Raw genomic sequence first — 57671 nt, 5'->3', positions numbered from 1 at the left:
AATTCATCTGTAACAATTAATATATATGGCAGCTTCACCTTCTATCATAACACGCGACTCCGATAAACTTGCCGCCAAAACTGGCAACTTGTACGAGTCGGTATCAATTATTTCTCGTCGTGCGCGTCAGATTGCTTCTAAAACAAAAGAAGAACTCAACAACAAATTGGCTGAGTTTGCATCTGGCATCGACAACCTTGAAGAAGTGTTTGAAAACCGTGAGCAAATCGAAATCTCTAAGTTTTATGAGCGTCAGCCAAAACCTACGAGCATCGCCATCGAAGAGTTCATGGAAGATAAGTTGTACTGGCGTGCAAACGACGAAGACGACGCTAAATAACAAACATCTGAAAAATACGTAGTAAAAAGCCGCACCAATCCTTAGATTTGTGCGGCTTTCTTTGTTTTTCTCAACAGCCTCTATGTCTATCTTACAAAACAAAAAAATTATCGTTGGGGTTACGGGCAGCATCGCTGCTTACAAAAGTGCCCTGCTTGTTCGGTTACTGATTAAAGCAGGCGCTGAAGTCCAAGTAATCATGACCAAAGCCGCCCAATCATTCATCACGCCCCTTACTTTGGCCACGTTATCCAAACGGCCTGCGCTGAGTGAGTTTGTACAAAATGAAGCAGGCGAATGGAATAACCACGTCGATTTAGGACTTTGGGCCGACGCCGTAGTTGTTGCCCCCGCTACGGCACACACCCTTTCAAAATGCGCCACTGGGCTGTGCGACGACCTGCTAACAGCCGTTTATTTATCGGCACGTTGTCCCGTTTTTTTCGCCCCAGCCATGGATTTAGATATGTATCAGCATGGTTCTACTCAAAAGAACCTAGAAACCCTGCAAGCGTTTGGCAACCATCTTATCCAAGCCGAACATGGTGAGTTGGCCAGTGGGCTTGTTGGTACTGGCAGAATGGCCGAGCCAGAACATATCATCACTGCTCTTGAAAAGCATTTTTCGGTACAGCCCGTTTTAAAGGCAAAAAAAGTACTTATTACTGCAGGCCCTACCCAAGAACCCATTGATCCCGTACGCTACATTAGCAACCATTCAACGGGAAAAATGGGGTATTCGATTGCTCAAGCGTTTGCATTTGCGGGAGCTGATGTCACTTTGGTGAGTGGCCCCACCAATCAAACCTTAGACGATTCATCTATCAATGTCATTAAGGTGAAATCGGCACAAGAAATGTACGAAGCAACGGCTGGTCAGTTTCCCGCTGCCGATATTATCATTTTGTCTGCTGCGGTTGCAGATTACACACCTGCCCAGCCTGCGGACAGGAAAATCAAGAAAAAGGAAACTCATTTTTCGATTGAACTAACCAAAACCGTTGACATTGCGGCTACGCTTGGTCGTCAAAAAAAGTCTCATCAACTTATGGTTGGTTTTGCCTTAGAAACCGACAACGAATTTGAAAATGCACTTGGCAAATTAGCCTCCAAAAACCTTGACCTGATTGTACTCAACTCCCTCAACGACAAAGGAGCGGGCTTTGCATACGATACCAATAAAATAACCGTTATTGAATCAGACGCCACCGTGCATCAATTTGAGCTAAAGTCTAAAAATGAAGTAGCCCAGGATATTTTAGCACTTGTGGTATCAAAATTGTTGTCCTAATTTAGTACTCGAAATTTCAGTGATTCAACTATTGATGATAGCCTTTATGAATATGATTAAGAAATATAGCTGGTTGTTTTTGGTTGCTTTATGCGCCTTTATACCTCCCCAATCAGCAGAAGCGCAAGAACTTAACTGCACTGTAACGCTTAATTTCAATCAACTTGTTTCTCAGCAAAACACCGACAACAGCAACCTCAATCAGCTTCGTTCGGTGATTGCGGATTTTATCAATGCCCGCCGCTGGACCAACGACAACTACAACCCAGAGGAACGCATTAACTGTAAAATCAACATCAACCTTGTTCGCTCACCCGCCCAAGGGATTTATGAAGGCACCGCCCAAGTGGTAGCAACCCGCCCCGTGTATGGCACTAATTACGAAAGTGTTATTTTAAATTTCATTGATCGTAATTTTAATTTTAGCTACCTACCAAGCAACCCAATGTACTATAATGAAAACACCTACAGTGATGAATTAACCCAGACATTGGCATTTTATGCGTACCTAATTTTAGCCGTTGACTATGATTCTTTTAGTAAACTTGGCGGGAATCCTTACCTACAAAAAGCCCTACAAACGGCAAACCTAGCGGCGGGAGTTAGCCCCGCAGGCGCACCCGCAGGCTGGAACTCTACAGGAGGTGACCGACGAAATCGGTATTGGTTAATCGATAATTTTAATAATCAAATCATGCTTCCTGTTCGTGAATCTATGTACGCTTATCATCGAACAGGGTTGGATAAATTTACCGAAAACCCCATTGCCGCTCGTCAACAAGTGATGAACCTGTTGAATGCCGTCCAACAAGCAAGCAAAGGAATGCCAGGCGCAGTGTATATCAACACGCTCTTCGATGCCAAAGGTGAAGAAATTTACAAAATCATGGCAGAAGCTAGTAAAGAAGACCGACAGAAAGCATTTGCAATTCTTTCACAACTCGACCCTGCCAAAACCGAAATGTACCGTAAATTGATGCGCTAATGAGCAAACGATTGGTTAAAATTTCGCTGAATGATCTGCCCGCTCACGCCAATGAGCTTATCGGGAAAACGGTCAATGTTGTTTTAAAAAGCAATCAAACATTTTATGGGCAATGTGAACGCATCGAAAACGCCTTCTTTGTTTTACGGGATTTCCGAAAACATGCTCATCAACTGGCTTTTACGCAAATCGAATCGGTAATTTATGACAAATCAGCTACTTTTTGAGTAGTTCCAAACCCAAAGGCATTCCTTTTTGTTGAATAGTTGACTAACTTCGCGGCGGTTCAACCGAGATATGCTGTATGCTTGCTCATTTGCTGATTAAAAATTACGCCTTAATTGAACATCTGGAACTGACTCCTGATTCTCAACTCAATATTATTACGGGGGAAACAGGAGCAGGAAAATCAATCATGTTGGGTGCCATTGGTTTATTGCTCGGTAGCCGTGCTGATACCAAAGTGCTGTACAACCCTTCCTTAAAATGTGTCATTGAAGGTACTTTCGACTTAAATGGGTACTTTATTGAGCATCTGTTTGAAGAAGAAGAGCTTGATTTTTCGACCACTTGCCTCGTTCGACGGGAAATAAGCCCGTCGGGAAAGTCGCGGGCATTTATCAACGATACCCCTGTCAACCTAGAAACGCTCCGCCGAATTACGGGGCAATTGATGGACATTCATTCGCAACATGATACTTTACTGTTGGGCTCGAATGAGTTTCAGTTGCAAATCGTTGACACCTACGCCCAAAACGAATCCATCCTTCGTCAGTACCACACGGATTATCAGGCGTACCGTAAAGCAACGCAAGTCCTCGAACGGCTCAAATCGGAAGCAGCACAGCTTCGTAAAGAGTCTGATTACAATCAATTTTTGTTTGATGAGTTGGACAAAGCCCAGCTTCAAGCCGAAGAACAAGAGCAATTGGAGCAAGAATTAACCATTCTTGAAAATGCAGCCGACGTAAAAGAGCGCCTTCAATTGGCCAACGATTACCTCGATAATCCCGAACAATCGGCCCTTTCTCTGCTCAAAAACGCCGTTAGTAGCCTCAATTCCATCAGTAAGTTTGCGCCTCAATACGAACAACTTCGCGAACGGACGCAAAGTGCGTACATTGAGCTAAAAGACTTGGCTTCTGAAATTAGTGACGAACAAGATAACGTTGAAATTGACGATGCGCGCGCCGAAGATGTACGTGAACGCCTGAATCTGTTTTATCATCTTCAGCAAAAACACCAAGTAAAAACCTTGGCGGAACTCATCGCGATTCGGGACGAATTGGAGGTAAAAGTAAGCCGCGTTCTCAACCTTGACGAAGACATTGCAAAAGCCCATACGGCTGTGGAGAAGACCAAGGCAAAGCTCCAAAAAAGTGCCGATAAACTTTCTAATTCGCGTAAAGTGGCCATTGCACCCGTTGAAAAAGAAGTAAAAAAATACTTGCTTGATCTCGGTATGCCGAATGCCACGTTGCACATCCAACAGACTCTCATCGAGCCGACTGAAGATGGCATCGACGATGTTGACTTCTTGTTCAGTGCCAACAAAGGTATTAAACCACAACAACTCAAGAACGTGGCATCGGGAGGGGAATTTTCACGTTTGATGATGGTTATCAAGTATATTTTAGCCACCAAACGCAAACTCCCTACCATTATTTTTGACGAAATTGACACGGGTGTTTCGGGCGAAATTGCCATTAAAATGGGTCAAATGATGAATGATATTGCCCAAAATCACCAAGTGATTGCTATTTCACATTTGCACCAAATCGCGACTTACGGCCATGCCCATTATTTTGTCTATAAAGATAATTCTGCCGAAAAAACCGTCAGCCGAATCAAAAAATTAACCTTTGAGGAACGCGTACAAGAAATTGCTCAGATGATTGGGGGACTAAAACCAAGCGAAGCCATCGTTCAAAATGCGCGCGAAATGCTCCAAACGCAAGTAACTCAACGCCAAAAAGGCTAGATTGATTTTATTCTAACCGACTTTGAGATTCATACAATTTTATTCATTAAACCAACTGAAAAATGAAAATAAAACTTATTGCAGTGTGTTGCGTAGCTCTTATGACTTCTTGTGGGCAAGATAAGGCCGCCGTTGAAAACGCTGAAAAAGAAGTATTTGCGGTTCATGACGAAATCATGCCCCAAATGTCGCAACTGATGGAATACAAAAATGGCCTGTCAATCGAAATCACCAAATTGGATAGCCTCCTGAAAATCAAGTCAAACGATAGCCTTCAAAAACGTAAAGACGAAGCCTTGGCCATCAGCACTACGCTCCAAGAAGCCGATAAAGGGATGATGGATTGGATGCACGATTACCGTGGCGATTCGCTCAAAGCCTTAGGCAGCGAAGAAGCCATCAAAGCCATGAGTGCCGAAAAAACAAAAATCAACACTGTCCGCGACAAAATGCGCGAAGGAATGGACAAAGCCAAGACCTTCTTAGGAAAATGAACAAATTAATCATAGTACTAGCCTTGTTCTCGCTTTGGAGTTGTGGGGGGTCGTCCGAACGTTTACCAATTTTGGGGGAACGCGACACAGTGAAAAAAATGGTGGATGGGAAAGAAGTCGTTGATACGGTTTACCATACCATCCCCGATTTTAAATTTGTCAACCAAGAAGGCGATACCGTTAGCGCTCAAAATTTCAACGACAAAATTTACGTAGCAGATTTCTTTTTTACCACCTGCCCCACCATTTGCCCCGTCATGAAAAAGCAAATGAAGAAGGTGTATGAAAAATTTAAAGGAGAAAATGAAGTAGCCATTTTGTCGCACACCATTGACCCTGACCACGATACACCCGCAGTTTTGAAAGAATATGCCAAGGATTTGGGCGTATCTGGCACCCAATGGATGTTTGTGACGGGGCCACGGGAAAAAATTTACGAAATCGGGGAAAAACAGTACTTGGTCGTGGCAGGCGCCGATTCGACTGCGCCAGGTGGGTATATTCACAGTGGCGCGTTTGTGTTGGTTGACAAACAAAAACGCGTGAGAGGCATGTACAACGGTACCGACGAAGCGGGCACGCAACGCTTAATTGCTGACATTGAGCGCCTTCGTAAAGAGTACAAAGATGAAAAACAATAGCATTGATATGAAATTGAGTCTTCTATTGGCTAGTTTTCTTGTGGTTTTGATACTCGCGTGCCAAGGCGGAAGCGCCATAAAGCACGAGCAATACGTAGCCGAAGGATTTACGTTGTTTCAAACGCATTGTGCCAATTGCCACCAACGCGACGGGAAAGGATTGGAAAACCTCTACCCCGCCCTCGCTACCAACTACCTCAAAGACAAGAATCAGGTAATTTGCTGGATTAAAAATGGGGTTCATCAACCCATGACCGTCAACGGTAAAAGCTATAATCGAGCTATGCCTGCAAACCCTGATTTAAAAGAGTTAGAAATTGCCGAAATTATGACCTATGTCTATGCTACTTGGGGAAAAGAAACGGAAATTACGACCGTAGAAACCGTCCAAGCGGCTTTAGAAAAATGTCCTCCAAAATAAGAAAAACGGCGGGGTTCCCGCCGTTTTTTGTTTTATACCAGTTTCGTTTCTGCAAAATAGGCCATCGCTTTTTGCATGAATAGCGCAAAAATAGGATTGGGTTGACCATCTATTTGAGTGAAACGCTCATCGTTGACGTACAAATCTCCTAATCCTTTATACGCCTCTGCTTGTGGGTCAGTCGAACCTGATGTTCCCCAGAACTTACGAATTACTTCATAGTGTCGGGCAATTTGACGCTGAACGACTTCACTCGTCGGGTCGTTGCCCGTCATGGAAGCCAGTCCACTGCTAATTTCTAAACTTTCCCTTTTTAGCGCCTCAAAATCCGTTTTGGTCAACGACCGCAACGATTTTTCGGCTATTTCTACGGCTTCAGTGCCATACGCACCGATGGCTTCCTTTCGATAGGCGTCGGCAGTTTCTTGCGACAATCCTTCGTACAATTCTTCGTGCTTCAACATAATACCTTCTTTTAGATTAAACATTGTTTTGTCAATCGTCAAAAGCAATGTCTCAATTCGGCTTTGTTTGGCTTCAAGGGCTTTTTTGTGGTTTCCCAACGCAGTAAGTAAATCGAAACCAGGTGCATCAAGAATCTGCCCAATTTCTTGCAATGGGAAATCCAGTTCTTTGTAAAAAAGAATTTGCTGCAAGCGCAACAGCTCATTTTCGCCATACATCCGATACTTGGCCTCCGTACGGATGGCTGGTTTTAAAAGCCCAATTTCATCGTACAGGTGGAGCGTGCGCACGCTCACACCTGCCAATTTTGCCAATTTTTTAACCGAATAACGTATCATACTGCCTTCATTTTGACTGACTGTACAAATGTAGGCTATCACGTAAGGTAAGAGTCAAGTAAAATTTTCTATATTTTTATTCCCCACTCAGCTCGCATCGAACGCCCCAAAAGTTCGTTGGCTTCTTTGTCGTTTTTAAACTGCTCTTTTTTAGGATTCCATTGCAAAGGGCGCTTCAATTCGTAAGCGATGTTACCCAAGTTACAAACCGAAGAAGTGCGATGACCAATTTCAACGTCACATATCGGCTTGCTACGTTTGCGCATGGCATCCAAGAAATCTTTGTAGTGGTTTTCGCTCTTGTAAACGTGTTTTTCGGTGTCGCCAATCACTTTGTCTTTGAGCGATGCAGGGGTTGTTTCTAGTTTTTTACGCTGAACTTTTATTTCGCCTTCCGTTCCCACAAAATGAATCGCATTGCTCCAATCCCATTTTTCGTGGGTCATCGTAATTCCATTTGCGTAGCGGTAGGTTAAAAACGGGTGATCTTTTCCATCGGGAGCAATTATTTCTACGGGGCCGCTGTTGTCCATGTCCAACGCCCACTGCACAATATCAAACATGTGAGCACCCCAGTCGGTCACCATGCCTCCGCCAAACTCCTTGTAGTTTCTCCAGTTGGGGAAAACATCCTTAGAAATGGGAGGGGCCAATTCTGAATTAAACGCCACGGGGCTGTTTGGCCCTAGCCACTTGTCCCAATCCAAGCCTTCAGGAATGGTTTCAGCCGACAAATCATACGATTTCGGTGGTGGCCCTACGTTTACTTTGATACTTTTAATTTCACCAATGTACCCATTACGCACCAATTCGGCGGTTTGACGAAACTCTGGCCATGAGCGTTGCATGCTTCCCGTCTGGAACACTCGGTTGTATTTGCGGGCGGCATTCACCATCGCACGTCCTTCCCGTATGGTCAAGGCGAGGGGTTTTTCACAATAAATATCTTTTCCTGCTTCCGCCGCTTTCACCGACATGGCTGCGTGCCAGTGGTCGGGCGTCGCAATCACCACGGCGTCGATGTCTTTACGGGCCAACAACTCCCGAAAATCGACATAGACAGGGATATCCGAATAAGCGCCCAACTGGGTGTTTTTTTCATAATGCGCCTTAATTCGATCAAGGGTTAGCTGGGCTTTTGCTTTATATACTTCGCTCAAAGCCACAATCCGTGCTTCGTTGGTATTCAAAAACGACGTCGTAAGCCCACGTCCTTGTTTGCCTGTTCCAATAAAACCCAACGAAATGACATCACTCGGCGCAATGTATTTGGTGCCATCGGGGCGAGTTCCTCCCAAAACAAAACGTGGCACTATCGTAAAACCCGCCAAAACGGAAGCAGCCTTGCCCACAAACTCCCTCCTCGAAACGGTTGATTCTTTTTTCATTCGGTGTAAGCGTTTAGTATGATAGAAATTACTTCAATTATCCTAACCTAAGGGTATGCGTAAATGGGGTGAAACCTGTCAAATAAACCGTTGGGGCTTCCACTGGCGGCAGTGCCCCGCGAAGTACAACGCCTTTGTGTTCCGCTCGCCCTTTTCCAAAACGAATGACGTCGCCGTTCAACGTGTAAGTTCCTTGCTCTCCTTCCAACAAATACGCATTTGCACGTTTGGCATACGGCACAACCCCCGACAATTCCCCTCCTGCCCTGAAAATCAATTCCAACGACACAGGTACACCCTCCGTTCCCGTCAGTTCCACCCGAACCTCCAGGCCACCCGCTACTTCTTTAATACGTACTGTCGATGTCAGCTTTTGTACCTCGCTTTGGGGTCTATCAGCCCGTGGCATTTTGTCCCAATCTCCGTCGGGGGCAATTTTATCTGCCGCAATTGGCTGGTAATAAGGCCCATCCAACGTTTGAGTCATCACCCAAGTATCCCCTTCTTGCTCAATTTTTTCGGTTTGGAATTGGCCTTTTCCAAAAAAAGAAGCCGCTACTCGCATCGCCTGAAGCACCGAATTTCCTTTGTGGAAGGTCAACCAAGCGGCATTTTTTGCCAAAATGGTTGCATCCCAATTCTCCCGACGAATCCGCACTACGCCCGAATACGGAAAGGCTTTGGCATAACTCGTAGGCAGGGGTTTACTAACGGGAAGTTCGTCCCAAAGGCTTGGGTCTTCAAGAAAATAGTCCAAATAACCCGCCAACTGGGCTTTCGTGCTGGTTTGTTCAATCTGGCGACACATGGCTGCCATCAGCCCATCTTTGTCGTGCAAAGCCATATAACGGTAACAATAATAGTAACGCGACATATTCCCAATCGTCCCTTTATCTTGCCGATTTGAGGCTTCTGTTACTACTTCACCGTTTGGATGAACAAAGTAGGTTGTCATCACTAAATTGCGGCGAACAGGCTCCAACAACTCAGGTTTACGCAGCCCTTTCGCCATAATAATCAACGACCGATTGACAATGGGCGAATACGTATTTGTGCTCTTTTCGTTGTACTGTCCATCGGGGTCGATGTCGATGTGTTCGGCCAACCATTGGTCAATCCGTTTTACATAACGAACATCTGGAAAAAGTTCGTTGAGTTTGGTCAATGCCGCCGAAACCACCCAGCGGTGATTGGGCGTATGGATACCTCCAACAATCAACGCTTCTCCCGCATTTTTCAAGAATGTTGTGACCAGCTCAATGGATTTTTCACGGCCCTTGAGCGACATTTTTTTCAAATATCGGTACGTAGGTACCATGTTTTCCAATACGAAGGCGGTATCGGGCGTCGAGTGAAAATTCGTAGAAAGTAAATCAATCGTACCATCCGAATGCTGCATTTTCAACATACACTGTGCGGCGGCTTCTATCTCTTTTAAAAGCGCTGGCGATTGATAATGCTTGGATTCTGGACAAGACATCAGCATAGATGCCGTTATGAGAAAACCGCATGTGGTGTGCGGATTGGGAATGTCGGTATCGTCTTTGTAGCCTCCCGCATACACATGGTTGGCGTCAGAGACTTTTAAAGCACGGTAGTTCGCAATTGACTCATCGTAAATTTTAATCCATTCAACGAGCCAAGCGGGTTTATCGGCCGTTTGAGTCGTAGTAGAACCAAAAGTAACCAAAGGCAAAGCTGCCAAAGCTGTTGCCCCATTTTGAATAAAAATTCGTCTTTTCATTTGAGAAACGGAGGGATGGAATTACATAGAAAAAGCGAGGAAAGTCTAATTTTTCCTCGCTTGTCTTCAATATTCTTTCTCAAATGGATTAATTCGGCGTCATTCCCGCTGGAGCGTTGAAAAAGCCCGTGGGTCGGCGAATACTGTATTGGGTAAAATCTTGGTTTGCATCTAACCCAATTCCTTTTAATTGCTCCCCTGACAGTTGATTTTCGACCGTGACAGGTTTTTCGGTATATATCTTTTTGGTATTCGGATTCCACGTAAGCTCATCGGTTAGCAATCGCTCTTGCTTCACGGTATTGACCACTTTTACGTTTCCAATGACGCGATACATACCCGTTCGGGAATCGTACCTACCCGAGTCTGACACAAGGGTTGTAAGCACCTGACCGTTTGGCCCGAAAAAGTCCACAAAAATTTGTTTTGGAAAAATTTTATCGTCTAACCCTGACTTGATTTGTTTGGCAGTTTTTACCCGCACTTTCAGCAAACCTTCTTCGCTGTAAAGTACTTCTATCTTTTCTGCTTCTTCGAGGGGACCTTTGTAGGGAATAAACTTGGTTGCTTTTTTTTCTTCTTGGCAAGCCATCCCAAAAGTGAGAAGTAATATAAAACAAATAGGAGATAAAAGTTTATCTCCCATTTGCATCTTTGCAGATGTTGTATTAACCCACCTTAACATCTTGGCGGTAAAATTAGCCTTTTTTGAAAGACTTTCCAAAAGCAATTGTTTTTTTATCAGATTTTTTTTCATTTTTTTTAGCACAGATTTGTATGCAAGCATACGAATATACTGATAATAAAGCGTTTATGCCTGAAAAAATATTTTCATTTTACCCCTCATTTTTAATTTTTTTTCAAAACTCGAAACGATAGGCGAAAAAAAATGCTCTTCGGAAAGAGCATTGAATGTTGTTAATCGACTTTGAATTTTTGGAACCAAGTATCTTTCAGTGAGAATCCAATCACAAAGCGGGCGTATCGTTCTCGGAAAGCTTGGGAAGAAATGCTACCCCGCTGCCCTCCCACAACCGAAAGGTTAATCAAGTTCACAAAATTACGTCCTACTGGCAGAGACACCCCCAGAGAAACACTCATGTCGTCGATAGGTTTGGTGCCAATAACCACAGGAGTTTGATTAAAGGTGAAACCAGCACGGTAAAACACCAAATCCATGTATTTCGTTGAATTGAATTTAGGCATGTACTCTATTCCAAAATGATAACTTTGACCATTTCTCATGTTTTCATTGGTACCTCCTACTCCTACAAAATTGGCCCAGTTTTGACGCTCATAGTCGGCCGAAACCGTCAAGCGGTATAAATACTCGTAGCTGATACCCACCCGCCAAGCAGAAGGCATGGTTACTTTTAGATCCGTCTGAGCGATTGTATCGGGGTTTGTCACAGGCGAGTTGCTGCTACTTTGCACCTCAATTGTGGTATTACGAATGGCTGATGCAGTTGAGCCTAGTTTGTAGGTTGCGCCAAAGTTGAGATAGTGGTCTTTTTTCAATTTTTGTTTCCAAGCCAAACCACCCTTAAAATTCAAATCTTTCATATTAATACGGTCGTCGCGGCTAACGATGTAGTCGCGGCTATCGCCAATACGCACTTGCGAAGTAACGCTCTTGTTGTAGTTCCCAAACAAGTAAAAAGCATCTACCCCCAAACTCAGGTTTTTTGTAATCTGAACCCCATTAGAGAAGTTGATTTGGTTGAGTCCGCCTTTTCCTGCATAAACATACTGAGCTTCATAAATAGAAGTACCAATACGCGCATACGAGTTTTGTTGGTAATTGATAAAACTATACGGCTTGAGACTTATCCCAACCGACCATTTTGGTGCCACAGGAAATGACAAGGCCAAGTAGCTGATGTTTCCGCCAAAATCGCGTTGCGCTTCTCTAGCATCACGGAGTCCTTTATACTGCCCTACCACCCCTACGTCAAACATGGTAAAGCGGTTTGTTACCAAAAGAGCAGGATTGAGCGAATTGATATACAACGGGTTTGCAGTAGCCACGCCAGCGTCCCCCATTCCATTGTTAGGAGCATAGCCAGGGCTCATTAACTCGCCTGCTCCGATGGCAGAATAAGGAGCATTACCTAACCCTTGCGCTATTACATTTGATTGAATAAATAAAACCCCTACGACCCAACTCCACTGGAAAAGCTTACGCATTTTGTAAATTGATATTATATTGTAAAATTCGATTTAAACCCGTTAAAACTACATTTGGTGCCGCAAAGATGCGATTTTTGAGGCTATTTTCAAACAAAGGTGCGTCACCTCCGCACAAAAGCACCTGACATTCACCTCGTTCGGAACGATAGCGTTCGATAAACCCTTGCATTTCGGCCAAAAGGCCATTAAATGCGCCGCTTTCCATGGCTGTGCGGGTGCTTTTTCCCACTAAACTTGGTACCTGAAAGTCGGTTGAGTTGATTTCTATCAAAGGCAACCTTTTAGTAAACGCGTTCATGGCCTGAAATCGCATACGAAAGCCAGGAGAAATTATTCCTCCTTCAAAAACGCCCGTTGCACTTACCCAATCATAGGTAACACACGTACCCATGTCAATGACCAAACAATGGTCGTTGGGAAAAAGCACTTTGGCTCCCACTGCCGCTGCCACGCGGTCGGCTCCAAGGGTGTTAGGGGTGTCGTAATTCTTTTCGATAGGCAACGCCAACGTGGGGGTCAACTGAAACGAAGTTACGCCAAATTCACGCAGTAAGTCGGTGTATTTTGTGGTATCTTGGCTTGTTGATGAAAATATTGCATACGCTGGCGGATTGGCACGAAGGTGCGTCTCCAGCGTATCTATGGGGATTTTTGACACCGTTTCCGTCAACTTCTCGCCCTCAAACCACCCAATTTTGGCGAAGGTATTCCCGACATCAACGGCTGCATTGCGTTTGGTCTTACCCATGATGCTGTTTTCTAAAACTCTACACGGTAGTTGATCACAGGCACCATTCCCAACTGGAATTGCTGGACAATCTGACGCTGGTAAGTATCGTAGTAGCTGAACGCTTCGTTTTCGGTATTGGTCAAATTCTGAATATCAATCGACCAAGTACGGGTGTAATTAGGCTTGTTGCGTTTCCAGAAAATACGAACATCGGGACGGAAATAATCTTTTACTTTAATAGTATAAAGTTCCGATGCTTTGTAAATGGTTCTTCCTGCTAATTTAGAGGCATCTGCGTCAATCGGTGTATCGCGGTAACCTCCTAGCCATAACACTCGGACGTTCACGCCAAAGGTACGATTGACCCGTTTGTGAAACTCTTTCCCTGCGGCCAAGCTAAACGTATGGTTACCATTAAAACGCGTATTTCGTTCGATTCCATCTTGACCTTTGTAGGTAGAATTATACAGAGAAGCCGTTAGTAAGGCATAGAAATCTTTGCTCAAAAACTGCTGATAGGTCGCTTCCACCCCGTAATTGCGTCCAGTTCCTTTGTTTTCTAAACCCACATTGGTAAATCCTTCAATGAGATTCAGCGCCGAAAACGAGTTAGTGCCTGCGATTTGGCTGTTGGCTTGGGCAATGGGCACATTAAACAACGACTGATAATAGGCTTCTACTTTCAATGACGATTGTTTTGGTAACGCCGTCAATTGTTGTTCCCAACCTAACACGTAATGATGTGCTTTAGTAAAGCCCAATTTTTTGTTGGGAAACAAATTCAATTGCGCATCCGAGTTAAAAAGTGACAAATACGTCTGTGGCAGTTGGAGTTGGCTATGCAAACCATACGACGCCGTGAAGGCCGTCCGCCCCGTAGCGCTGTAACGGAAAGAAATGCGGGGTTCGAGCGATTGCGTTTGGTTGTAGGTATAATTCAAATAATGCAGCCCCGCTTGGAAAGTAAGTCGCGCGGCCAACGTCCCTGAGAGGGCAACATACGGCTGAAGAATCAATCCTTCAAGTTGACCTTTTGAAACGCCGCCGTTACTAATTTGTACTGAATCTTGTTGGTACGTAATAATCACCCCTTCTTTCCACTGAACTTTAGGCGTGATTTTGTGCGTCAGTGACGTTGAAAGCGAATAACGGGTTTTCCGAAACGCATCTACTTGGGTCAGGGTACGGGCAAAATTAGCTTTGTTCAATTGGTATCCTTCGCGGCGGGTCTCCAGCCCCGACACGGCCAAGGTGGTTTTCCAAAGGGTATTTCGGGACAAATTCAGGGAATGTGTAACGCCCATTGCCCCCATTCGGTTTTTAAATTCGATGTCGTACCCGTCTTTCTGGAATTTCCACAAGGTTGTATCGCGTTCGGCTTGGAAAACATTGCTGCTCGCTCCTGCCATTCCGAAGACGGTAAAGTGTCCCGCTTTTTTGGTAGGAAACGATAGATTGAAGGCTATATCTTGAAAACGAATGTCTTCTCCTCCAAATTTAACCCCCATCATGGCCAACAAACCCGTGAACGAATAGCGGTAATTGACCAAATAGGAAGATTTGTTTTGGCGCGAAAGTGGCCCCTCAGCGGCAAAATCGACGCCAATCAAGCCCACTTGACCCGTAAATTCGTGTTTTTGGTCATTTCCTTTTCGCAAATGTACATCCATCACCCCACCCAGTACATTGCCATAGTCGGCAGGAAAGGCACCCGTCATAAAATCGGCGCGCTCCATAAGTTGCGCACTCAAAATATTGGTTCCACCGCCCGTTTGCGTGGGTCGGTCGCTGAATGTACCCGCGTTGCTGAGGTGGTTAGGATTGACAATTTCCACCCCTTCCAAACGCCATTGCGTCCCCGTCGGTGAGTTTCCTCGAATGACTAATCCGTTGGCTTGGTCATTGGCTGCCGATACCCCTGGGAAAGACGTAGCCAAACGGGCGGGGTCAAAAAACGTACCTGCAAAGCGCAGGGTTTGTTCAATGGTAATCGTTTGGAGGCTGGTTTGGGATGACGGCCTAGCCGAACGAACAACCGTTTCTGAAAGCTGTTGGGTTGTTTCTTTCAACGAGATTGTAATCACCTTTTCTTTTCCAGCTTCCACCAGAATTTCGGGTAAAACCATCGTTTCGTAACCCACCCGACTTATTTGTAGCGAATAACGACCAATAGGTACTGAAATCAGTCGAAATTGACCCAATGTATCTGATAATGTACCTTTTTCAGTTCCAATGAGCTTGATGCTTACCCCACTCAGTCGCTGGTTGTTATCGGCATCTACTACTTGACCTCGGAGGGTTTGGGTGAGGAAATTTTGGGCAAATCCGTTGATAATCAAACCCAAAGAAAAAGTACAAAGAAAAATAATGGATTTTAAGGTGGACTTCATTGTCGATTTTTTCGCAAAAGTACGGCATCCCTCTTGATTAATGCCATTTTTTTTCAATCGCTCACTACAAAAAATGTGCAGTCGTTGTACTTTCAATGTAAAAACCGCGTTTGGATAGTTTTAAGTAATAAAGTAAAAAATTCTAGAGTAGTTCAAAGTAGCCTCGGTAGAGGCGTAACATTTGTAGTAGCAGGAGGAGATTTTTTTAATTTTTGCTTCGGAGAAGCATAACAAAGCAACAAGTTATGCTTCCGCTCGGGCGGCCCCATCCGAAGCAAAAGGGTTTTATGGATGGCTCTCCTTACTACTACAAAGGTTGCGCTTCTCCGAAGCGATATAAACTACTAATACACTAAAATTTATGCGCAACTACTTAACAAAACCGTAAACTTGTTCCGTGAGGAAATGGTTATCGTTTAAACTATTCTATCTATGAGTATTAAAACCACCGAAGCTAAGTTGTATTATGCCCTCTACGATTTTTTTGAATCAGCAGAATTTCATTTGTTGATGGACAAAAAACAGTTTCGGAAAAATACACCTTCGGGGTTTGTCAACGTCATTTTTTCGGTGTCGGAATACCAAAAAGACGCCGACGCTTGGGTAGAAGTACACGTGGGATGCCGTAATGACCAGATTGAGCAGATTGCCCAACAATTTTTGAATGCAAACCTCATTGATTTTCGGGCCGATGTCAATACCCTCATTATTTCGACGGGTAACTATAACAACGTAAAGTATTTCCGTTACAAAATCCAGAACGACGAAGACCTCAACGACGCCTGCGATTCCATCATGGAATTTATGAATCTTTCAGGATTTAGCTTTTTAAACTCCGTCACTAAACTCAGCGACATTGACCAAATCTTGAACGGGCAGGCGCACAAACCTTCAAAATACCTTTATAATCAGGTTCATCGCTGTTACAAAGGGTTGATTGCCGCCAAACTCAACGACAACCCACGGTACGCCCAAATTGCCACCACTTACCAAAATTACCTCACGAAGTTTGCCAATGAAACTGAGCTTAGTAATTTTGAACGATTGGTCACTTATTTGCAGTATTATGGCAACAATTAAGCCGAAAAAGCTTCCAAACAAGGGCGCAAGACCCATTTACCCCGAACCCAAATTAATTTCTGACATCAACGAGGTAGCAGCGCGTTATGGGTTTGAAAATACGTCTAAATTGCGTTATTGGGAAACTCAATTTCCCATGTTACGCCCCGAAAAACGCGGAGGTGATCGTATTTATAACCGTGGTGACATCGAACTTTTGGACGAAATCGTGTATTTAGTCGAGTACAAAGGACATCAATTGGCCGCTGCTCGTCAGTTGATAGAATCGGGTAGAAGTCAACGGAATAAAATAAATCGGGCTATCGAACAGTTAGAAACAGTAAAGTTATATTTAGAAAACTTGAAAGAGGTATTAACGTGAAACGTATGGTTAAAATAGGGATTACGCTCGCAGCAATTGTAAGCTTAGTGGTTTATTACCAACGAAATAACCTGTTTAGCTCTCCCGAACCTGTCATTACGTCCCCTGCTCCGCTCCTGCCCGAATTGCCGCGTTCGCAAGCTACCATTGTTTATTTTGAGCACGAACCCGACCCAAAAAACTACGAAGACCAACAGCTTCAACTGCGGGTAGTTCGGCGAAATGACCATCGGCTCTACCTCGTCGATGATGCCAAGCCCGAAAAAGGAAGGATTACCTATTATGCCCTCAACGGCAGCGTCAATGCCACCGACGCCCGACGCCTCAGCGACTTGCCGATTCAGCCTTCTCGTTGGATTCATTTGGTAAAATACACCGCCGAAATCAACAACATCAATTCAGAAGCGTGGCTCACGTCAGAAACGAATACAGTGGCGGGACAGACCAAATATTCGTCCGTATCGGAGGTGATATTTTGGGTACGCGATTCCTTACAAAAATCAACCAGCGAACTTGCTTATACCCAACCACTTTGGCCTACCAACGGCTCCGTAGGAGATAGTAAAATTTTCAAGCAAACTCCCGCTTTTTCCCTTCCTTCTCAAAAAAAATACGGTTCGGAATCCAAACCGCTCGATGAACCCGTCGCCAATTTGCGAAAAGTGGGCTGGAACATCAGCGATGATCGTTTTAAACTTTTGTACGCGGGCGAAGTACTCGAACTGATGAACCACAGCCGTGCCCAAAACCGACGAGGCATTACCCGATTTGATGCCCGTCAGCTTGACCAAGCTGCCGATTGGTTGGCCAAACGATTGCCTTCGTCCACCTTTGCTGTTGATTTTGAGCCTGCCAACCCCGCCGCTGACGGTTGGCAATGGGATATGAGCGACCCTGCTTTTCGGAAAACCATGTACGATTTGTCAGATAGAATCTACAAAAAACACGGAAAGCTCTTTTTTTCGTGGATTGGCGACCCGTTGACTTTCACGTTTCAAGGTAAAAATTTCAAACTTGACGGCTACGCCAACGACAATTGGAGTGCGGATAAGAAAAAAATTGATGATTACTTAGCACTTCACGAACACCCCAAAGACATTCAGCAAGTACAGCTACCTTCGCCCGTGGTGCTTATGACGGGCTTTGGATATACCAGCAGCACTGTCAATACCAGTGATGCCACCGACCAACCCGCCCACGTTTGGAAAGCACCCATCAACTGGTACTTGCGTACCCTCGATATGCTGAATATCAAGTCGCTCACGGCTTCTCCATCGGTGAAATTTATCAACTTTTTTTGGCCGTACGAAGACAAACCTTCCGATGCGTGCCGAAGCCACACCCGACGTTTTAAGGTGGGGCACGGCTCAAAAGGTTACATTCGGCAACTGGACAATCGGGTGATGTATCCCATGAATTTGGTGCGCGATGCGGTTTTTGTTCACTTGTGCAATCCCCGCGTTTTTTATACCAACTACTGGATTTTTGGCCAATCGTACGACCCCTACCAAGCCCTTCGTTACGCCAAAATCAACGGTAATTTATCTTGTGTTTCGCAAAATACAGGCGGCTATTTTGTGTATGACTACCAAGGCCCCGACCAGCCCGCTTGCCCCACGGTGGCCGAAGATTATATGGGAAAAGATGCCCTCGGCGTAGCGGCGATGGTGCAAGCGCACGAGCTATTTGCAAAGCACCAACTCATTTTGGATGGCAGTCAAGTACGCGAAAGTTATGCTTTTGACTACCAACGTTCTACTCAAAAACCCCAAAAAGCGACTTGGCAAAACGATACGGGGGAATTTGCTCGGGCATTTAAGTTTAATCAACCGTGGTTGCAGGTGTGGCGTAATCCCAAAACGGGTAAACGGTTGCTAATATTCCAAGACACGTTTGCAGAAGCCTTTGAACCAGTGCAGTTTACGGTGACTATCAACGGCAAAAAAATACAGCGCACCACCGACGGCAATGCGCTGTACATCGAAGCTCTTTAAACTATTGTTTTATCCAGCGTTGGGTTTGGGAGGCTGTTCCTTCCCCTATTTTCAAGAAATAAGTACCCGCTGGCACTTCTTTCACCGAAATGCGCTGTACATCGAAGCTCTTTAAACTATTGTTTTATCCAGCGTTGGGTTTGAGTTGTTGTTCCTTCCCCTATTTTCAAGAAATAAGTACCCGCTGGCACTTCTTTCACCGAAATGCGCTGCTGCATTTGGTTGGTCGTTTTTTGGGGTAAAAAATAGCGCAGCGCCCGTCCTGTCATATCCATAATTTCTATTCTTACCTCCCCGCGGTAGGCACTCTCCCACGCCACGTTTAGCCAATCTTGGGTAGGATTAGGCGACAATTGCAGGGCTGTCTCTTTGGACGAAGGTTCTACCGAGGTAATCGTTTGAATTTTCCACGAAACGGTATTTTGTGAGGTAACGGCTACCTTTTCGGAAGTCAGTACGTGAAACTGCCCCGCCCGAAACGCGTATTGCGGCAAGGAAGACGTCACCGTGATTTCATCGCCCGAGAAGAAATCGAACCAACGGCCTACGGGCAAAGCAACAACTTGGTCGGTAAGGCCAAAGTTGGCCATAACCTGCACTTTCATCGTCGGCGTATTCAGTATCAATTGTTTAACCGTTTCGGTCGTTTGGAGGCTAAAATCCGTCGTTTTCGTGACTGCTTGAGTTGTTTTAAAACGAATCAGTTCCGAAAACACATTGTAGAGTTGAAGGCGTTTATTATCCCGCAAATACTCCCACCGAATGGGTTTAGCCCCCGTCCGACCGTTTTGATCAATCGACACGTCGTAGCCCAATTCTCCAAATTGCCAAATCAGTTTTGGCCCTGGCGTTAGGAAAAACAACGCGGCAGCGGCCTTTACGCGTTCGATGGCCGTGGCCACACTTTTCACCTCAGCACTGCCGTTGGTGATGGCGTCGTAAATAATTCGCTCTTCATCGTGGCTTTCCATGTAACCAATAGCCGCTGCTTTTTGGAAACCCGCGTGGTTTTTCCACGACAATCGGTTAAAATTTCCTTTCCCCGTTTTTACGGCCTCTCGTACGGCGCCGTTTTGGTTGTCCCACACCATCATTCCGTAATTGGTCAACTCAGCCTCTTCGTTATCATCGGCAAAGTGTTCCAAAATTACGTAGGCCGTCGGGTCAGTTTTGCGGATTTGGTCATAAATTCGCTTCCAAATCGCGATTCTACTGGCATCGTAACGACCCCAAAAAGCCACGTCATTTCCCGAATTCACCTGCGTAAATCCTTTGGACAAGTCAAAGCGATAGCCATCAAAACGGTATTCTTTCAACCAAAATTCATTGACCCGCTCCACGTACGACTTGGTGGCGGCGGATTCGTGGTTAAAATCAAAAAACACGCTAAACGGGTGCGTAGCTTGAATGTTGAACATGGGATTATCGGCCGACGGGCGGTTGCCATCCCAGTACATTTTTACGTATGGAAACTCATAATCGGCTTGATTGAGCACCATGTCCAAAATCACCGCAATGCCGTTGGCGTGGCACTTGTCAATGAATGCCTTCAAATCATCGGGCGTGCCGTATGCCTTATCAGGTGCCGCGTGGAAGATGGGATTGTACCCCCACGAATCGTTGCCCGAAAACTCCATCACGGGCATCAATTCAATGGCGTTGACGCCCAGTTTTTTGAGGTAATTAAGCGAATCACCGACGGTTTTATACCAACGACTATCGACAAAATCGCGTACGAGTAGCTCATAAATCACCAAATCTTCGTTGGCGGGACGTTTGAAATTGGTGGTTTTCCAAACGTAAGGTACTTGGGCCGTTTGAAGTACCGAAGCGCTATTCCCCAACGCCTTCGCGGGGAAAGCCATCAGGTTAGGATAGTTCGTGGCGGGAATAAATTTATCGTTGGCCGCATCCAAGATTTTCTCACTGTACGGGTCATTGATGGGCGTTACGCCATCGACCAAGTACTGAAACGCGTATTCTTTTTGAGGTGTTAAGTCTTTGATTTCTAACCAATACGTTTGCCCATCGGGCGTTTTATTCATCAAATAATCGGTGCGCGTTTCCCAATTATTAAAATCACCCGTGACGTAAATAAACTTCTTGTTGGGAGCAAATAGCACCAATGTTGCCGACGTAGCCGAAGTGTAATTAATGCCATTTTTCAGTCCAGCAGGAAGAGCCGCTACTTTAGGGGTTGGGCTCACCGTAAACGAAAATTCATCCGTGACTTCTTGGTTATTAGCACTTGCCGTAACTTTCACCGTTCGCCGCTGATTGGGCGTATTCCCCACCGAAATTGAGGTAGAAATGGCCGTATCTTTAACTGACGCAACAGTCACTCCATCAAGCGTCAGCGTGAGCTGAGAACTCGTGGAAGCGCTTGCCCGAACGCGCAACGAAGCATTGGCATCGACAAAAAGTGTTTTTTCGGTCGGAGTCGAAAATCGTACAAACAACTGATTAGAAGCGTAAAAATTAAACAAAAAGTCTTCGGTTTGGCCTGAGCCGTTGGCGTTTTTTACCAATACGCCCATCCACCGAAGCGTTTTTCCCGCAGGCACGCTCAGGTATTTTGAAGGCGTAATTTTAATCGTCCAAACGTTGTCACTTACCCACGTCAACAGTCCAGGCGCGTAGGCTTGTGAAAAACTGGATTGGCCAGCGGGGCCAAATTCGGACGTTCGGTTCGATACATCCGAGCCCCCCCAGGCCCAAATATACAACCCTGAGGCTTGATTCATCAAGGCAGCTTTACGGCTATCTTTCGCTTGCGTCAAATCAAACGTCAACGTTACTTCACCATCAGCGGTGGGAAATTCTGGTTTCAAGACCAACGCTTGTCCCCAGCTCCACTGGTTCAGCAACAATCCTAGAAAAATAGAAATGAGTTTTTTCATACCATTGATTTATTTTATCTCCAATACCAACGCCGACGACGCATTGACAGTCAAGCCATTGGCCAACGAATTCGTTTCTCCCGTCAACACATTTTTTGCCGTCGAAGCCCCTTTTAGTAGTTCTGAATATTTGCCCAAATCCAACTTCAAGGGTTCTTTATTTTTATTCATCACCACCATCACTTTTTGGGCATCGTTGTACCTAAAATACACATACAGGCCATCGCGGGCGGTAAAGTGTTTCAATTTCCCCGTTTGAACGACCGCGTTGGTTTTACGCCATTGCAGCATTTTTGTCATAAACTGTTTTGCCTCCAACTGCTGAGGCGTCAAGCCTTTTTCCGTAAACGCACTCACGGTATGGTCAGCCCATCCCCCTGGCATTTCTCCCCGAATTTCGTCGTGCGAATCACTTTTCGGATTGGTCATCAGCACTTCTGTTCCGTAATAAATTTGTGGTGTGCCCCTCGTCGTCAGCAAAAACGAAATTCCCATTTTCCAAAGGTCGAAATTTTCGTGGATTTGGGTGTAAAAACGGCTCATGTCGTGGTTGTCGGGCATAATAACCAAATCATTGGGCGAGGCATATAAAAAATCCTGCGACAGCGTTTGGTATATTTTCACCAAACCACGGTTGTAAATTCGGTCATCTTCATTCAAGGCTTCTGTCAAGGCATTTTGCAGCGGAAAATCAAACATACTTGACATTTCCGACACGTATCCATTGGTATTTTTATTCCCTTTTTGCCAAAATGCAACAATCGAAGGATTGACCGACCACTCTTCCCCGACCATGCTAAAACGGGGGTACTCACGCATGATGCGCTGCGACCAGCGACTCATAAAGTCTTTATCAGAATAAGGATACGTATCGACCCGAATTCCGTGCAAATCAGCGTATTCAATCCACCAAATCGTATTTTGAATCAAATAATTGGCCATCAATGGATTACGCTGATTCAAATCGGGCATACTTGGTACAAACCAACCGCTGGCGTGTAGTTCTTTGTCGTATTCGCTTGCATGAGGGTCTTGAATACTTTCGCGAGCATGGTGGGTTATTTTAGGGTTTCCTTGAAAATTCACCCAGTCGTCGGTGGGTAAATCTTTCATCCACCAATGTTCTGAACCACAGTGATTAGGCACCAAATCAATCACCAATTTTATGCCTCTTTTTTGGGCTTCTTTCGACAACTTTCGGTACTCTTCATTGCTCCCAAAACGTGCGTCCACTTTATACAAATCGGTCATGGCATAGCCGTGGTACGAGCCCATATTTTGATTATTTTCTTGAAGTGGGCAAATCCAAAGCGCCGAAAAACCCAGCTTTTGAATGTAATCCAACTGTTCGATAATTCCCTGAATGTCACCTCCGTGCCGTTTGTCTTTGCCCGCCCTGTCAACTTTATCGACCATTCCTTCCACGTTATCGTTGGCGGGATTCGCATTGGCAAAACGGTCTGGAGTTACCAAATACATGGCGTCGGCCGAGGTAAACCCTTGGCGATTAGCTGAATTAGGTTCCCGATTTTTTAATTCGTACGAATAGCTTGCCACCGTTTTTCCGTCTTTTTTAAACGTGATTGGGAAACTTCCTGCTTTGGCAGTAGCTGCAATGGTTAAATCCAAAAAAAGATAATTGGGGCTTTTTACGCGCGTCACTTTGGTCAATTTTACCCCCGCGTAGGTCACTTGAGGCTCGGTAGTACCAATATTATTTTGGTGGATGAGCAACTGCAAACGCGGTTCTTTCATTCCCACCCACCAAAAGGCAGGTTCGACGCGCTGGGCATAAAGCGGCAGTACTGCTGCGATAAAGAACAAAAACAAGCTATATTTTTTCATGATGGTTGTACAGGAGTTAAGTAGTAGAAAAAAGCACCGACAAAAATTCATCGGTGCTTTGCAGTTCAACCTATTAGTTTTCAGTTTGTTACTTATGCAATTGTTATTTCTTCGTCAATTTATACGTTGGTTTGGCCGCCACTGTAAAGTCGAGGACAATGTCGTACGTTCCTGCTTTTACGACGATGTTGGCACCACCTGCCTCCATTACACCATCGGCCTTGTCGTCACCGTAGTTAACAGCCCAATCATCGTTTTGGCGGAATTTGATTTCTCCGTCCACCAATTTAATGCCGTTCAATGTCCAAATTCCCTCATTACCAAAATCAGGCGTAAATTTCGTATCAGGGCCATTCCAGCCATTTGGTGCGCCACTTCCCACAATCCCCCATACTTTGAAAGGAACAATGGTGTATTTAAGCGACTTAAAATCAACCGTAATCAAATACAAACCTGCTTTTACCACAATGTTATCCCCACCTGCGTCAAGCGTACCGTCGGCCCCTTTGTCACCGTAGTTGACCGCCCAATCTTCGTTCTGACGAATTTTGATTTCACCGTCTTTCAACGTCACAATCACACGCCATTGATCGGTGGCAGGGTCATAGAAAAACGGTGCATCAGGTGCATTCCAGCCACTTGGAGCAGCACTTCCCACGATTCCCCACGCGTATTTATCAATGGTATATTTCATAGCACCTGCATCAAACGTAATCTTATAATTTCCTTGTTTGACTACGATGTTGGCACCACCTGCTTCGAGCGTACCGTCAGCGCCATTATCGCCCATGTTTACATCCCATTTGTTGTCTTGGCGGAACTTGATTTCTCCGTCCACCAACGCTACGTACGCTACATACACATTGGCTTTATCCGATTTGTAGAACGGCATATCTGGGCCATTCCAGCCGTTTACAGTCGCACTTCCCACGATTCCCCAATTGGTAGAAAGGTCAAGTTTGTCCAAATATGGCGTTGCTTTTACGGACATCACCGTCGAAGCCAGCGTGGTACTTCCACCCAAAAACGATTGAACTTTGATGTCGATGTCGCCAGCGGTAGCAGCCTTCAAGCCGAGTTTCAACAAAATCGGGTTCAATTCAGAGGCTTTAAACGTCTTTTTCAATTCTGTTCCCGTCACAATCGACGCTGCATTGGAGAAATCACCTCCTTTTTTATCAATCAAAACGGTGTAGTTGGCAGGTGCCTCAAAACCATAATCGGGTTTTGCCCACGATACCGTCAAGGCATCTTTGTCCGCATTTTCTTTTGTCAGTACGACTGTTTGCGAAGAAAGGGTCACCACAGGCACTGCCCCCGAATTGAGGACGGCCTTTATTTCGTCTTTTTCGCATGAGGCCAACATCGTCGTCGCAACGACCGCGAATACGTATTTATGAAACCACTTTTTCATTTGTCTTTCTAAGTTTTTATTGACTATTGTCTATGAATATCCCGCGTTTTTTCTGGTTGCTCACAAACAGAAACACTTCATCGCTTCCTCTGGTTGTGAGCAACCAGAGGCACAGTGGACTAATATCCTGTGTTTTGAACCAAGTTTGGATTCGCCGTTAGGTCAGTAGATGGAAGTGGGAAAATTTTCAAGTAATCTTGAACCCCCGCCCCGTCTTTAACGCCACCTTTCCACGCCCACAAATACGAGGCACCCGTAAATTTACCATAGCGAATCAAGTCCGTACGGCGACTTCCCTCCCACGATAATTCGCGGGCACGTTCGGCCAACACAAAATCAGGCGTCAACTCAGACGAAGTGATGTTTCCAGCGGCACTTCCATAGGCACGCGCGCGGATTTTATTGACATAGTCCAACGCCAATGTTTTGTCACCAGCGCCACGAGAGGCAGCTTCGGCATAAATCAAGTAGGCATCCGCTAAACGGAACATCGGAAAATCGGTATCAGGGTGCGTTAGGTTGCTACCTACTTTACCCGCCGATGTTACGTTTTTGAACTTAGGCATCGCATATCCGTCCGTAAATGTGCTCAATTCGTTGATTTCAAGTTTTTGGCCATCCGTATAGAACATCGCACGTTTGTCGGTCTTACCAGTTGGGTCAGCAAAAAGCTTCACAAACGATGGCGTCACACGGACACCGCCCCAACCGCCGTCGATACCATAGGCAGAAGCTGGCATCGAACCACCCACGGGTGCATGGCATAGGAACGTCATTCCACCCCAAGTTTGGCTACGTGTTCCGTCGGCGGCGAGTGCCCAAATCACCTCCGTTGAGGTGTTATTGTCGGCTTTGAACAAATCTTCGTATTTGGTTTGCAAAGAATACCCCGCGTCAATCACTTTTTTGGCGTAGGTAGCCGCATCTGCGTAGCGGTTTCCTTGGCCTTGGGCTTCGGCGTTGAGGTACAATTTTGCCAACAACATCCACGCAGCCGCTTTATCGGCGCGAGCATATTCGTTTTTACGAGCGTCAACTAGCTCGCCATCAATTGCTTTCAATTCTGATTCGATGTATTCAAACAAGCTTTTTGCATTTGTTTGTTTTGGCGGAGCAGAACCCACAGCGTCATTTTCTGTTACAAAAGGTACATTTCCTCCGAACAAATCCAACGCGTGCCAGTAGCTCAATGCCCGCAAAAAACGAGCCTCCGCCCGAAGGGCTTTTGTTTCGGTCAAAATAGTCCCCGAAACACCTCTTTCGTTTAATTTGGCATCGCTCGTCTCACGAATAAATTCATTGCAAGAAGCGATTTGGTAAAAGACACGGTTGTAAAAACCACGAATGAATGCGTTATTCGACGACCACTTCATGTAATTGATTTCGGGCAAACCTGCGTCACTCCACGCAATCACGGCCTCATCGGTTGGCAAGACTTGCAAGTACCAATAATTACGCAAATAGCTCGAAAACCCTTCGTCCATTCCTTTGATGTCCTTCGTACGGTCGTCGCCCGCAGGGCCTTGCTGCCCCGTTAGCATCATACCTGCGTACAATTTGGCCGCTACTTGCTTGTAGGCTGCGGGGTCGTTATAGACCGTTGCTGAAGTGACTTCATTGAACGGCTTACGGTCTAGGTCTTTGATACATGAGGACATTGTCAACGCGAGTGCAATCCCTCCAAGTACTGTATTTTTAGAAATGAAATGTTTCATCTTTTTTCAAGTTTCGATTAGAATCCGATGTTTAAGCCAAGGGTAAACGTACGTGGAATGGGATAAATGTTATTATCAATTCCTCCGCTCACTTCAGGGTTAAGCCCCGTGTATTTTGTAATTACAAATACATTCTGAACCGTTGCTGAAAGGCGGGCCGTCGATTTTCCGCCAAATATTTTCCCTAAATCATAGCCTGCAAATGCGTTGTCCATTCGTAAAAATGAACCATTTTGCATGTAGTAATCGGAGAAATACTGAGGCGTCGCAAACAAGGTAGTAAGGACGTTTGGCACAACGTTACCCAATGAGTTATTAGCACCTTGGAAGGCTTGCAATACGCCATTGGTTGAAAGAATGTTGTTATAAACGTAGTTGCCAAAGTTGCCACGTAAGACAAAGCCTGCACTCAATTTTTTGTACGTCGCTTGGGCATTGAAACCAATAAATACGCGTGGAGCGGGTGATTTGTAGTGATAATAATCGTCCACGGTGATTTTACCATCGCCATTTTTGTCCACATACACGCCTTCTACGGGTTTGCCTGAGGCATCATAGACTTGTTGGGCTACGAAAAACGAAGAAGCAGGATAGCCAACCGAGTGGATTTGAATGGTGCTTCCTACCCCACCTGAAATTCCACCCACCAATACCCCTTTATAATTGGGATCATTGGCCGAGGTTAACTTGGTGATCTTGTTTTCGTTGTAAGTCGCGTTGAAGCCTAAATCAAGCGTAAAATCTTCGCGGCTGATGGTGTTGTGGTTCAACAACAACTCTAAACCTTTATTTTCGATAGAGCCAACGTTCGACAAGATTTCATTGGTAAGGTTGGTGCCCGCTGCTACTGGAACAACGTTCAACAAATCAGACGTATTTTTCATGTAGTAGTCGATGCTACCCGACAAACGTGCTTTTTTGAAAGCAAAGTCCAACCCAACGTTTTGCGTAACCGTTTGCTCCCATTTGATGTTCGCATTGTAGCCTTCGGCGCGGAGTGTGTTGTAGTAGGTTGTTCCCAAAAGCTGCTGGGCAGTGGCCGTACTTGGGGTATAACGTGCCAAATAAGCGAAGTTTTGTCCCACATCTTGCTGACCTGTTACCCCGTATCCGACACGTAATTTCAAGTCTGAAATCACACTAGAGCTTTTCAAGAAATCCATTTCGCTGATTTTCCAAGCAAAAGCCGCCGACGGAAACGTTCCCCAACGGTTTTCTTTGGCAAAGCGAGAAGAACCATCGCGACGAAGCGTCAGTGTCAACAAATAACGGTCTTGCACGTTCAAATTGGCCCGACCAAAAAACGACACCAAGGTATTTTGCGTCTTGTAGGGACTGTCGTTGAGGGTTTTGGTTTCGGCTTCGTCCTTAGTTATGGTCGTGGTCGAATTCATAAAATCTTGGTACGAATAGCCCGCCATCAAGTCAAGGCGTGTGTCTTTTGTCAAGTCTTTGACGTAGTTGAGGTAGAAATCCAACAATTTGTTGGTGCGGTCTTGGGTATAAACCGTCTTTTCGCCGCCATTACTGAAGTTAGAAGCTGCCAAAGCAGGAATAACCTTTTTACCATCGCTTCTTGACACATCATAACCAACGTTCAGGTTAGCATGTAGTTCTGGAAGGAAGTGAAATTTATAATCAAACTGCGCATTTCCGATGCTGCGGTTTACCGTGGCACGGTCGTCCGTCAAATTCAACAAGCCAAGTGGGTTGCGCGTCGCAATCGTGTTAGGTTTTCCATCGGCGTTTACCCACTCGTAATAACCGCCGTACGCTTCCGTCCCCGAATACACGGGTTGGGTTGGGTCAAAAGAAGCCGCTGCCCCAATAGCCCCTTGGTTGGCAAATTTATTTTTAATCGAAGCCGCTTTGACGTTGATGTCAATTTTTAGGTGGTTATCCAACAGCATTGGCGTCAATCCTACCGAGGCCGAAGTACGACCCATGTTGGAGGTTTTCAAAATACCGTTTTGGTTGGTGTAACCCACCGACACGCGGTAAGGCGTATTTTTGAATGCACCTGTGATACTCAAATTATTGTCTGTACTTACTGCTGCACGATAGACTTCATTTTGCCAATCCGTGTTTGTCTTACCTAACAACGTTTTTTGCGTTGCCGTACCGTATTTATTGACCAACGCGCGAAAATCATCGCCCGAAAGTACATCAACCAAGCCTGTTTTAAGACCAACTGACGCTTGCGTGCTCAAATTTACGCGCATCACATCGCCTTTTTTACCTTTTTTGGTCGTAATCATAATGACCCCGTTAGAAGCTCGTGAACCATAAATAGCCGTTGCAGAAGCATCTTTAAGGATATTAAATGATTCAATGTCGTTGGGGTTAATCAAACTCAAAGGGTTTGCTGCACCATTGATGGTGGTATTGTCCAAAGGCACACCGTCGATAACAATGAGTGGATCATTGCTGGCATTCAACGAAGCCCCGCCGCGAATACGAATCGTACTTCCCGCGCCTGGCGCACCGCCGTTGGGCGTAATCTGCACCCCCGCAACTTTACCCGCTACGAGTTGGTCGGGCGTGGCAATGTTACCTTTGTTAAAGTCGGCGGTAGTGATCGAAGCGATAGAGCCCGTCAGGTCTTTTTTACGTTGCGTACCGTACCCAATTACGACCACTTCTGCCAGTTGCTTGTTGTCATTTTGCAACGTCACCGAAAGCTGCGTACGGTTGTTGATGGCCACCTCCTGCGAAGTCATGCCCACAAAACTAAACACCAACGTTGCGCTGCTTGGCGCCGCAATTTTAAAGTTACCATCGGCGTCAGTCTGCGTTCCGCGCGTGGTTCCTTTCACCAACACGCTCACGCCTGGGAGCACCGAACCGTTGGACTCTTGGACTTTTCCTGACACAGTAATGTCCTGCGCCATGGTTGTTATGGACACACAAGCCCACAGCAACATCATCAAATTTAGACGAACATTTGTTCGGCCAAAAACCTTGTACATCGAAATCATCATAGGGGTTTGATGTAAGTTAAATTGGATAATTGGAAAGATTGAAATGGAGTAAACATGGCGTTTCATCAATTTCTTCTTGCAAAAGTACCATACTTAACCCCGCTTGTCGTCCCACTTTGCAATAATGACAAAAAGAGCTACTATTTTTTATAAACAACTATTTATCAGAATATTACAAAAAAAAGGACGTGCCACTTTTAGAAGGTGGCACGTCCTAACCATTAAAATGGTACACATTTACGAAGCTAACTCTGCTTATTCATCCTCAATCCTCGCCTCAAAGAAATATTCTCGCGGGGTTTGTTGCGTCATTTTTTTGAAAGCGCGGTTGAAAGCCGTTTTTGAATTAAACCCTACTTCAAAGGCAATCGCCAAAAGGGTAAAATGCTTGTTGCGCGGGTCTTCAAAACGTTGTTTAAATTCCTCGATTCGGTATTCGTTTATAAAGTCAAAGAAGTTTTTGTTGTAGCCTTCATTGATAATTTTTGACAATAAATGAGGGGCAAGTTTTAATTTCTGGGCCAATTCATTGAGCGTCAACCCAGGGTTGGTATAAGGCTTGTATTGCAGCATGTAGGTTTCCAATTTGCTTTTGTACCCACCTAAATTTTCGAGCGTATCCACCTCTTTTTCTAGCACGGGAGCCAATGTATCGTGCAATGCAATGGTGACCGTTGGCTCTTCGGTAGGTTTCAGGAAAGGCTGAGGTTTGGCCTGAATTTTAAAAATTTCGGGTTGGTGAATAGCAAAATAACCCAGGAAATAGGGAATCGTCGAAAAAGCCAACCAAATGGTGTCAATGCTTTTTTGGACAATCGACACTGTTTCAATTTTGAAAAAATACCCCACGCCAAACAACAAGCCCGAAAAAAGCCAAAGCACCAAACAGACCAATTGCAAGCCCAAAACCGTCGAAAGGTATTGAAGGTTGTACTCAGACGAAGATTGATTGGCAGCTAATGACCGATACGAACGAATGGCACGATAGCACACCATCCAGTAGTACAAATTGGTCAATAGCGCCAGCGTTCCTGTTCCCCAAAACAACCAAACAATGTCAATTTCACGGTTGACAATTTTGATTTGAAGGCGCTTTTCTTCCATAAAAAAGAAAGGAAGATAGACCAGCAACTGAACCGCTGGCAATAAAAAATGCCCCCACCAGTGGCGCGGAAATTTGGGAATTTTGAAAAGCAGTTTTTGAATATAAAAATAAAAAAGCGGGGCGTACAAAAACAGCGCGAAATCGGGGATAAGTAGCATCTTAGTATATTCTTGCGCTACTTCACGGTATGCACTGACCACTTTGATAGCCACTACCACAGCCATAAACGCCAGCGAAACCACCAACCAACGATTCGCGTGTCGGTTGTAGTCTTGCATGGAAGTGATGGCAATGATTAATAAAATGCTTTGAAAGGCCGAAAACAACAACAGAAGATCATAGATAGAAATGGAGCGAAACGTCCCCGAAAGGTCTTCCCAACTTTCTATTTTTACTTCAATATTCTCATTATTAATAATTTGACCTCGGTATAAAATTCGATTGATTCGCGTTTTTCCGTTTTCCTGTCCTTCAACGCTATTCCAGTCTCCACGAGTAAACTTATACTCCAGCCTTGGTAAATCCGACGCAACTGTGACACGGTATGTGCCATCTACTTGTTTTCTTAGCCTGAAATCTTCGTCTCCCGCATGCCAGTTATTAAAGTTACCTGTGATGTAAATTGTGGCATCTTTGGGCGTATTTTCGGGGATTTCGTTAATCACAAAACGATACATTGCCCTTGCCTCCCAGCCATCAATACTGATTTGCAGGAATTTTGGATTTTTCTCATCAAAACGATAATAGACCCTGTCAGGACGGCTTTTTCCTGTGCTATCCCCTTCTACTAACCCCCAGCTTCCTTGCGTTACCTTAAACTTAAAATTGGTCAGTGTATCGGGCAAATCCAAAAAGAAGTTGCCCGCTTTATCCCGTTTAAATTCAAATGCGGCATCTCCAGGTTGCCAATTATTAAAATCGCTGGCTAAAAAAAGTCGCTGGTTAGCCGTTTTGAAAGGGGCATGACGCACAATCTCAATCCTAATTTGCGCAATTGCAAACAAAGGAAAAAGTACTCCCATCAAACAACGCCACCAATTCTTCATCACGATTTAGTATTAGGTCCAACTAAACAGCCACGGGGGCTTTGATACCTGGCCAAGGATTATAATTTTCGAGGGTAAAATCCTCAAATGTAAAGTTAAATACGCTCTTCACGTCGGGATTGAGCTTCATGGTCGGCAGCTCTCTAGGCTCCCGACTAAGTTGTAACTCAACTTGTTCCAAATGGTTAAGATAAATGTGGGTATCTCCACCCGTCCAAATAAAATCACCGTACTCAAAACCGCATTCTTGGGCAATCATCATCGTTAACAACGCATAACTAGCGATGTTGAAAGGCACGCCCAAAAACACATCGGCACTCCGCTGGTACAACTGACAAGAAAGTTTGTTATCGGCCACATAAAACTGAAACAAGGCATGGCAAGGACTAAGCGCCATTTTTGGCAAATCCGCAGGATTCCAGGCCGAAACGATAATCCGACGAGAATCGGGGCTATTTTTCAATTGTTTCAACACATCCATAAACTGGTCAATCACCTGTCCGTTAGGGGCTTCCCAGCTACGCCACTGTTTTCCATAGACGGGCCCTAAGTTGCCATCGGCATCCGCCCATTCATCCCAAATACTGACACCGTGGTCTTTGAGGTACTTGGTATTGGTATCGCCTTTCAAGAACCACAACAGCTCATAAATGATTGATTTGGTATGGACTTTTTTGGTTGTGACCAAAGGAAAACCTTTTTGTAAATCAAAACGCATTTGGTAGCCAAACACGCTAATGGTTCCTGTGCCCGTACGGTCAGTTTTACGGGTTCCGTTGGCTAAAATATGGCGAAGTAAGTCGTGGTATTGTTGCATTGAAAATTCGTTAATTGTTCATTTTTTAAAAGTTTGGCCTCTGATTTTGATACATTTAAGTAAAAATCCATTACCCAAAATTTGCTTTGTACTCATTTACCTTTTGTAAGATGAGCATCAAATACGTCTCAAAATAACAAAAAATGACTCGCTATTGCTAACGGAGGTATCAGGTTTAAATTTAACTGTCAGTAAAGACCGCCCTAGTCACAATTAGCCATCCAAACCGTGTCTTTCCTTCCTTTTCATTACTAATAGTTGTTTATTAAATGCCAATTCTGGAATTTTTGTCATATATTTATACATAAATTCCGATAATATGTACAATAGAAAAACTTTTTCGCAATTATTAACCCACTTACCCAAAAGGCAAGTTACGGTAATCACTGGCATGAGGCGGGTGGGAAAGTCCACAGCTTTACGCTATTTACTCGACCACGTAACCCATTCAAACAAATTATACCTAGATTTCGAGCGTATTGAAAACAGAGTCCTTTTCAACCAACAATCATACAATGACATTGAACGAGGATTAGTCGCATTAGGGCTCAACCTAAAACAACCTGCTGTACTCGCTCTTGATGAAATTCAACTTGTCCCCAACAGCACAAGCGTAATTAAAAGTCTATACGATACTTATGACATAAAATTTTTGGTAACAGGTTCGAGTTCGTTTTACTTGAAAAATCATTTTTCGGAAAGTTTAGCTGGCCGAAAGCAAATTTTTGAGATGTGGCCACTTGACTTCGAAGAGTTTGTCACTTTCAAAGGTTTTGATGCAAATCGTTTACTGAGTGAGCGATTTCGGCCGTTCTTACCCACTTATTTTGATTTATGGCACGACCTATACGAAGAATTCATCCAATTCGGTGGATTTCCTGAGGTTGTTCTTGCCGATACCCATCAGGATAAAATCGACTACCTCAAAGACGTTTTGAATGCCTATATTGAGCTTGATATTAAGCTATTATCCGACTTCTCTGTGAGCGATAGTTTGTATAAACTCATTTTATTATTGGCTAATCGAGTAGGTAGTCGAATTGATTATACCAAACTTGCAAGCTTAACGGGGCTTAACCGCCACAAGATAAAAGATTATCTGCACCTTCTCGAATACACTTACTTTATTCAGACCATTTCTCCCTTAACAAACGGAATTGATAAAGAAATCAGTAAACAACCCAAAATGTACTTTTCTGACACGGGCTTACTTCAAGTTTGTGGCAAAGTCAGTAGCGGAGCTTTGTTCGAAAACAAGATTGCCAATCAATTGCAACCTCTGGGGAAAATTCAATACTTTGAAAAAAGTGCTGGTACAGAGATTGATTTTATTTTAAACGGAGAAATAGCTTTTGAAGTAAAAGAGACCTGCACGCCATACGACCTCAAAACGTTAACAGATCGGACAAAACAATTATCAGTTGGAGATTGTCAGCTCATTGGCCGCTATCGTCCCGAAAGTGGTTTTTCTAATTTTTTATGGGGCGGAAGTCTATTTTAGAAAATCAGTACGTCTCAAAATAACAAAAAATGCCCCGCTATTGCTAACGGGGCTACAGGTTTGAATCTTGCTTTTTTTAACCTCCAACCCGCCGTAGTTTCCAACTGGCCAAAATGCTATCGGCTTTTTGTAAGGCATTTACTTCAAAATAAGTGTTAGAAGGCGCCTTCATTCTGGGCTGGTATTTTTTTGATACTTCATTTATCACCCGATTTCTAATTTCAAGAGTCACCTCATTATTTAACGATATTTCTTCCAGATTTTCAGTAATTTCGGCATTCATCTCCATCAAAATATCCGCGTTGTAATCTACTTCCAACGAACTACCCCATTTTTTTTCGTCAAAATCATAACTCAAAGTCAACGTTTGAAACACTCCATTGCTTTTGAAATAATAAGTATCACGCTCCAACGAACGCTTGCCATTGGTGAGAACTACTGTTTTACTGATGTGCTGAGGCAATATGGTAGAATTATAAATTACCTTTTCTGGGTTTTCATATTTAAACCAATGTAGGTTGACGATATTATGGACTTTTACAGTGTCTGTTGAAAAATACCATTTACGGCCAATAGGAGGAATCCCCAAACCTTCTCGTTCGTCGTTATATGCAGTACCAAAATTTTCTCTCGACTTCCAGTTCTTAAATTTTGAGACAAGCAAGCTTAATACCATCGCTAAGCACAGTGTCAAAACTAAAGGCATCCATTTACTTTGCATTTCTTGCAGGAAATTAGGTTTTATATTTCAACGAAATTCCCTTTCACCACCATACCATTGTAAAAGCCATTCGTTTTTTGAGGAATATCAATGGTGATTTGCCATTCCTTGGGTGTCACTTTCACACCACTCACTTTTCCGTCTTTTAATCCATACGACTGACGCCCTGCAAAACTGTTTGTTAAACCTGTATTTGCTTTCGCATTTTCAAGCTGTTGTGGCGTAGTATATTCAAATTTGGGTTGGTTAGGGTCAATTTCAAAGGCAATAAAGGGAGAACCATTATCGCAGCAAGTTCTGTCGGCACCTGGCTCTAATGTAAATAGAACCACCGCTTGATTCCCTCCTTTTTCTACCCAATACGACTTATAGCCGTTGGCATAATCTATTACTTTTATATGATAGTTCAACATGACTTGGTAGCGCGCCCCAAACGGCTCATTCGGGTTCAACGGAATAGTTCCTTGATCATCAGAGTCTTTACAACTCACAAAAGCAAGAAAAAGAAGGATGTATAAAAAATTCTTCATATATTTTTCTCATTAAACAATAAACTCGTTTGCAATAGACAGACTCTATTACAAACGAGTTTATTATATTTTTAGTACAGAATATCCTCCTATTATTCTCTCTACTCTCCCATCAATTCCTTCAAAATCTTCTGAGCAGCAATGGAGATAATTGTCCCTGGGCCAAAAACACCTTTTACCCCTGCTTTGTACAAGAAATCGTAGTCTTGGGGAGGAATCACGCCGCCCGCAATCACCATAATATCTTCGCGGCCTAGTTTTTTGAGTTCTTCAATCAGTTGCGGAACGAGGGTTTTGTGCCCCGCTGCCAAGCTCGACGCTCCTACTACGTGCACATCGTTCTCCACCGCTTGGCGAGCCGTTTCTTCTGGGGTTTGGAACAGCGGCCCCATGTCCACGTCAAAACCTAAATCGGCAAAACTCGTCGCAATCACCTTAGCGCCACGGTCGTGGCCATCTTGCCCCATTTTAGCCACCATCAAACGCGGACGACGCCCTTCAAGTTCGGCAAAACGGTCGGCCATCTCGCGGGCCAAACGAAAGTTTTCATCGTCCGAAACCTCCGCACTATATACTCCTGAAATTGAACGTATCACGGCTTTATATCTTCCAAAAACTTTTTCCATTGCCTCCGAAATCTCTCCCAAAGTTGCGCGCAAACGCGCCGCTTTTACGGCCAAACTGAGCAAATTGGAGTCAAAATCCGTTCCTCCTTGCCGATGACACGCCTCCGTAATGGCATCCAATGCTTCTCGTACTTTTTCGGGGTCGCGCTCGGCTTTCAAACGATTCAACCGCGCAATTTGCGACTCTCGAACGGCCTGATTATCCACCTCCAAAATATCCAGCGCCTTCTCCGAGTCAGGTTTAAATTTGTTGACCCCTAAAATAATATCTTTGCCGCTATCAATGCGGGCTTGTTTACGGGCAGCCGCTTCTTCAATGCGCATTTTGGGAAGGCCCGCCTCTATCGCCTTCGTCATTCCGCCCATTCGCTCCACTTCTTCAATCAACGCCCACGCTTTCTCAGCCAATTCTTTGGTCAAATATTCGACGTAGTAGCTCCCTCCCCACGGATCTACAACGCGGCAAATGTCCGTCTCATTTTGTAAATACAATTGGGTGTTCCGAGCAATCCGCGCCGAAAAATCGGTAGGAAGGGCAATGGCTTCGTCGAGCGAATTGGTGTGTAAACTTTGGGTGTGGCCCAAGGCCGCCGCCATCGCTTCAATCGCCGTGCGCGCAACGTTGTTAAACGGGTCTTGCTCCGTCAGCGACCAGCCTGAGGTTTGGCAATGGGTACGCAATGCCAGCGATTTTTTGTTTTTGGGAGAAAATTTATTCACAATTTTTGCCCATAGCAATCGTCCCGCACGCATTTTGGCAATTTCCATAAAATGGTTCATGCCAATTCCCCAAAAGAACGACAAACGCGGCGCAAAATCATCAATGTCCATCCCCGCCTCCAAGCCCGTACGAATGTATTCTAACCCGTCGGCCAACGTATAAGCAAGCTCAATGTGGGCAGGTGCGCCCGCTTCGTGCATGTGGTAGCCACTGATACTGATGCTGTTGAATTTGGGCATAAAATGGCTTGCGTACGCAAAAATATCCCCAATGATCCGCATACTTGGCGCGGGAGGATAAATGTAGGTGTTGCGCACCATGAACTCTTTCAAAATATCGTTCTGAATCGTTCCTGCCAACTGTTCGGGCGAAACGCCTTGTTCTTCGGCGGCCAAAATATAAAAGGCCATAATCGGAACCACGGCCCCGTTCATGGTCATCGAAACCGACATTTGGTCAAGGGGAATTTGGTCGAAAAGAATTTTCATATCCTCCACGCTGTCGATGGCTACCCCTGCTTTCCCTACGTCACCCACTACCCTCGGGTGGTCGGAATCGTACCCACGGTGCGTTGCTAAGTCAAACGCCACTGAAAGTCCTTTTTGCCCTGCGGCTAAGTTTCTACGGTAAAACGCATTGGACTCCTCCGCCGTTGAAAAACCTGCATATTGGCGCACCGTCCAAGGTTGCATCACGTACATAGTGCTGTACGGGCCGCGCAAAAAGGGAGGAATACCCGCCGCAAACCCCAAATGTTCGGCATCGGCTACGTCTGCGTTGGTAAAAGTTGTTTTTACTTTGATGCCTTCGGCGGTAACGAAGGGTTTTAACCCCTCTTGCAATTTGTCGTGTTGACGCAAGGAAGTAGCTAGTTCTTTTTCTATGTTGAGGAAGTTGGGTTTCATAATTTATAGTTCAAATGTTAATTCATACCATTTTTCGTACGGATGCACACAGATGGGTTTTTATTTATCAGGCCCTAAAAACGTCGCTAAGGGTTTCCACTCGTCCACATTATCGGCGATGAGCTTTAAAATAGCCACAAAAGGCAAAAACAACACCATGCCCGATACCCCCCAAATAACCCCGCCCAAAAACAACGCCACTACCGACGCCAGCGTATTTACCTTTAATTGTACGCCTACCACCCAAGGAAAAATGACGTTGGCTTCCAAATACTGAACGATGCCAAAAACCGCCACCACACCCAACGGATACCAAATAGAATCGTGCATCATCCAAGCAACCGAAATGGGCAGCAACGCCCCAATCGCAATCCCAACGTAAGGAATGATGGTCAAAATGGACGCAATAAAACCAAACAAAATCGCTTGGTTTAACCCCACAATGGCCAAGCCCACACTGTTGAGAATACCAACAATCAAATATACCAAGAGCAAGCCTTTGATGTAGTTATAATAGGTATCTACCGTTTGCATCGCTACCACCCTTACTCGGTTGCGGTTTGCATCGCCAAAAAGTTGATATAAGCCCCGCATCAGCAGTTCTCGGTAGCTTAAAAACAAGGCCGTAAAAAGCGGTATCATCACCAAATTGAACAGTAAACTTGCCGTCGCATTGACCGTCCCCAACAGCACTGCTCCCAATCGACTGCCCAAATTATTAGCCGTCTGTCGCAGCCAATTGATTTGCATGTCAAGCGAAATATGCCATTTCGTCGTGAGCCACTGTTGAAAATCAACCAATATCTTGTCACTTTTCAGCGTCAATCGTGGTAGTTCCTGCCGTAATTCGACCACTTGCCACACCATAATTCCAACCAAGCCCGCGCCAATCACCAACACAATGGCAAGACACGCCGCAATGGCAGCACTACGAGGCCAACGACGTTGTTCAAGCCACCGACAAAGCGGGTAAAGTACCATCGCAATCAGTAACCCAAACATCATCGGAATGCTAATCACTTTGGTGAAATACATAATCACTGCCCCCATGAGCAGGATTTGTAAATACCGACTTACTTTATCTGGTGTGGTCATTCTATCCTAGCTTTTATACTTCAAACGATTGGGCAATTCGACGGTTGACAAGTAATTTAAACGCTGATTGAATGGACTTTTCATCAATGGCGGGAGGTATCACAACGGTGCCATCATCAAACCTAAATTTATTGACGCCCACCATCACACGTTTCCCTTCTTCCAAAGCTTTGAGCGTTTGTTGGAAATTCTCCTCAATGGCATCTTGAATAAAATTTTGGGCAATTGCCTCCATAAACCCACCTTTTTCTTCAATAGCCAAGAACAATGCCCAAGCCGCATCGGCCAATTGAAGCGTCAGGTTTTCGAGGTAATAACTTCCCGCCGCAGGGTCAATAGTCTTGTCTAAATAACTTTCCCCCTTCAACAAAATGGAAATATTCCGAGCAATCCGCTCTGAGAACTCGTCCGTTTCCTGAAAAACTGCATCGTACGCGTGAACGGTTAACGCATCACAACCGCCCATAACCGCACTCATGGCCTCCGTCGTGGCGCGTAGCATATTGGTATTGGGCGTGGTGGCTGCCTCATAAAACGTCGATGTCTGCGCATGGATGTAGCAGTTCGCTTGACGCAAGGAGGTATCTCCTTCCTTCAAAAACTGCCCACTGATTCGCTCCCACAAATACCGCAGTGCACGGAGTTTAGCGATTTCCAAAAAATAATTCGTACCAATCGACAACGAGAAATATACTTTTTGCAAAATATCTTCGACCGAAAGCCCTTCATCGGTAAGTTTATCTAGGTAGGTCACAGCCGACGAGAGTGTGAAGGCCAATTCTTGCGCAGTAGTTGCCCCTGCATTATGAAACGCATGACTACTGACGCACACCGTCCGAAACTGCGGCGATGTTTGAGTGTGTCGAATACAGTTGGCCAACTCTTCAAAATACGTGGCTGAAAGTTCCCCCGTTTGCGTCCAACGCGCCAAACTGTCGTCGGCCAAACCGCCTTTCATTTGGTAAGGAATAAATCGGAGTAATTCCGAAACGGTGGCCGCTTCTCGTCCTCCTGTTTGAAAAAAAACGGGCGTTTCACTCAACTTTATCCCATCGAGCAATTTTGTCAGTTCTATTTTTTGATTTTTTGTCAAATCCAACGTCAACGCATCCACTCCTTTTTGAAGTAATGCCTTGAGTTGGGCATTGGTTGCTTTTTCTTCCCCTACTCCCACTTGTGGCTGATTGAGCCAACCCGTATTTTTGACTTGGCAGGCTTGTATTTCCACAAAACGCTCGTCCACAAGGTCTTCCGCCGCATAGTAAGGTTCGACCACAATCCCTTCCGCCGTTTTCCAAAACAAGGTTGCCTCAAAATCCTTTCCCTTTAAGTCTTTGAGGGTCTGTTGTTTCCAAATTTCTTTGGAGGCGGGGGAAAATTCGGAGAAAAGAGGTAAGTTCATGAAGTTTGGTACTTTTTAAAGAAAAAATAATTTTATAACGATGGGGTAAAAATAGAGGGAATAACTTTCCGTTTCAAGCCTTGTGCTGGATTTGCTGCTATATAGATATAGATGCGCAAAAAACCCATGATTTTTTGCAAAAAAACTGCATTTCTGACAAAAATCAGCACCTCCTGCTTGTTGTTTATGCGTAAGTTTTCCCTAATTTTGCAGCCCTTTGTCCAAAAAATAGAGTTGAGTGAACTATCAATTACGCCGCGAAGTCGATGAGGTATGGGAGAAATGCCTGCAAGTCATCAAGGCAAATATCTCCGAACAAAGTTTTAAAACCTGGTTTGAGCCGATTGTCCCCTTTCGGCTTGATGGGAAAACTTTGACCATACAAGTACCTAGTCAGTTTTTTTATGAGTGGCTCGAAGAAAACTATATTCACGTTCTTCGACGCGCACTCGATTTCGCTATTGGCCGTGAAGGACAACTCGAATACTCTATCATTGTTGACACTGGCACCGACCGCCAGCCGCCGATTAAGGTGCACGTTCCGACGACCAACTCGCCCGTAGCGGCCGAGGCGCGTCAGAAAGCAGCTTCTGAACCCCGAAAGCCTGCTCCACCGCCCGTAAGAGGGATTGATACGACGGAGTTGGATTTGTTTCTCAATGCCAATTACAGTTTTGATAACTACATCGAGGGAGATTGCAACCGTTTGGCCCGCTCGGCTGGAATGGCCGTCGCGCAGCGCCCAGGCGTTACTTCGTTCAACCCGCTTCTGATTTATGGCGGCGTGGGCTTGGGCAAAACACACTTGGTACAAGCCATCGGTAACCACATCAAAGGTCATTTTGGCGATAAATCGGTGTTGTACGTTTCTTCGGAAAAATTTACGAACCAATTTATCAACGCCATCAAAAACAACACCCTGCAAGATTTCACCGACTTCTACATGCGGGTGGATACGTTGATTTTGGACGATGTGCAGTTTTTGTCGGGCAAAGAAAAAACGCAAGATACTTTCTTCCATATTTTTAATCACTTGCACCAATCGGGACGTCAAATCATCATGACCTCCGACCGTCGTCCGAGTGAATTACAAGGACTTCAAGACCGTTTGCTTTCGCGCTTTAAGTGGGGACTTACGGCCGACCTCCAACAACCCGACCTCGAAACGCGGATTGCCATCATTCAGCGCAAACTCCAAGCCGAGGGGATTTACATTGAAGCAAGTGTGATTGAGTACGTGGCACACAGTGTCAATACCAACGTTCGCGAACTTGAGGGCGTAATTATCTCCCTTATGGCGCAGGCATCGCTCGTCCGCCGCGACATTGACCTTGAATTGGCCAAAAACGTGTTGAAAAACATTGTTTCTACCGAAGAAAAGGAAGTCAACATCGACACGATTCAGGACATTGTATCCGACTTTTACGACGTGACCATCGCCGATTTGAAAAGCAAGAGCCGTAAAAAAGAGTTGGTATTCCCGCGTCAAGTGGCCATGTATTTTGCCAAAGAACTCACCGACTTGTCGTTGAAATCCATTGGCTATCACTTTGGCGGCCGCGACCACAGCACGGTCATTCACGCCGTACAGACCATCAGTGATTTGATGGAACAAGACGAAGCAGTCAAAGAAGCGCTCCAAAAAATTCGGAGTAATTTTGGGTAACCTCCACCTCCTCCCGCATACCGATTTTTCCCTTAGCCGTTGGGATGCTTTTATTGCGGCTTCCCCGCAGCGGGTCGTGTATGCCTATTCGTGGTATTTGGAGGTGGTTTCACCGCAGTGGCAGGCATTGGTTTGGGAAGAAGAAGGAATTTGGAAGGCCATCATGCCGTTGCCTGTTCAGCAAAAATGGGGGTTAAACGTAGTCCAACAGCCATTTTACTGTCAATTTTTAGGAATTTTCACTGCACCTTCGGTCGAGCTTGCCTCGGTGCAAGCTGCTTTTTTGGAAGCTCTTTCTACGCATTTTCGGTACGTTTCTAGTTATTCTGGGCGGTTTTTGGGAGAACAATTTCCTCCACAATTTGAACTTCGGCACTGCTACACGCACCTTTTTCCGCTGGATGCACCCTACCCTACCCTCCGTCAACGCTATTCTCCCGACCGTCGGATGAACCTACAACGGGCGCTTCGTTTTGGGTGGGAAATCACCGAGAGCCAAGACCTTGACCCACTGATACAATTGTTTCAAGAAAACCATGCTGCCAACATTCAGGGTGGCGTGGCCGAAACGGCTTACGAATTATTACGCAAGGTGGTAGAAGTATTGCGATACCAAAACGCCGCGCGCCTTATCTATGCGCTCAAAGACGGAAAAATAGAAGCTGGAGCGCTGTTTGCCATCCACGATCAGCGCATTATTTATTTGTTCAACGCCGCCTCTCCCGTCGGGCGTAAAGGCAACGCGCGTACATTGTTGATTGATCAACTCTTTCAAACCTACGCCAACTCAGTCTATATTTTCGACTTTGAAAGTCCCGAAAAGGCATCCATTGCCTCGTTTTATGCTTCCTTCGGTGCTCAGCCCGAACGGTATTCGGTGCTGCATTATAATAACCTGCCTTTTCCGCTGAAACAATTACAGGCGTATCGGAGAAAGAAAGCCTCCCCTCAAGTCTGAAACCTTCCCGAAAGTTTAAAAAACTTTCGGGAAGGTAGCTATCAATCCACCGTCATTGCATTTCGGTGAAAACGCGTAATGATATTAGGATTGGGATAGAGTGAAACACCGCTTTTGTCTTTTCCTTCGTAAGGAATAATGGACAATACGTACCGAATACTTTCTAAACGCGCTTTTTGTTTGTTGTTGGCCTTCACAATAATCCACGGACTAAACGAAGTGTGCGTTTTGCTAAACATCTGTTCTTTGAACTTCGTGTAGGTCGTCCATTTTTCTTGTGCTTGCATATCTACGGGGCTTAATTTCCACTGTTTCAACGGATTGGCTTTTCTCGATTTGAACCGATTCAACTGTTCTTCCTTGGAAATCGAAAACCAAAACTTGATAATGATAAGTCCGTCTTCGTACAACATGTGCTCAAACTCAGGCACTTGCTGCATAAAAATATCGTATTGCCCTTCCGTACAAAAGTTATTGACTGGCTCAACCACCGCGCGGTTGTACCAGCTTCGGTCAAAAAAAACAATTTCGCCACGGTTGGGAAGTTGCTTGGCGTAGCGTTGAAAATACCATTGACCTTTTTCTTCTTCAGTCGGTTTGGGTAGGGCCACCACCCGCATCGCACGGGGATTGAGGTGTTCCGTAAATCGCCGAATGGTTCCTCCTTTTCCAGCCGCATCGCGCCCTTCAAACAAAATCGCAATCCGTTTTCCCTTGGCCTGTACCCAACGTTGAAGTTTTACTAGTTCGATTTGTAATTTCTCCAATTCCTCTTCGTAGCGAATGGTTTCCAGCACTTTACGGGGATCAGAGTTGTTGCGTTTAAATAAATCGGACAGGTCTTTTTTGGTGCGAAGGTTGCGCAGTTCGGACAATTGAATGGACGCATCCACTTCATTTACATCAACAATGGAACTAGCAACTACCGATTCTGACGCGGGGCTTGGGGCCGCAATGGGTGTCGAGGAAGAAATACGTTTTGTCATAGTGCGACGATGGTTAAAATGTTTGTTCTCAAAACAATCATTTTCCCACTAGCCTTTTATGACTTTTTGTTAACCCAAACCATGATAAAAATCAGTTTCACTTTTTTGGGGGTAGTAAAAACAAAAAAGCCCTTCCAAGAAATGACGCTTAGAAGGGCTTGAGGAGAACTTCCCGAAAGTTCAAAACTTTCGGGAAGTTGGGTTAAAACTTTCAGAAAGTTGAATTATGAAAGCGGCGGAATGCGCAACACCTGACCTGGGTAAATTTTGTCAGGGTGAGTCAACATTGGCTTGTTTGCTTCAAAAATAATTTCGTACTTCATTGGGTCTCCGTAGTACTTAGCTGAGATTTTAGAAAGCCAATCACCTTCTACAACTGTGTGATACTGAGCCTCTGGAGCTGGTTCAGCTACCTCCATTTTGTTATCAACAGCTTCAACGCCTTCAACGTTTCCTACTGCCAACGCGATTTTTTCAGCGTCTTCTTGTTTCGCAACTTCACCTTCGATAATAACGGTGTGACCCGCAACTTTTACAATAAGTTTATTGTAAGGCAAGCCCAACGTTTTTACGTGTTGTAACAACGCGCCTGCTTTGAGTTCCGCAACTTTTTCAGGTGCTGCAGCTGGTTCGTCTTTGCCGAAGATTTTTTCTCCAACACCCTTAAAAAATGACATGAGTCCCATGGTTGAAAAAGATTTTGTTTGGTTTATACTATATTTGATTCACAAGGCTCAAATCTAAGTGTTTTTTAAGTCCTTGCAAATCGTTAGACCGTTATTTTAGTTTTAAGTCACACAAAAGGTATGAAAATTGCATTTTTCAGTTCAAAAATCTACGATAAAATCTATTTTAACCGCTACAATACATACCATGAGTTAAAATACTTTGAAAATCCCCTCAACGCCGAAAGCGTTGATTTGACCAACGGCTACGACGGGGTATGCGTCTTTGTCAATGACCAACTCAACGCTGAAGTCATTACACAACTCGCCGCGCGAAACATCAAAATCATCGCCCTACGCTGTGCGGGTTTCAACAATGTGGACCTTCAAGCGGCTCAAAAACAGGGCATTGCCGTCGTTCGTGTACCTGCTTACTCGCCTCACGCCGTGGCCGAACACGCCGTGGCACTCATCATGACGCTTAATCGAAAAACGCATAAAGCTTACAACCGCGTCCGTGAAGGGAATTTTTCGTTGGAACGCCTCACGGGTTTTGATTTGTACGGGAAAACCGTCGGTGTGGTCGGAACAGGAAAAATTGGGGAGGCTTTTGCATTCATTATGAAAGGGTTTGGGTGCAAAGTACTGGCTTATGACATTCATCCCAATCCTGTTCTTATCAATGCAGGAATTCAATTTGTGGAATTAGACGAGCTATTTGCCCAGTCGGACGTAATTTCACTGCACTGTCCGCTCACGCCCCAAACCAATCGCCTCATTAACAGCGAGTCGCTCGAAAAAATGAAACCTAACGCCATGCTCATCAATACGAGTCGCGGCGGGCTTATCGACACTAAAGCGGTTATTAATGCCCTAAAAAACGGAAAATTAGGATATTTAGGCATTGATGTCTATGAACAAGAAGCCGATTTGTTTTTCAATGATTTTTCGGAAAGCATCATCCAAGACGATATGCTCATGCGACTGATGAGTTTTCCAAATGTGCTGATTACAGCGCACCAAGGCTTTTTTACGGAAGAAGCCCTCACTCAAATCGCCCAAGTGACGTTGCAAAACCTGTCAGATTTTGAGAATAACCAGCTTTCCAAAACCACCACGTTGGTTCACTAACGTAGCGCACTATTTCGGTTGTGAGCAACCAAAAGCACACTTTAATTCCCAATACACCAACCCATGTTTTCATCATCTCGCCTTTCCTTTCTTATCATCATTTGCCTTTGCGGTATTATTACAGCATCGGCTCAGCCTTCCGCAATTGGTAACCCCAAAGTGGACAAAAAACTTACGGCGCTTCTTCAAGAACTCATCAAGGGACACGAGGGAGATGTCGGGATTTACGTTCGGAATTTGAAAACCAACAAAATCGTCGAAATCAATGCCGATACGCTGTTTCCTACCGCCAGCATGATTAAAGTACCGATTCAGTGCGGGTTGTTTGACAAAATCAGTAAGGGTGAGTTAAAATACAATGCCATTCTTACCTACAAAGATTCGCTACACTACGACGATGGGATTGTGGGCTCACTCAAAGACGGCGCAAAAATTCCGCTGAGCGAAGTGGTAATGCTCATGGAAACCGTCAGCGACAACACAGGCAGTCTTTGGTGTCAAGCCTTAGCGGGAGGTGGCAAAAGTATCAACGAATGGTTGGACAAAAACGGATTCACGGCCACCCGAGTCAATTCGCGAACCCCTGGCCGCGAAGCCAACCGCACGCGTTACGGCTGGGGACAAACCAGTCCCCGCGAAATGGCCGAACTCATTGCAATGATTCGGGCGGGAAAAGCCATTAGCCCCGACGCCTCCGACCGTATGTACCGCAACTTAACCCGCCAATATTGGGACGGCGAAGGGCTTTCGCAACTTCCCCCTGAAATCAAAACGGCCTGTAAAAATGGCGCGGTCAATCGCTCTCGCTCAGAAGCCGTCTTGGTTCATGCGCCTCACGGAGAGTACGTGTATTGTGTCATTACCAAAAACAACAAAGACGAAAGTTGGACCTCCAATAACGCTGGTTATGTTTTACTTAGAAAGGTAGCAAAAGCGCTTTGGAATTATTACGAGCCAAAACACCCTTGGCAGGCTCCTGCCAATTTTGAAAAATGGTACCAAGAAGCCGTCGAATAAACGAGACAAGTGCCGTGTCAAAAAAAATAAAAACGTTTTCGACCTACGAATTTGTCGATAGGTATTTTGAGCCTGAGCCTCCGCTGCAAGAAATGATGCGCCCCGACTTTGGGCGCTTCTTTATTGTAGATGTGCAAGAATTGATAAAACTGTCTAAATTACCCGTTCCCGCTTCTCGCTCCACTACGCACTCGCTTATTTACTTAACGTCAGGGGAAGCTACCATGAAAATTGGCTTCCACGATGTTTGCATTCAAGCCAACGAATGCCTTGTTGTACCCGCTGGACAGGTCTTTTCCTACGACAAATACGAGCAAAATCAAGGATACATCGCTGTTTTTAGCAGTGATTTTCTCATTGGTAAAATTGGCAGTAAAGAACTGATTGACCAATTTGAGTTTCTTACGCTTTGGGGCAACCCCATCATTCGCCCAGAGCCGTCAAGCGCCCCTTTTTTAGCAATGCTTTTTCAACGGGTACAGCTCGAATACCAACAATACGGCTTGGGAAGTTCGTTGATTCAGCCCTATTTTATTGCGGCACTGTGCGAGTTAAATACGGCTTATCAACCACTGGCACAAGGAAAAAGCACGACGTCTTTGCACCTAACCAATCGCTTCAAAGCATTCTTACATCAATACATTCGCAGTAAACATCTTGTGAGTGAATACGCCGAATTACTCCACGTTAGCCCCAACCACCTCAACAAAATTATTCGTGATGTTACAAACCAATCTCCCTCCAAATGGATTGATGAAACGCTCGTGCTGGAGGCCAAAGTGCTCCTGTTTCAAAGCAAACTGAGTATCAGTGAAATTGCTACCGAACTTGGCTTACTAGACGCTTCTTATTTTAGTAGGCTATTTAAAAAATACGTAGGAATTAGTCCGCTTGAGTTTCGCAAAAGGATTGATTTGTCCTAATATCGGCTTTTCTCGTCCTACTTTTGTATTCGGTTAGCAACGACCTTTGCCAAAAAAAGATTTATGTACTCACTTCTTTTATTTCTACATTCCACGGTTCGTTGGTTGGTCGTCGCCAGCTTAGTTATCTCCCTGATTAGGGCTTATTTAGGAATTCGCCAACCCCGTCCATTCACAAGAGCCGATAACGCTTTTCGGCATTGGACAGCTACTATGGCCCATATTCAGTTGATGCTCGGCTTATGGATTTACAGCGAAAGCCCGATGGCAATGTATTTTTTGAAACATATCCGAATGGGTTTTCAACACATTGATTTAACATTTTTCGGATTGATTCATCCATTGCTAATGTTTATCGCGGTTGTTCTTGTCACCATCGGTTCGGCGTTAGCAAAACGAAAAGTCACCGACCACGATAAATTCAAAACCATGTTTTTCTGGTTTGGATTGACCCTCTTGGTTATTTTTATTGCCATACCTTGGCCATTTTCTCCGCTCTCTACTCGACCACTTTTTAGAACTTTCTAACATTTACATTATGAGCTCTTTTTTCACGACCTCCGTAGGTCGGTTACGGCTTATTGCCTTTTTGGAAGGTATTTCTCTACTATTGCTCGTTTTTGTAGCGGTCCCGCTCAAGTACATAGCGCATAATCCAAGTTGGGTAAAAGCCATTGGCCCTGTCCATGGTATCCTTTTTGTACTTTTTGTTTTTAGTACCCTCAAAATAAGCCTTGAACAACGTTGGCCTTTCCGAACAGTAACTTGGAAAGTTTTATTGGCATGCTTTATTCCTTTTGGTACGTTTTATATTGATTCAGCCATACTTAAAAAGCTTCCAAAGCAATAGCAAAAAAAGACCCCGAAAAAGCGCGTTTGCTTTCTCGGGGTACACCTATTTTCGTCAGTCGCAGTTTGTGACTAATACAATTTTGCTACGGCTTCTGCAATACGACGACATGCTTCGGTTAAGTTTTCGTCCGAAGCAGCCGTTGAGATACGCATACAGTTTGGTGCTCCAAAACCAGAACCTGCAACTGTGGCTACGAACGCTTCGTTCAACAACCACATGCAGAAATCATCCGAGTCGTTGATGGCCGTTTTACCATCCGTTTTACCGAAATAATAGCTAATGTCAGGGAACGCATAAAACGCACCTTGTGGCATATTTACTTTGAATCCTGGAATTTCTTTCAACAAACCAACCACCAAATGACGGCGACGGTCGTAGGCTTCGCACATTTCTTTGGCGGCATCTTTAGGGCCTGTGATGGCAGCCAACGCAGCACGCTGTGAAATTGAACCCGTTCCTGAAGTTACTTGGCCTTGCAATTTTTCTACCCCATCGGCAATCCATTTAGCAGCACCGATGTAACCAATGCGCCATCCTGTCATGGCATACCCTTTGGCTACTCCGTTAACCGTAACCACACGGTCGTGGATTTCGGCTACTGAGCCAATGCTAAAGTGACCTTGTGGTGTAAAGTTGATGTATTCGTAGATTTCGTCGGCCAATACATACACATTTTCGTATTTTGCAATCACCGCTGCCAACGCACGAAGTTCTTCTTCGCTATATACCGAACCCGTTGGGTTATTTGGAGAAGCAAACATTACTACTTTGGTACGGCTCGTGATGGCCGCTTCCAATTGCTCAGGTGTTACTTTAAAATCATTTTCAAAGCTACCATCCACAATCACCGATTTCCCTTCCGCCAACTTCACCATTTCGGAATAGCTCACCCAATATGGAGACAAAATCACCACTTCGTCGCCTGGGTTTACCAATACCTGAATTACGTTAGCCAACGAATGCTTCGCCCCCGTTGAAACCACGATATTTTCAGGTTTCCAATTTATATTATTCTCGTTCTTAAACTTATCAGCAATGGCTTTGCGCAAATCGGCATAACCTGCCACTGGCGAATAGCCGTGATAGCCTTCGTCGATGGCTTGCTTTGCAGCTTCGCAGATGTGCTTGGGGGTCTTGAAGTCGGGCTCACCAACGCTCAAGCTAATCACTTTATGACCTTGTGCGGCGAGTTCGCGCGCTTTTTTGGTCATTCCCAACGTAGAAGACTCTTCTAACGCGTTAATGCGGTCGGCCAAAACACTGGCCGTTTCTACAACAGCAGACATAGTAAGTTGTTTTAAAAAATTTGCGCGCAAAATTACGATTATATGCAAAAAAAACCTATTTTTATTTCAATTTTATCAACTACAACCCATGTCTATTGCGTATTTGCAAACGCCCCTCGGAGTAGCTCACATTGAAGGTGACGACGACGGCATCCAAAAAGTGACCATTACCAACGATGCCTTTCCTGCCGTCGAAGCCCCAACCTGTGAGGTAGTTCAGAGCTGTGTAGTCCAATTAAAAGAATACTTTGAAGGGAAACGTCAAGTTTTTGACCTAAAGCTAAATCCCAAAGGAACCGAATTTCAACGACGCGTTTGGCAGGACTTACTCCTTGTCCCTTTTGGCCGAACCACTTCTTATTTAGCACTTTCTCGGCAACTAGGCGACGAAAAAGCCATTCGTGCCGTGGCGGCTGCCAATGGCAAAAACCCCATTTGGCTCATTGTGCCCTGCCACCGCATCATTGGCTCCGACGGTAGTCTTACGGGTTATGCAGGTGGACTTTGGCGCAAAAAATGGCTTATTGAATTTGAAAAGGGAGGATTGCAGGGAAGTTTGTTTTAGTTGGCACAAAATAAAAAAAGCGGTGGAAATTATCCACCGCTCGCAGGCCGTAAGCCAACCATCCGCACTTACCTATCCTGGCATTACGACTGTGTCAATAACATGAATCACGCCGTTGCTTTGATACACGTCTTTGATTGTTACTGTTGACATACCTCCTTTTTCATCAGTAAGAACCAATTTTTTCCCTTTCATCATTGCCTTTAACGTTCCACCTTGTACAGTTTTGAACGTAGCCGTTCCGCCTCCTGCTTTGATAGCAGCTGCAATTGCTTTTGAATCCATTTTCCCTGCCACTACGTGATAAGTCAACACTGTAGTGAGCGTACCTTTATTTTCAGGTTTTACGAGTGTTTCTACCGTTCCCGCAGGCAATTTGTCAAAAGCAGCATTCGTAGGAGCAAAAACTGTAAATGGACCTGCACTTTGCAAAGTTTCTACCAACCCAGCGGCTTTTACGGCTGCGACAAGCGTCGTGTGGTCTTTAGAATTAACTGCATTTTGCACGATGTTTTTCGACGGATACATAGGAGCTCCACCTACTTCAACTGTTTTTTCTTGTGCAAAAGATGCGTTGAAAATAAACGCTGACACGAGCAACATTACTAGCTTTTTCATTCTGTTTGTAATTTGGTTTTTTTATGGATTGTTCAAATGTTGAATTACAAACAGACTTACGGCGATTGGTCAGCGCTTAGATTTGAAGAGGATTATTTTTCTTGAAATTTCTTTGAAATTATTTTTTAAAATACTGACAATCAATATTTTACAAATAACAAAAAATAAACAAGTAGCGTATTTACTAAGTTTGGTTAAAGTTTTACCCGCAGACTTTCGCAGATTTAACCCGCAGATGGGCGCTGAAAAAACTTATTAAGTCTTCTGTCAGCGTCCATCTGCGGTTGTATTATTTAGGGGGTTTCTGCGGGTAAAAAATGAAGCTATAGAAAATAAAAAAGCCTTCCAAGTTGGAAGGCTTTTTTGTCGGGATGGCAAGATTCGAACTTGCGACCTCCTGGTCCCAAACCAGGCGCGATGACCGGACTACGCTACATCCCGATTCCTGCTATTTCAAGCAAGCGGAGGGAGAGGGATTCGAACCCTCGGTACCCTTGCGAGTACGGCAGTTTAGCAAACTGCTGGTTTCAGCCACTCACCCATCTCTCCGTTTAAAGGCTGAACGATAAGTTAAAACCGCGTTGGTTTGTCGTTTATCGAGGCGCAAATATAGCGGTTCTGAAATATTTAAAACAAATTTTTTCGCAAAAAAACTTATATTTTTTTACACCAAAAAGTGCATTTCCGTTAAAACATCCTCAATATCAGGCACTGAACGATACAATTCATCGAAAGAATTTATGACAAAATAATGGTCTTGAAATCGGTCGATGTGGTAAGAAGCGGCTAAAAGCTCTCTTACATCAAAACGAATTTTGGGAACATCCGCGCGGAGACAATAGGTACTTTCCCCAATCGAAGACAAAATACCCCCTCCGTAAATTTTGAGTCGGTTTTCTTCTTCTATCAACCCAAACTCCACGGTGTACCAATACAAACTACCGATTTGCTCAATGGCTTCGGGGACGTCGAGCCACCGCAATGCCACTTTACTTAACTCCGACATAAAATCACAAAACGGCTGGTGCGCCAACAGCGGAACGTGTCCAAACGTATCGTGAAACATATCGGGCTCTTCCAAATAATCCAACTGCTCGGGCGTACGTAGCCAAGTCGAAGCGGGGAATTTTTGGTTGGCCAATAATTCAAAAAAATCACGTTTGGGAATCAAACCCGTCACAGGCTCCACCTCCCAACCCGTCAGCGCCCGTAGTCGGGGATTGGTTTCGGTTTCAAAATTAGGGATACGGTCGGCGACAAATCCCACTTTTTTGATTCCTTCTAGGTATGTTTTGCTCGCCATGAGCGGCAATTGTTCCATCTGCCGCTCAAACAACGTCCTCCACACTTGGTGATCGCTGGGCGAATAGTTATTAAAGTCCTGTTGCATTGTTTTACCTGTTAGGTGCTACAACGTTCCTCTTAATTCTTGCTCACGCTCGATGGCCTCAAACAGCGCCTTAAAATTTCCTTTACCAAACGACTTAGCCCCTTTGCGCTGAATAATTTCAAAAAACAGGGTCGGGCGAGGCATAATAGGTTTGGTGAAAATTTGGAGTAAATACCCCTCGTCGTCGCGGTCCACTAAGATTCCTAACTTGCGTAAAGGTGCTAGGTCTTCATCAATGTGACCCACGCGCGACAGCAAATCATCGTAATAGGTAGTGGGCACGCGTAGAAATTCAATGCCACGGTTTTGCAATTCGGTCACCGTTTCGATGATATTATCAGTAGCCACCGCAATATGCTGCACCCCTGCTCCACCGTAAAAATCTAGGTATTCTTCTACCTGCGATTTTTTCTTTCCTTCGGCAGGTTCGTTGATGGGGAATTTGATTCGTCCGTTGCCGTTGCTCATTACTTTACTCATCAGTGCGGTGTAATCGGTCGAAATGTCTTTGTCATCAAACGACACCAACTGATTGAAACCCATTACATTGGCATAAAAATTCACCCAAGGTAACATTTCGTTCCAACCCACATTTCCTACCATGTGATCCACGTATTTTAGGCCAATTTCGGCGGGGCGATAGGCAGGATTCCACGACTTAAAACCTGGTAAGAAAACACCTTTGTATTGACTTCTTTCCACAAAAATATGAACGGTATCTCCATACGTATGAATACCCGAACGTACCACTTTCCCAAACGCATCTTCTTCCACTACGGGTTCAAAATAGGGTTTTGCTCCACGGCGGACGGTTTCTTCAAACGAATAGTGTGCATCGTCCACCCACAAAGCGACCACTTTAATACCATCGCCGTGCTTGTCGAGGTGTTTCCCGATTTCGGTACCACCCTGAAGCGGCGACGTCAGTACCAATCGAATTTTATCTTGTACCAACACGTACGACTCACGGTCGCGAAGGCCCGTTTCTAAACCTGCATACGCCAAGGGTTGAAAACCAAAAGCTGTCTGAAAAAAATGGGCTGCTTGCTTGGAATTTCCGACATACAGCTCCACATAATCAGTCCCGTTGAGCGGCAAAAAATCGGTGGTTGCTTTTACTGCTTCTTCAAAATTTGCTACTACACTGTTCATATCTTTCTGATTTTTAGACTATTGAGCACTAATTTTACGTTTGTTGATGAAGTGTAAAACATTTAATTGCTTTACTAATTATTATTTTACTTACAATTTTATAGACAATTATTTACAACGGCAAATTTCTTGTGAATTTTTAATAAACTTATCCATTAAATTTTGATGAAACCGAAACGACTACTTTTGTTCCATTTAGGCAAGTAGTATCTTCGCCCCAAAACAGCCGTCCCTCATTCTCTCCATGCGATATTTTGTTTCAGTTTTCAGCCTGATTGTCCTCTCAATTGTCACTTTCGCCCAATCCGCTCCTTTTAAACAAGACAGTGTCGTGTTTTTGGATGCAACTAGAAATCGGGCTATTCCCGTTGAACTCTACCTTCCCAACTCGTTGAAAAAAGCAAAAGTGGTAATACTAAGCCACGGATATGGCTTCAATAAAGGGGGAGATAATCGAGCTTATTCTTATTTAACAGAAGCGTTGGCAGCATCGGGCTACGTCGTAGCAAGCATCCAACATGAACTTCCTACGGATGATTTATTGCCTTTGACGGGGGTACCTCAGGTAGTTCGGCGGCCAAATTGGGAGCGTGGTGCCACTAACATTCATTTTGTGTTAGGCGAGCTCAAAAAACTCCTTCCTCAGGCTGACTACCGACATGTAACGTTGATTGGGCATTCTAATGGGGGCGATATGTCGGTGCTTTTTGCTCATCAATACCCCAAATTAATCACCAAAGTGATTTCGTTGGATAATCGACGAATGCCATTTCCACGCACTCGTCGCCCATAAATTTACTCCTTGCGTTCGAGCGACCAACCCGCCGATGAGGGGGTACTACCAACTCCTGCTGAGCAAAAGAACTATGGTATAACAGTCATACCGCTTCCCAATACCATCCACAATAATATGGATGACAGCGCCAATGAAAGCCAACGGAAAGAAATCATTACTTACGTGTTGAGCTTTTTGAAGGAGTAACGTTTCTCGTACAATGAACCAAATCGCCGAAGGAATGAAAACGATTCTAGTCTTTCTTATAGGAATATCTCCACTATGGGCGCAAACTACGTTGCAACAACGTCAGCGGCTCCAACAAAAAGTAAAACCGTACTATACTCCTGAGTACTTGGCCTTTCGGCAAAAGGTTATCCAAAATTTCCCCAATGCAAAACCTGGAAGATTTGGCGTGGTGGTCAAAGATGTGTTTGAAGACGTAGCAGACAAAGAAAAAGTGATAGCCCTTACCTTTGATGCTTGCATTGGCAAAGACAATGACTACAATGCCCCTTTGATTAACTTTTTGAAGAAAGAAAAAATACCCGCCACGTTGTTTGTCAGCGGACTTTGGATTGATAGTAACCTGTCAACATTTCGTGAATTAGCTTCCGATTCGCTTTTTGAAATGGGAAATCACGGCTTGCTCCATCGTTTATGCTCCGTAGATGGAGAAACGAAATACGGCATAGCAGCTACCCAAAACCTGGCGGAAGTGGTAGATGAAATGGAGTTGAATGCGCGCAAAATGGCGGCTATTACGGGGAAAAGACCGCTTTTTTTTCGTTCTGCGACGGCCTACACCGACGAAACTTGCGCCAAAATTGCCAATCAATTAGGAATGAAGGTAGTGGCTTTTGACATACTAAGCGGCGATGCCGTTCCGTTTACCCCCGCCGAAATCATCAAAAATACCATTATCGCCAATGCAAAACCTGGGGCAATTGTCATTATGCACTTCAATCATCCCCAATGGCACGAACTTGAAGCCCTTCAATTGGCCGTGCCCATCCTGCGCGCTCAGGGCTATCGTTTTGTAAAACTTACCCACGAAAAATTGATCTCTCGGATGGGGGAATAATGACAAAATAGCTGTTTATCTTACAACGGTTTCGTCTGGTGTGTTACTTCGGCTAAGTAACCGATGGCATTAAAACGAAGTATCACTTTCTGCCCCTCTGATTTTTTGGTGATGTCGGTACAGTGAGTACCTTTTTCAAAAAAATAGACGTAAAATTTTTGATCACGACCTCCTAGCTGATGAATATCGGGACGCCCCAATAGCTGACCCACTTCATCTATGTGCTTATTTAGGAGTTGTGATTCTATTTTTTTAAAATCTGCAAGCTGGTTTTTACGAATGCCTTCACAACCTCCACGGTCGCTGCGCCATTTTTTTAGGTCTAAATCGCCAATTCGGTCAGGAGCTGATGTACATCCTATCAGGCTCAAAAACAAAGCGACTACCCAAAAACTATTTTTAATGATTTTCATTGGTCTTTTTTAATTAAAACTACGCTTTCTCATTTTGGTTTTCGTGGTTATGAGTGACCACGGTTTCGGTTGTGAGCAACCGAAAGCACATTCCGTGCAAGCGGTTACTTATAACCGCGGCCCACTGCGAACTAAACCTCGGCGCAAGCTTTCGGTTGTGAGAAACCGAAAGCACGTTACCGTGAAGGGTTTTATTGTTCTTGGTACAGCACTTGCACTAAAGTTTGACCAACGGCCTTGAGCGTTGTTGGGTCAATGTTCCGCATGTCGTCCGTGTGGGTATGCCACGCGTCAAAAAACGTTTTGGTAGGGTTGTTCATTTGCAAATGAATAATATCAACCATCGGAATTTTAGCCGTTTCGTTTACTGGCAAATGGTCGTCAGTGATGGCAGCTCCATCTTCTTGAATAAAATACGAACTGTACCCAAGCTGGCCTGCGATGTTCCAAATAGTGCGCGTAATTTCTCCCGCATATTGATTTGAGAATGCTTCCTTAGGAAACGTTGCACCCTTTGCCCCTACCATGTCTAACAATACTCCGTAATAGGCCGTATAATTGGGGACGTGTTTGTTGGCCGCCCAATACTGCGAGCCTAGGCAAAATCCCGTAAATTTATCTTTGGCGACTGCGGCATTGCCACCGTCTTCTACATCAAAAAACATAATATCAACCCCTACCGATGGTTTTTGAGCTGCCTGCTGAATCACCCTGGCTAGTTCAATGAGTACACCTACGCCACTAGCGCCGTCGTTAGCACCGTCGATGGCTCCTTTTTTATTGGTCGGGTCTTCATCAGCTACGGGGCGACTGTCCCAGTGCGACGCCAACAAAATTCGCTTGGTGGCTTGCGGATTGATACTCCCAATGATATTGCGGGCATTGAGTTTTGAGCCGTCGTAATGCGTTGCCGTAAATTTTTGTTCTGTCACCGTACACCCAAGGCGTTTCAGCTCTGCCACCAAGTAATCTCCACACTTCACGTGGGCCGACGAATTAGGCACTCGTGGCCCAAATTTCACCTGATTATCAATGTATTTATAGGCAGAATCTCCGTTAAACGCAGGAGCTTTTACAAGGCTGGACGTCGAAGATGCGGTTGTTTGTTCTGAAGTCGATGAATCTGTACTGGTACCACAATTCCAAAGCGTTATTGACGCCATTGCAGCTACCACCCACTTGGTTGATTTAAACATGGAGTTGATTTTCTATTTTTTTGAAAGTACAAAAGTAAGGCAAGTTTGGCATGTAAATGCTCACTTTTGCTTACAGTTTGAGGATTTTAATGATTTTTTTGAGAGAACCACTTTCTAAGATTTTGAGAAAATACGTTCCTTTGGGCAAAGCCAATGACGTCATATCAATGTAAGCTGTCTCTTCTACCACCGTAACGGTTGACTTGTTCAACGGCAAACTACTTCCCGTCACAGTCAATAGTTGATACTCGACCGATGCCAATTCCAAATCTTTGGGTAGTTTCACATTGCATACCCGATCAAACGGATTTGGATAGGCTTCCCAATCTTGCAATGTTTGATCTGATTTTACCGTAAATTGGATGGTGGCGGCGCTCACTTTGGCCGAATCATTAAAAGCAACTGCCTCTAAAACATACCGACCTGCGATTGGTGCAAAACCCATTTCTTCATCAAAAAGGGTAAAAGGGAAGCGCGTTGCTGTATAATTTTTTGAATACGGCCCTCGGAGCACAAAATCCACCTTGGTAGCGGGGGCTTCACTATTGGCATACACGGTAATGCTTTGGGGCAGCGTAGCCTCTGTTAAAACATCGCCATTTTTCAAAATTCCCAAACTTTTTCGCAACCCCGCTTTTCCTGCCTGAATCAGCTCAAAACTCAACTGAGCCTGTTTTACTTCTATGTTGAAGGTGGTTGAAGTTGAAGTTTCGTCATCGTCCACTGCTCGTAAGGTCACCGAATACATCCCTGCAGCGTTCGCTATTCCCGAAATTTCATTGTTTTTAAACGTTAGCCAAGACGGCAAATTCGGGGCTTCGATTCGATCGACGTAC

Annotated in this window: 53 protein-coding genes and 2 tRNA genes (2 of these 55 cut by a window edge); 24 read left to right on the top strand and 31 right to left on the bottom strand. The window is 44.8% G+C overall.

The features are described 5' to 3' along the window. From FHS57_RS17515 to FHS57_RS17475, 9 genes are all read left to right on the top strand, one after another. On the top strand, window positions 1-2 hold a 2-nt sliver of the coding sequence (locus tag FHS57_RS17515; protein WP_183975930.1) for an outer membrane protein assembly factor BamD. Its footprint begins 919 nt before the window's first position; just 2 of its 921 coding nucleotides fall inside the window; the start codon falls outside the window, past its left edge; the stop codon is cut by the window's left edge — 2 of its three bases fall inside, at window positions 1-2. Between the two features lie 23 nt (window positions 3-25). Then, window positions 26-340 carry a DNA-directed RNA polymerase subunit omega gene (locus FHS57_RS17510; protein ID WP_028524748.1) on the top strand — a complete coding sequence of 105 codons (315 nt, stop codon included), beginning with the start codon at window positions 26-28 and terminating at the stop codon, window positions 338-340. 82 nt (window positions 341-422) lie between these two features. After that, window positions 423-1631 carry a bifunctional phosphopantothenoylcysteine decarboxylase/phosphopantothenate--cysteine ligase CoaBC gene (gene coaBC, locus FHS57_RS17505; RefSeq protein WP_183975928.1) on the top strand — a complete coding sequence of 403 codons (1209 nt, stop codon included), beginning with the start codon at window positions 423-425 and terminating at the stop codon, window positions 1629-1631. A gap of 52 nt (window positions 1632-1683) precedes the next feature. After that, complete coding sequence (porD, locus tag FHS57_RS17500) at window positions 1684-2616, top strand: type IX secretion system protein PorD (protein WP_183975926.1); 933 nt, start codon at window positions 1684-1686, stop codon at window positions 2614-2616. Next, complete coding sequence (locus tag FHS57_RS17495) at window positions 2616-2843, top strand: hypothetical protein (RefSeq protein WP_183975924.1); 228 nt, start codon at window positions 2616-2618, stop codon at window positions 2841-2843. The genes porD and FHS57_RS17495 overlap by 1 nt, the downstream gene beginning before the upstream one ends. A 77-nt stretch (window positions 2844-2920) precedes the next feature. After that, the gene (recN, locus tag FHS57_RS17490; protein WP_183975922.1) at window positions 2921-4597 is read left to right on the top strand and encodes a DNA repair protein RecN; all 1677 of its coding nucleotides are present in this window, start codon (window positions 2921-2923) and stop codon (window positions 4595-4597) included. A gap of 62 nt (window positions 4598-4659) precedes the next feature. Continuing rightward, window positions 4660-5091 carry a hypothetical protein gene (locus FHS57_RS17485; RefSeq protein ID WP_183975920.1) on the top strand — a complete coding sequence of 144 codons (432 nt, stop codon included), beginning with the start codon at window positions 4660-4662 and terminating at the stop codon, window positions 5089-5091. Next, window positions 5088-5732, top strand: a complete 645-nt coding sequence (locus FHS57_RS17480; protein ID WP_183975918.1) for an SCO family protein — start codon at window positions 5088-5090, stop codon at window positions 5730-5732. The genes FHS57_RS17485 and FHS57_RS17480 overlap by 4 nt, the downstream gene beginning before the upstream one ends. Then, entirely contained in the window at window positions 5719-6153 is a 435-nt protein-coding gene (locus FHS57_RS17475; protein ID WP_229601375.1) for a c-type cytochrome, read from the top strand. The genes FHS57_RS17480 and FHS57_RS17475 overlap by 14 nt, the downstream gene beginning before the upstream one ends. Before the next feature lie 32 nt (window positions 6154-6185). Here the strand turns inward: FHS57_RS17475 and FHS57_RS17470 are convergent, their stop codons facing one another. From FHS57_RS17470 to FHS57_RS17440, 7 genes are all read right to left on the bottom strand, one after another. Then, window positions 6186-6956 carry a MerR family transcriptional regulator gene (locus FHS57_RS17470; protein WP_183975916.1) on the bottom strand — a complete coding sequence of 257 codons (771 nt, stop codon included), beginning with the start codon at window positions 6954-6956 and terminating at the stop codon, window positions 6186-6188. Between the two features lie 68 nt (window positions 6957-7024). Beyond that, on the bottom strand, window positions 7025-8344 hold the full coding sequence (locus tag FHS57_RS17465; RefSeq protein WP_183975914.1) for a Gfo/Idh/MocA family protein: 1320 nt from the start codon (window positions 8342-8344) through the stop codon (window positions 7025-7027). 37 nt (window positions 8345-8381) lie between these two features. Continuing rightward, the gene (locus tag FHS57_RS17460; RefSeq protein WP_183975912.1) at window positions 8382-10088 is read right to left on the bottom strand and encodes a hypothetical protein; all 1707 of its coding nucleotides are present in this window, start codon (window positions 10086-10088) and stop codon (window positions 8382-8384) included. Window positions 10089-10176: 88 nt separating this feature from the next. Then, complete coding sequence (gene lptC, locus FHS57_RS17455; protein ID WP_229600075.1) at window positions 10177-10734, bottom strand: LPS export ABC transporter periplasmic protein LptC; 558 nt, start codon at window positions 10732-10734, stop codon at window positions 10177-10179. A 272-nt stretch (window positions 10735-11006) separates the two neighbouring features. After that, entirely contained in the window at window positions 11007-12275 is a 1269-nt protein-coding gene (gene bamG, locus FHS57_RS17450; protein WP_183975910.1) for a BamG family beta-barrel-assembly machinery protein, read from the bottom strand. Further along, window positions 12268-13026, bottom strand: coding sequence for a type III pantothenate kinase (locus FHS57_RS17445; protein ID WP_183975908.1), 759 nt, complete (start codon window positions 13024-13026; stop codon window positions 12268-12270). Before FHS57_RS17445 ends, bamG begins: the two co-directional genes overlap by 8 nt. A gap of 11 nt (window positions 13027-13037) precedes the next feature. Next, window positions 13038-15398: a TonB-dependent receptor gene (locus FHS57_RS17440; protein WP_183975906.1), complete on the bottom strand. Its 2361-nt coding sequence runs from the start codon at window positions 15396-15398 to the stop codon at window positions 13038-13040. Window positions 15399-15830: 432 nt separating this feature from the next. Between FHS57_RS17440 and FHS57_RS17435 the strand changes: the two genes are divergently transcribed. From FHS57_RS17435 to FHS57_RS17425, 3 genes are read left to right on the top strand one after another with little or no spacing between them, the layout of a single operon-like run. Beyond that, window positions 15831-16478 (top strand): hypothetical protein, encoded by a 648-nt coding sequence (locus FHS57_RS17435; protein WP_183975904.1) that lies wholly within the window; start codon window positions 15831-15833, stop codon window positions 16476-16478. Next, window positions 16465-16839: a MerR family transcriptional regulator gene (locus FHS57_RS17430; protein WP_183975902.1), complete on the top strand. Its 375-nt coding sequence runs from the start codon at window positions 16465-16467 to the stop codon at window positions 16837-16839. The genes FHS57_RS17435 and FHS57_RS17430 overlap by 14 nt, the downstream gene beginning before the upstream one ends. Before the next feature lie 5 nt (window positions 16840-16844). After that, window positions 16845-18833 carry a hypothetical protein gene (locus tag FHS57_RS17425; protein ID WP_183975900.1) on the top strand — a complete coding sequence of 663 codons (1989 nt, stop codon included), beginning with the start codon at window positions 16845-16847 and terminating at the stop codon, window positions 18831-18833. Between the two features lies 1 nt (window position 18834). Here FHS57_RS17425 and FHS57_RS32185 read toward each other — a convergent pair whose 3' ends face one another. The 8 genes from FHS57_RS32185 to FHS57_RS17385 all read right to left on the bottom strand — a co-directional run bounded on the left by FHS57_RS32185 (window position 18835) and on the right by FHS57_RS17385 (window position 32656). Then, the gene (locus tag FHS57_RS32185) at window positions 18835-18924 is read right to left on the bottom strand and encodes a T9SS type A sorting domain-containing protein (RefSeq protein WP_183976236.1); all 90 of its coding nucleotides are present in this window, start codon (window positions 18922-18924) and stop codon (window positions 18835-18837) included. Between the two features lie 25 nt (window positions 18925-18949). Next, window positions 18950-21733 (bottom strand): alpha-amylase family glycosyl hydrolase, encoded by a 2784-nt coding sequence (locus FHS57_RS31990; RefSeq protein WP_183975898.1) that lies wholly within the window; start codon window positions 21731-21733, stop codon window positions 18950-18952. Window positions 21734-21742: 9 nt separating this feature from the next. Then, complete coding sequence (locus FHS57_RS17410; protein ID WP_183975896.1) at window positions 21743-23578, bottom strand: glycoside hydrolase family 13 protein; 1836 nt, start codon at window positions 23576-23578, stop codon at window positions 21743-21745. Between the two features lie 103 nt (window positions 23579-23681). After that, the gene (locus tag FHS57_RS17405; protein ID WP_183975894.1) at window positions 23682-24992 is read right to left on the bottom strand and encodes a SusE domain-containing protein; all 1311 of its coding nucleotides are present in this window, start codon (window positions 24990-24992) and stop codon (window positions 23682-23684) included. Window positions 24993-25111: 119 nt separating this feature from the next. After that, window positions 25112-26707 carry a RagB/SusD family nutrient uptake outer membrane protein gene (locus FHS57_RS17400; protein ID WP_183975892.1) on the bottom strand — a complete coding sequence of 532 codons (1596 nt, stop codon included), beginning with the start codon at window positions 26705-26707 and terminating at the stop codon, window positions 25112-25114. 17 nt (window positions 26708-26724) lie between these two features. Next, window positions 26725-29598 (bottom strand): SusC/RagA family TonB-linked outer membrane protein, encoded by a 2874-nt coding sequence (locus FHS57_RS17395; protein ID WP_229601374.1) that lies wholly within the window; start codon window positions 29596-29598, stop codon window positions 26725-26727. A gap of 345 nt (window positions 29599-29943) precedes the next feature. Continuing rightward, window positions 29944-31839, bottom strand: coding sequence for a helix-turn-helix domain-containing protein (locus FHS57_RS17390; RefSeq protein WP_183975890.1), 1896 nt, complete (start codon window positions 31837-31839; stop codon window positions 29944-29946). 22 nt (window positions 31840-31861) lie between these two features. Continuing rightward, window positions 31862-32656, bottom strand: a complete 795-nt coding sequence (locus tag FHS57_RS17385) for a thymidylate synthase (RefSeq protein WP_183975888.1) — start codon at window positions 32654-32656, stop codon at window positions 31862-31864. A 319-nt stretch (window positions 32657-32975) separates the two neighbouring features. On the opposite strand from FHS57_RS17385, the gene FHS57_RS17380 reads away from it, so the two are divergent. Beyond that, a complete protein-coding gene (locus tag FHS57_RS17380) occupies window positions 32976-34157 on the top strand; it encodes an ATP-binding protein (protein WP_183975886.1) in 1182 nt (393 codons plus the stop codon). 76 nt (window positions 34158-34233) lie between these two features. On the opposite strand, the gene FHS57_RS17375 is transcribed toward FHS57_RS17380, so the two are convergent. The 5 genes from FHS57_RS17375 to FHS57_RS17355 form a co-directional block, all read right to left on the bottom strand. Further along, a complete protein-coding gene (locus tag FHS57_RS17375; protein ID WP_221225656.1) occupies window positions 34234-34821 on the bottom strand; it encodes a hypothetical protein in 588 nt (195 codons plus the stop codon). A 77-nt stretch (window positions 34822-34898) separates the two neighbouring features. After that, the gene (locus FHS57_RS17370) at window positions 34899-35408 is read right to left on the bottom strand and encodes a hypothetical protein (protein WP_183975884.1); all 510 of its coding nucleotides are present in this window, start codon (window positions 35406-35408) and stop codon (window positions 34899-34901) included. Window positions 35409-35509: 101 nt separating this feature from the next. Further along, complete coding sequence (scpA, locus tag FHS57_RS17365) at window positions 35510-37660, bottom strand: methylmalonyl-CoA mutase (protein ID WP_183975883.1); 2151 nt, start codon at window positions 37658-37660, stop codon at window positions 35510-35512. Window positions 37661-37720: 60 nt separating this feature from the next. After that, on the bottom strand, window positions 37721-38755 hold the full coding sequence (locus FHS57_RS17360; RefSeq protein ID WP_183975882.1) for an AI-2E family transporter: 1035 nt from the start codon (window positions 38753-38755) through the stop codon (window positions 37721-37723). Between the two features lie 13 nt (window positions 38756-38768). Next, complete coding sequence (locus tag FHS57_RS17355) at window positions 38769-40157, bottom strand: methylmalonyl-CoA mutase subunit beta (protein ID WP_183975881.1); 1389 nt, start codon at window positions 40155-40157, stop codon at window positions 38769-38771. Between the two features lie 238 nt (window positions 40158-40395). Here FHS57_RS17355 and dnaA point away from each other — a divergent pair, with 238 nt between their 5' ends. Next, window positions 40396-41823 (top strand): chromosomal replication initiator protein DnaA, encoded by a 1428-nt coding sequence (dnaA, locus tag FHS57_RS17350; protein WP_122929889.1) that lies wholly within the window; start codon window positions 40396-40398, stop codon window positions 41821-41823. Then, window positions 41816-42781: a GNAT family N-acetyltransferase gene (locus FHS57_RS17345; protein ID WP_183975880.1), complete on the top strand. Its 966-nt coding sequence runs from the start codon at window positions 41816-41818 to the stop codon at window positions 42779-42781. The genes dnaA and FHS57_RS17345 overlap by 8 nt, the downstream gene beginning before the upstream one ends. Window positions 42782-42822: 41 nt before the next feature. Here FHS57_RS17345 and ppk2 read toward each other — a convergent pair whose 3' ends face one another. Next, the gene (ppk2, locus tag FHS57_RS17340) at window positions 42823-43767 is read right to left on the bottom strand and encodes a polyphosphate kinase 2 (RefSeq protein ID WP_183975878.1); all 945 of its coding nucleotides are present in this window, start codon (window positions 43765-43767) and stop codon (window positions 42823-42825) included. A gap of 224 nt (window positions 43768-43991) precedes the next feature. After that, window positions 43992-44453, bottom strand: coding sequence for a peptidoglycan-binding protein LysM (gene lysM, locus FHS57_RS17335; RefSeq protein WP_028524782.1), 462 nt, complete (start codon window positions 44451-44453; stop codon window positions 43992-43994). Window positions 44454-44573: 120 nt separating this feature from the next. Between lysM and FHS57_RS17330 the strand changes: the two genes are divergently transcribed. From FHS57_RS17330 to FHS57_RS17310, 5 genes are all read left to right on the top strand, one after another. Continuing rightward, on the top strand, window positions 44574-45563 hold the full coding sequence (locus tag FHS57_RS17330) for a 2-hydroxyacid dehydrogenase (RefSeq protein WP_183975876.1): 990 nt from the start codon (window positions 44574-44576) through the stop codon (window positions 45561-45563). A 63-nt stretch (window positions 45564-45626) separates the two neighbouring features. After that, window positions 45627-46580 (top strand): serine hydrolase, encoded by a 954-nt coding sequence (locus FHS57_RS17325; protein ID WP_183975874.1) that lies wholly within the window; start codon window positions 45627-45629, stop codon window positions 46578-46580. A gap of 14 nt (window positions 46581-46594) precedes the next feature. Further along, on the top strand, window positions 46595-47503 hold the full coding sequence (locus FHS57_RS32100; RefSeq protein ID WP_183975872.1) for an AraC family transcriptional regulator: 909 nt from the start codon (window positions 46595-46597) through the stop codon (window positions 47501-47503). 63 nt (window positions 47504-47566) lie between these two features. Beyond that, the gene (locus FHS57_RS17315) at window positions 47567-48031 is read left to right on the top strand and encodes a hypothetical protein (RefSeq protein ID WP_183975870.1); all 465 of its coding nucleotides are present in this window, start codon (window positions 47567-47569) and stop codon (window positions 48029-48031) included. 10 nt (window positions 48032-48041) lie between these two features. Then, entirely contained in the window at window positions 48042-48353 is a 312-nt protein-coding gene (locus tag FHS57_RS17310; protein ID WP_183975868.1) for a DUF3817 domain-containing protein, read from the top strand. 71 nt (window positions 48354-48424) lie between these two features. On the opposite strand, the gene FHS57_RS17305 is transcribed toward FHS57_RS17310, so the two are convergent. Continuing rightward, entirely contained in the window at window positions 48425-49642 is a 1218-nt protein-coding gene (locus FHS57_RS17305) for a pyridoxal phosphate-dependent aminotransferase (protein WP_183975866.1), read from the bottom strand. Window positions 49643-49730: 88 nt separating this feature from the next. On the opposite strand from FHS57_RS17305, the gene FHS57_RS17300 reads away from it, so the two are divergent. Further along, window positions 49731-50207 (top strand): methylated-DNA--[protein]-cysteine S-methyltransferase, encoded by a 477-nt coding sequence (locus tag FHS57_RS17300; RefSeq protein WP_183975864.1) that lies wholly within the window; start codon window positions 49731-49733, stop codon window positions 50205-50207. Window positions 50208-50279: 72 nt separating this feature from the next. Here the strand turns inward: FHS57_RS17300 and FHS57_RS17295 are convergent, their stop codons facing one another. The 5 genes from FHS57_RS17295 to hppD form a co-directional block, all read right to left on the bottom strand. Continuing rightward, entirely contained in the window at window positions 50280-50825 is a 546-nt protein-coding gene (locus FHS57_RS17295; protein WP_183975862.1) for a fasciclin domain-containing protein, read from the bottom strand. Window positions 50826-51191: 366 nt separating this feature from the next. Continuing rightward, window positions 51192-51266 (bottom strand) — tRNA-Pro (locus tag FHS57_RS17290). Window positions 51267-51287: 21 nt separating this feature from the next. After that, a tRNA-Ser gene (locus FHS57_RS17285) sits at window positions 51288-51374 on the bottom strand. 115 nt (window positions 51375-51489) lie between these two features. After that, a complete protein-coding gene (gene phhA, locus FHS57_RS17280) occupies window positions 51490-52215 on the bottom strand; it encodes a phenylalanine 4-monooxygenase (protein WP_183975860.1) in 726 nt (241 codons plus the stop codon). Between the two features lie 18 nt (window positions 52216-52233). After that, complete coding sequence (hppD, locus tag FHS57_RS17275) at window positions 52234-53367, bottom strand: 4-hydroxyphenylpyruvate dioxygenase (RefSeq protein WP_183975858.1); 1134 nt, start codon at window positions 53365-53367, stop codon at window positions 52234-52236. Window positions 53368-53611: 244 nt separating this feature from the next. Between hppD and FHS57_RS17270 the strand changes: the two genes are divergently transcribed. From FHS57_RS17270 to FHS57_RS17265, 3 genes are read left to right on the top strand one after another with little or no spacing between them, the layout of a single operon-like run. Then, complete coding sequence (locus FHS57_RS17270) at window positions 53612-54160, top strand: alpha/beta hydrolase family protein (RefSeq protein ID WP_221225655.1); 549 nt, start codon at window positions 53612-53614, stop codon at window positions 54158-54160. A gap of 9 nt (window positions 54161-54169) precedes the next feature. Continuing rightward, window positions 54170-54349 carry a hypothetical protein gene (locus FHS57_RS31675; protein WP_221225654.1) on the top strand — a complete coding sequence of 60 codons (180 nt, stop codon included), beginning with the start codon at window positions 54170-54172 and terminating at the stop codon, window positions 54347-54349. Between the two features lie 34 nt (window positions 54350-54383). After that, window positions 54384-55226 (top strand): polysaccharide deacetylase family protein, encoded by an 843-nt coding sequence (locus tag FHS57_RS17265; RefSeq protein WP_183975856.1) that lies wholly within the window; start codon window positions 54384-54386, stop codon window positions 55224-55226. 20 nt (window positions 55227-55246) lie between these two features. On the opposite strand, the gene FHS57_RS17260 is transcribed toward FHS57_RS17265, so the two are convergent. The 3 genes from FHS57_RS17260 to FHS57_RS17250 form a co-directional block, all read right to left on the bottom strand. Continuing rightward, window positions 55247-55639 carry a hypothetical protein gene (locus tag FHS57_RS17260; protein WP_221225653.1) on the bottom strand — a complete coding sequence of 131 codons (393 nt, stop codon included), beginning with the start codon at window positions 55637-55639 and terminating at the stop codon, window positions 55247-55249. A 191-nt stretch (window positions 55640-55830) separates the two neighbouring features. Beyond that, window positions 55831-56835: a M28 family peptidase gene (locus FHS57_RS17255; protein ID WP_183975854.1), complete on the bottom strand. Its 1005-nt coding sequence runs from the start codon at window positions 56833-56835 to the stop codon at window positions 55831-55833. A 70-nt stretch (window positions 56836-56905) separates the two neighbouring features. Next, a protein-coding gene (locus tag FHS57_RS17250) for a putative Ig domain-containing protein (protein ID WP_183975852.1) crosses the window boundary here: on the bottom strand, window positions 56906-57671 show its 3' portion. 2294 nt of this gene lie beyond the right edge of the window; 766 of the gene's 3060 nt are visible here — the last part of the coding sequence; the start codon falls outside the window, past its right edge — the gene reads right to left on this strand; the stop codon is at window positions 56906-56908.

Origin of the sequence: Runella defluvii (assembly GCF_014195535.1) — a bacterium.
Classification (GTDB): Bacteria; Bacteroidota; Bacteroidia; order Cytophagales; family Spirosomataceae; genus Runella; species Runella defluvii.
Note: the sequence above shows the minus strand (reverse complement) of the source record. Positions and strands in the feature narration are given on the sequence as shown.

Excerpts from the sequence above, each read along its gene's own strand:
- FHS57_RS17510 (WP_028524748.1), top strand. The coding sequence starts at position 26 with ATGGCAGCTTCACCTTCTATCATAACACGCGACTCCGATAAACTTGCC.
- coaBC (WP_183975928.1), top strand. The coding sequence starts at position 423 with ATGTCTATCTTACAAAACAAAAAAATTATCGTTGGGGTTACGGGCAGC.
- porD (WP_183975926.1), top strand. The coding sequence starts at position 1,684 with ATGATTAAGAAATATAGCTGGTTGTTTTTGGTTGCTTTATGCGCCTTT.
- FHS57_RS17495 (WP_183975924.1), top strand. The coding sequence starts at position 2,616 with ATGAGCAAACGATTGGTTAAAATTTCGCTGAATGATCTGCCCGCTCAC.
- recN (WP_183975922.1), top strand. The coding sequence starts at position 2,921 with ATGCTTGCTCATTTGCTGATTAAAAATTACGCCTTAATTGAACATCTG.
- FHS57_RS17485 (WP_183975920.1), top strand. The coding sequence starts at position 4,660 with ATGAAAATAAAACTTATTGCAGTGTGTTGCGTAGCTCTTATGACTTCT.
- FHS57_RS17480 (WP_183975918.1), top strand. The coding sequence starts at position 5,088 with ATGAACAAATTAATCATAGTACTAGCCTTGTTCTCGCTTTGGAGTTGT.
- FHS57_RS17475 (WP_229601375.1), top strand. The coding sequence starts at position 5,719 with ATGAAAAACAATAGCATTGATATGAAATTGAGTCTTCTATTGGCTAGT.
- FHS57_RS17470 (WP_183975916.1), bottom strand. The coding sequence starts at position 6,956 with ATGATACGTTATTCGGTTAAAAAATTGGCAAAATTGGCAGGTGTGAGC.
- FHS57_RS17465 (WP_183975914.1), bottom strand. The coding sequence starts at position 8,344 with ATGAAAAAAGAATCAACCGTTTCGAGGAGGGAGTTTGTGGGCAAGGCT.
- FHS57_RS17460 (WP_183975912.1), bottom strand. The coding sequence starts at position 10,088 with ATGAAAAGACGAATTTTTATTCAAAATGGGGCAACAGCTTTGGCAGCT.
- lptC (WP_229600075.1), bottom strand. The coding sequence starts at position 10,734 with ATGGGAGATAAACTTTTATCTCCTATTTGTTTTATATTACTTCTCACT.
- bamG (WP_183975910.1), bottom strand. The coding sequence starts at position 12,275 with ATGCGTAAGCTTTTCCAGTGGAGTTGGGTCGTAGGGGTTTTATTTATT.
- FHS57_RS17445 (WP_183975908.1), bottom strand. The coding sequence starts at position 13,026 with ATGGGTAAGACCAAACGCAATGCAGCCGTTGATGTCGGGAATACCTTC.
- FHS57_RS17440 (WP_183975906.1), bottom strand. The coding sequence starts at position 15,398 with ATGAAGTCCACCTTAAAATCCATTATTTTTCTTTGTACTTTTTCTTTG.
- FHS57_RS17435 (WP_183975904.1), top strand. The coding sequence starts at position 15,831 with ATGAGTATTAAAACCACCGAAGCTAAGTTGTATTATGCCCTCTACGAT.
- FHS57_RS17430 (WP_183975902.1), top strand. The coding sequence starts at position 16,465 with ATGGCAACAATTAAGCCGAAAAAGCTTCCAAACAAGGGCGCAAGACCC.
- FHS57_RS17425 (WP_183975900.1), top strand. The coding sequence starts at position 16,845 with ATGGTTAAAATAGGGATTACGCTCGCAGCAATTGTAAGCTTAGTGGTT.
- FHS57_RS31990 (WP_183975898.1), bottom strand. The coding sequence starts at position 21,733 with ATGAAAAAACTCATTTCTATTTTTCTAGGATTGTTGCTGAACCAGTGG.
- FHS57_RS17410 (WP_183975896.1), bottom strand. The coding sequence starts at position 23,578 with ATGAAAAAATATAGCTTGTTTTTGTTCTTTATCGCAGCAGTACTGCCG.
- FHS57_RS17405 (WP_183975894.1), bottom strand. The coding sequence starts at position 24,992 with ATGAAAAAGTGGTTTCATAAATACGTATTCGCGGTCGTTGCGACGACG.
- FHS57_RS17400 (WP_183975892.1), bottom strand. The coding sequence starts at position 26,707 with ATGAAACATTTCATTTCTAAAAATACAGTACTTGGAGGGATTGCACTC.
- FHS57_RS17395 (WP_229601374.1), bottom strand. The coding sequence starts at position 29,598 with ATGGCGCAGGACATTACTGTGTCAGGAAAAGTCCAAGAGTCCAACGGT.
- FHS57_RS17390 (WP_183975890.1), bottom strand. The coding sequence starts at position 31,839 with ATGAAGAATTGGTGGCGTTGTTTGATGGGAGTACTTTTTCCTTTGTTT.
- FHS57_RS17385 (WP_183975888.1), bottom strand. The coding sequence starts at position 32,656 with ATGCAACAATACCACGACTTACTTCGCCATATTTTAGCCAACGGAACC.
- FHS57_RS17380 (WP_183975886.1), top strand. The coding sequence starts at position 32,976 with ATGTACAATAGAAAAACTTTTTCGCAATTATTAACCCACTTACCCAAA.
- FHS57_RS17370 (WP_183975884.1), bottom strand. The coding sequence starts at position 35,408 with ATGAAGAATTTTTTATACATCCTTCTTTTTCTTGCTTTTGTGAGTTGT.
- scpA (WP_183975883.1), bottom strand. The coding sequence starts at position 37,660 with ATGAAACCCAACTTCCTCAACATAGAAAAAGAACTAGCTACTTCCTTG.
- FHS57_RS17360 (WP_183975882.1), bottom strand. The coding sequence starts at position 38,755 with ATGACCACACCAGATAAAGTAAGTCGGTATTTACAAATCCTGCTCATG.
- FHS57_RS17355 (WP_183975881.1), bottom strand. The coding sequence starts at position 40,157 with ATGAACTTACCTCTTTTCTCCGAATTTTCCCCCGCCTCCAAAGAAATT.
- ppk2 (WP_183975878.1), bottom strand. The coding sequence starts at position 43,767 with ATGACAAAACGTATTTCTTCCTCGACACCCATTGCGGCCCCAAGCCCC.
- lysM (WP_028524782.1), bottom strand. The coding sequence starts at position 44,453 with ATGGGACTCATGTCATTTTTTAAGGGTGTTGGAGAAAAAATCTTCGGC.
- FHS57_RS17330 (WP_183975876.1), top strand. The coding sequence starts at position 44,574 with ATGAAAATTGCATTTTTCAGTTCAAAAATCTACGATAAAATCTATTTT.
- FHS57_RS17325 (WP_183975874.1), top strand. The coding sequence starts at position 45,627 with ATGTTTTCATCATCTCGCCTTTCCTTTCTTATCATCATTTGCCTTTGC.
- FHS57_RS17315 (WP_183975870.1), top strand. The coding sequence starts at position 47,567 with ATGTACTCACTTCTTTTATTTCTACATTCCACGGTTCGTTGGTTGGTC.
- FHS57_RS17310 (WP_183975868.1), top strand. The coding sequence starts at position 48,042 with ATGAGCTCTTTTTTCACGACCTCCGTAGGTCGGTTACGGCTTATTGCC.
- FHS57_RS17305 (WP_183975866.1), bottom strand. The coding sequence starts at position 49,642 with ATGTCTGCTGTTGTAGAAACGGCCAGTGTTTTGGCCGACCGCATTAAC.
- FHS57_RS17300 (WP_183975864.1), top strand. The coding sequence starts at position 49,731 with ATGTCTATTGCGTATTTGCAAACGCCCCTCGGAGTAGCTCACATTGAA.
- FHS57_RS17295 (WP_183975862.1), bottom strand. The coding sequence starts at position 50,825 with ATGAAAAAGCTAGTAATGTTGCTCGTGTCAGCGTTTATTTTCAACGCA.
- phhA (WP_183975860.1), bottom strand. The coding sequence starts at position 52,215 with ATGCAACAGGACTTTAATAACTATTCGCCCAGCGATCACCAAGTGTGG.
- hppD (WP_183975858.1), bottom strand. The coding sequence starts at position 53,367 with ATGAACAGTGTAGTAGCAAATTTTGAAGAAGCAGTAAAAGCAACCACC.
- FHS57_RS17270 (WP_221225655.1), top strand. The coding sequence starts at position 53,612 with ATGCGATATTTTGTTTCAGTTTTCAGCCTGATTGTCCTCTCAATTGTC.
- FHS57_RS17265 (WP_183975856.1), top strand. The coding sequence starts at position 54,384 with ATGAAAACGATTCTAGTCTTTCTTATAGGAATATCTCCACTATGGGCG.
- FHS57_RS17260 (WP_221225653.1), bottom strand. The coding sequence starts at position 55,639 with ATGAAAATCATTAAAAATAGTTTTTGGGTAGTCGCTTTGTTTTTGAGC.
- FHS57_RS17255 (WP_183975854.1), bottom strand. The coding sequence starts at position 56,835 with ATGTTTAAATCAACCAAGTGGGTGGTAGCTGCAATGGCGTCAATAACG.